Origin of the sequence: Nocardia sp. NPDC051981 (assembly GCF_040680715.1) — a bacterium.
Lineage (GTDB): Bacteria > Actinomycetota > Actinomycetes > Mycobacteriales > Mycobacteriaceae > Nocardia.
The window spans coordinates 1-56,503 of record NZ_JBFAXK010000038.1 but is presented as its reverse complement, the minus strand read 5'-3'; the positions used below and the strand labels follow the sequence as shown (position 1 = coordinate 56,503).

Below are 56,503 nucleotides of genomic sequence, written 5' to 3'. Positions count from 1 at the left end.
AACCCAGTTCGTATCCGTAACGTACGCACTCGACCCAGATCCCGAACGAATTCGACGAGGACGGCGAGACAATGACGAGCGGTGGGTACGACCCCAACCAGTATCCGCAGGGTGGCCAGCCGTACGGGCAGCCGCACCAGCCCCAGCAGCCGTACGGTCAGCAGCCCTACGGACAGCAGTCCGATCCCTACGGCCAGCAGCCGCAACAGCCGTACGGCCAGCAGTCCGATCCCTACGGCCAGCAGCCGCAACAGCCGTACGGCCAGCAGCCCGACCCCTACGGCCAGCAGCCGCAACAGCCGTACGGCCAGCAGCCCTACGGCCAGCAGCCCGACCCGTACGGGCAGCAGCCGCAGTCGTTCGGTCAGTCCGACGCCTACGGCCAGCAGCAGCCCTACGGCCAGCAGCCGTATCAGCCCTACCCGGGCGGCGGCCAGCCCGGTTTCGGCGCCGGCGGTTTCGGTGGCGCGCAGCCCGGTGACCTGTGGATCCGCTTCGCCGCGCGCATCATCGACTACCTGATCGCCGGTATCCCCACCGGCATCGTCGTCGGGATCCTCCAGAACGCCATGGGTGGCGGAATCGGCGCGGGCATCCTGGGCGCGGCACTCTCCGCTGTGATCATCACCGCCTACTTCGTGCTGATGGAGACCCAGAACGGTGGCCAGACCCTCGGGAAGAAGCTGCTCGGACTGCGGGTCATCGGCCCGGGTGGCGCACCGCTCGACATCCAGACCTCGCTGAAGCGCAACATCTTCGTGCTGGCCGATGTCGTCTACTGCCTCGGCAACCTGGTCAGCATCGGCCTGATGATCTACATCGCCATCACCATCGAGCAGGACCCGAACAAGCAGGGCTGGCACGACAAGTTCGCGGGCGGCACCCAGGTGCTGAAGGGCTGAGCCCGGCTCGGCTGAGCGCGAAATGGGGACGCATCCCGATGGATGCGTCCCCTTTTCATTGCCGCGCACAGCCCTTTTTCATTGCTGCGCAAAGCCTTTCGTCAGGACGACCCGGTCGATCCCGCGATGATCAGAATCAGGAACAGCGCGAGGCCGAGCACGATGCTGATGGCGCCCACCCAGACGCCACCCAGCGCCAGTCCGCGGCCCTGCTGCTGCGTGTTCTTGAGCTGGTTCAGTGCCACGATGCCGAGCACCAGGCCGACGATCGAGACGACCGGCAGGAACGCGCAGAAGAACATGGCCGGCACGCCGATGATCGACACCACCAGCGAGGCGATGGCCAGCGAATTGGTCTGCTGCACCGGCGGACCGTAGCCGTAGGGCTGATAGCCCGGATACCCGTAGGCCGGGGGTTGCTGCCCGGCGGCCGGATAGGACGGCGTCGGATTCGCCTGCGGCGGAGGATAGTTCGGGTATACCGGCTGCGGCGGCGGGGTCAGCGGCGGATTCTGGTACTGCGCCGCGGAGGCGTAGCCGGCCGGGGGCGGGGCCGGCTGCTGTGGCGTCGCGGGCGGGGTCTCGGGCGTCACGCCCTCACCTCCGTACTGCTTCCACCACTCGTCGGAATCGCCGGGATTCGTCATTCGCTCAGCCTAGGGCAACCCATCGGTCGGTACCCATCGGTCGAGGCAGGGATACTTTTCGGCGTGAGTGAAATCGAAAAGAGCGACATCGGCAAGAAGGTCGACACCGATCGATCTGGGCACCCCACGCCCGAACACGCGGCATTCGCGGACGCGGCGGGGGGATATTTCACGCCGGTGGCGGTGGCCTTCACCGCTGTCCTGCTGATCTCGAACGTCTGTGTCGCCAAAGGCGTCCAATTCTTCACCGGACACCATGTGTCCTTCGGCCCCATCACTGTGTTGCCGCTCACCATGGACGGCGCATTCTTCCTCTTCCCGCTCGCCTACGTCATCGGCGACGTCCTCAGCGAGGTCTACGGGTTCCGCGCGACCCGCCGCATCGTCTACTACGGGTTCGGCGCGCTGCTGCTGATGATCGTCTGCTTCCAGATCGTCATCAAGCTGCCCACCGGAGACCTGGATCAGAACGGTTCGGCGTTCGGGGACGTGCTCGGCCACACCCCGCAGCTGGCGTTCGCCGGCATCGCGGGCTACTTCGTGGGTCAGTTCCTCAACTCCGTCACCCTGGTGCTCATCAAGGAGCGCACCAAGGAGAAGCACCTGTGGGCGCGGCTGCTGGGCTCCACCGTGGCGGGCGAATTCGGCGACACCTTCGTGTTCTGCTCCATCGCCGCCACCGCCATCGGCATCCACACCTGGGGCGACTACATCAACTACACCCTGGTGGGCTTCATCTGGAAGACATTCGTCGAGATGATGGTGCTGCCGATCAGCTACCGCTGCATCGCCTTCCTGAAGAAGCGCGAGCCCTCGTACCGGCCGCGCGAACGGTCCGCCATCTACGAGTGAGCGTGGGCCCCAGGGCCACTGTCCATAACACGCGGCGCGGTCGTATCGAATTCCCTTACAGCCCAGGAGCTTTGATCCGACCGCGCCAGCGACCGAGGAACTCGGTCTGGTAATCGTCGAAGTAGCCGCCGTCGATGCTCTCCCGCACCCGATCCACCAGCCGCACCGTGAAGCGCTCGTTGTGGATGGTGCACAGCGTCGACGCGAGCATCTCCTTCGCCTTGAACAGGTGATGGATGTAAGCGCGGGTGTAATTGGCGCAGGTGTAGCAGTCGCAGGTCTCGTCGACGGGCGTGAAGTCCCGCTTGAACCGGGCCGTATTGATATTGAAGCGGCCCTCGTCGGTGTACAGCGCCGCATTGCGGGCCACGCGGGAGGGATTCACGCAGTCGAAGGTGTCCGCGCCGTTCTCCACCGCGGTGAAGATGTCCTCCGGCTCGCTGATGCCGAGCAGGTGCCGCGGCTTGCCCTCGGGCAGCTCGTCACAGCACCAGCCGACAATGGTGCCCAGATTGTGCTTCTCCAGCGCGCCGCCGATGCCGTAGCCGTCGAATCCTGTTCCGGCCGCGCCACGCAGGTCCTCCAGATCGCGACATGCCTTGCGGCGCAGGTCCTCGTACTGCGCGCCCTGGATGACGCCGAACAGCGCCTGGTACGGCCGGTGCGAGCGGGCCGCGGTGAGCCGCTCGTGCTCGTCGAGGCAGCGCTGGGCCCACAGCCGCGTGCGCTCCAGCGATTCCTCCTGGTAGCCACGGGTGTTCATGAGCGTGGTGAGCTCGTCGAAGGCCATCATGACGTCCGCGCCCAGCCGATGCTGGATGCCCATGGACACCTCGGGCGTGAAGCGGTGCTTGGAGCCGTCCAGGTGCGAGCGGAAGGTGACGCCGTCGTCGTCGACGTGCGCCAGCCGCTCCTTGCCCTTGGCGATCACATCGTCGTTCTGCACGCCGACCGACTCCATGGCCAGCACCTTCTTGAAGCCGACACCCAGCGACATGACCTGGAAGCCGCCGGAGTCGGTGAAGGTCGGGCCGCGCCAGTTCATGAACTCGGCCACACCGCCGGCCTCGTCCACGATGTCGGGGCCGGGCTGGAGGTAGAGGTGATAGGCGTTGGCGAGCAGGGCCTGCGAGCCGAGCTCCTTCATGGTCTCGGGCAGCACCGCCTTGACCGTGGCCTTGGTACCGACCGGGATGAAGGCGGGCGTGGCGATGTCACCGTGCGGAGTGCTGATCACACCGGTTCGGCCGCGCCGCCCTTCCAGGCGCGCACCGACCTTGAACGAGAACTCCGAAGCAGCAGACACCGAGCCATCTTCTCACTTCGTGAAAAGTGGCCCGGCCCGCACCGGAGGGTGCGCGCCGGGCCGGTTCGGGTCGATCAGGGCAGGGCCCACCTGGTGCGGGCCGCGGCCGATGCGGCTTGCCCGAGGACTCAGTTCGCGGCCGCTCCGACAGCGTCCGGTTCCGGATCGTCCACATTGTTGCCCTCGCCATCGGTGAGGGCGGCGGCGAACTGCGCGTTGTAGAGCCGGTAGTACGCGCCCCGGGACCGCAGCAGCGTCTCGTGCGTCCCCTGCTCGACGATCCTGCCCTTCTCCATCACCACGATGGTGTCGGCATCGCGGATCGTCGAAAGCCGGTGCGCGATCACGAAACTCGTGCGATCCCGGCGCAGCGCCGCCATGGCGTGCTGCACCAGCAGCTCGGTGCGGGTGTCGACCGAGCTGGTGGCCTCGTCCAGGATCAGGATGGACGGCCGGGCCAGGAAGGCGCGGGCAATGGTGATGAGCTGCTTCTCACCGGCGCTGACGCCGGAGCCCTCCTCGTCGATGACGGTGTCGTACCCGTGCGGCAGCGCGTGCACGAACCGGTCCACATAGGCGGCCCGGGCGGCCTCGAGGATCTCCTCCTCGGTGGCACCGGGATTGCCGTAGGCGATGTTCTCCCGGATGGTGCCGCCGAACAGCCAGGTGTCCTGCAGCACCATGCCCATGCGCGACCGCAGGTGGTCGCGGGTGATGCGGGTGATGTCGACGCCGTCGATGGTGATGGCGCCGGAATCCACCTCGTAGAACCGCATGAGCAGATTGACCAGGGTGGTCTTGCCCGCGCCGGTCGGGCCGACGATGGCCACCACGTGCCCCGGTTCGGCCACCAGCGAGAGATCCTCGATGATCGGCGTCTCCGGCTCGTAGCGGAAGGACACGTCCTCGAACGCCACCCGACCGCGATCCACCGGCCGCGAATCCTCCGGATCCGGATCCGCCGACTGCTCCTCGGCGTCGAGGATCTCGAAGATCCGCTCGGCCGAGGCCACACCCGACTGCAGCAGGTTCATCATCGAGCCGATCTGGGTGAGCGGCTGGGTGAACCCGCGCGAGTACTGGATGAACGCCTGCACCTCACCCAGCGACAGATTGCCCGACGCCACCCGCAGACCACCGACCACGGCGATCAGCACGTAGTTCAGATTCCCGAGGAACATGATGGCGGGCATGATCAGGCCGGAGATGAACTGCGACTTGAACGAGGATTGGTAGAGCTTGTCGTTGGTCTCGTCGAACCTCTCGCCGACCTCGCGCACCCGGCCGAAGGCGCTGACCACCTCGTGCCCGGTGAACGCCTCCTCGACCTGAGCATTGACATCGCCGGTGAGCTTCCACTGGTCCACGAAGTGCGGCTTGGAGCGCTTGGCGATCTGCGCGGTCACGATGACCGCCAGCGGCACCGTCAGTAGCGCGATCAGGGCCAGCAGCCAGGAGATCCAGAACATCATGATCAGGATGCCGATCACCGACAGCACATTGATGATCAGCTGGGACATGGTCTGCTGCAGCGTCTGCGCCACATTGTCGACGTCATTGGTGACGCGGGAGAGCACATCGCCGCGCGGCATCGAGTCGAAGTAGCGCAGCGGCAGCCGGTGGATCTTCTCCTCGATCTGCGCGCGCAACCGCTTCACGGTCCGGTTGATCACGATGATCAGCAGTTGGGCTTCGAGCCAGCCGAACACCGAGGCGCCGATATAGAGCGCCAGCACCCAGGCCAGCACATGGCCCACCGCGGTGAAATCGATTCCCGTACCGGGAATCACGTTCATGCTGGCCAGCATGTCCGCGAAGGTGTTGTTACCGTTCGCGCGCAGCCCCTCGACCAGCTGGTCCTTGCTCTGCCCGGGCGGCAGCTGCTTGCCGACCACACCGTCGAAGATGAGGTTGGTGGCCTTGCCGAGGATCTGCGGGCCCAGGGTGTTGAGCACCACCGAACCCACGGCCAGCGCGAAGACCACGACCAGATAGAACCGGTCGGGCGCGAGCATGCGCAGCAGGCGCTTCAGCGACGGGCCGAAGGACTTCGCCTTGGCGTCCGGCGCACCGGGATTGACGGCTCCGGGCCTCATCGCACCTCCTCCGCGCTGAACTGCGACTCCACGATCTCGCGGTACTCGGGACAGTCGCGCAGCAATTGCTCGTGGGTGCCGATGCCGGCCATCGCGCCGTCCTCCAGCACCACGATCTGATCGGCGTCGCGGATCGTCGAGATCCGTTGCGCCACAATGATGACCGACGCGTCCGAGGTCTCCGGCCGCAGCGCCTCGCGCACCCGCATGTCGGTGGCGACGTCGAGGGCGGAGAAGCAGTCGTCGAACAGGTAGATGCGCGGCTTGCGCACCAGCGCGCGGGCAATGGCCAGCCGCTGGCGCTGACCACCGGAGACGGTCGTACCGCCCTGTGCCACAGGCGTTTCCAGGCCCTGCGGCATCTCGCGCACGAAATCGGCGGCCTGCGCGATCTCGAGCGCGTGCCAGAGCTCCGCATCGGTGGCGTCCGGCTTGCCGTAGCGCAGATTGGAGGCCACGGTGCCGGAGAACAGGTACGCCTTCTGCGGCACCAGGCCGATCTCGGAGCGCAGCGTCTCCAGGGGCAGGTGCCGGACGTCGGTGCCACCCACGTAGACCGCGCCGTCGGTGACATCGATCAGCCGCGGAATCAGGTTGATCAGCGTGGTCTTTCCCGCACCGGTCGCACCCACGATGGCGGTGGTGGTGCCCGGCCGGGTCTCGAAGCGGATGGCCCGCAGCACCGGCTTCTCGGCGCCCGGGAACTTGAACTCCGCGAAGGCCAGGTCCACCGTGCCCGGATCACCCTTGAACGGCTGCGGCAGCCGCGGTTCCGACACCGAGGACTCGGTGTCCAGCACCCCGCCGATGCGCTCGGCCGAGACGGCGGCGCGCGGAGCCATCATGGCCAGGAAGGACGCCATCATGACCGCCATCAGGATCTGCATGATGTAGGCCAGCATCGCGGTGAGCGAGCCGATCTGCATCTCCCCGTTGTCGATCGCGTGGCCGCCGAACCAGATGACGCCGACCGTGGTGACGTTCGAGATGAGCATGACGGCCGGGAACATGAGGGCCATGTACTTGCCGACATAGAGCGACTGCTCGGTCAGCTCGGTATTGGCGACCCCGAAGCGCCAGGTCTCCTGCCGCTCCCGCACGAAGGCCCGCACCACGCGGATGCCCGTGATCTGTTCGCGCAGTACCCGGTTCACCGCGTCGATGCGCTCCTGCATGCGCCGGAAGCCCGGCACCATGCGGCTGATGATGAAGGCCATCGACAGGCCCAGCGCCGGCACCGCGATCAGCAGCAGCCACGACAGCTGCAAGCTCTCGCGCAGCGCCATGAAGATGCCGCCGATGCACATGATCGGCGCCATGACCAGGATGGTGGCGCTCATCAGCACAAGCAGCTGCACCTGGCCGACGTCATTGGTATTGCGGGTGATCAGCGACGGCGCGCCGAACACGCCGACCTCCCGCGCGGAGAAGGTGCCGACCCGGTGCAGCAGCGCCGCGCGCATATCGCGGCCCGCGCCCATGGCCGCTTGCGCGCCCAGGTACACCGAGACGGCCTGAGCGGCGATCTGGATGCCCGTCACCAGCAGCATCCACCCACCGGTGGACCAGATGTAGCCGATATCGCCCTTGGTGACGCCGTTGTCGATGATGTCGGCGTTCAGCGTGGGCAGGTACAGCATGGCGATGACCGAGATCAGCTGGAGCACGACGACACCCGCCAACTGCTTGCGGTAGGGCCAGAGGAAGGTGCGTAGAAGTCGGATCAACATGATGGTGGCAGGCTACCGTCATCCTCCGGAGCTCGCCGCGACGTTTTGCGGCCTGTGCCTAACTGCCCCTCCGCTTCGCTCCGGGGCGGGGTTCGCGGCCCCTGGTCCCGATTCTTCCCTCCTCCGCTCCTCCGCTTCGCTCCCCCGCTCCAAGCGCGGGGAGGCCGGAGCGCAGTCCAGAATCGGGACGGCCGCGAACACGCGGGTGATCCATCTAAGCGTGGCTGTCGGGACCGCCCGGTCAGCGCTGCCAGGACCGGCTAGATGTCGGGCTGATCCAGATCTCGCCACCCGCCCGCCGCGGGCGCGCTCGGCGATCCCCCATTGGGCGCCGATCCGGACGCGACCGGTCCGCCCGCGGGGCGTTGACGGCGGGTCCAGGCATCCGGATCGTGCAGCAGCTCGTCCAGGAAGGACGGCAGCAGATCGTGGGCGATATCGGCGACGGTGACCCGCTCCAGTACCGAGCGGATGTTCACCCGCAGCCCGATCCATACCCGCTGCAGCGGTTCGGCCGCACCCGGGTAGCTGACATCCTCCGGCCGCAGCCCGCGCACCGAGGCCAGCGGACCCTCCACCGCGCGAATCACATCCGCGATGCTGATCTCGGCGGCTGGCCGGGCCAGGCGATAACCGCCGTCGGGACCACGGCGGCTGACCACCAGTTCGCCCTTGCGCAGATCCGCCACCACCGATTCCAGCACCTTGGGCGGAATGTCCTGGGCGGTCACAATGGCGTCGGCCTTCACCGAATCCGGTTGCGCCTTCGCGATTTCCACAAGGGTGCGCACCGCGTAATCGACCTTCGCGGTGATGTGCACGAGAACTCCTGAGACAGATCGGTGGTGAGCGAGAACCCTATCGCGTCGGATTCAGCACGCCGAGTGCGGCATTCAACAATGTCGTCTCGACGTGATCGGCATCGGCGCCGGGCACGATCTCCTGGGACATCATCGCGGTGCTGAGCACCTGCATGGCCGCGGCGGCGCGCAGCAGGGTGTCCTCGTCGGCATCGGGCCCGGCCATCCAGCGGCACATGCGGTGATGCAGTTCGATCATGTCGGGATAGCGGTTGCCGAGGGCATTCACGATCGCGACGGTGTCCCGCATGCAGAGCACGCCGACCTGACGGTTGGCCAGCGTCGACTGCAGGCGCCGGCGGATCACCTCACGCACGTTCTCGGGAGTGTGCGGAATGTCATCGAGACCCTCGACCTGATCACGCACTTCCTCGAACATCGGCTCGATGATCGCTACCAGAAGATCGACCTTCGAGGCGTAGTGATAGTAGAGCGAGGCTTTTGTGATTCCCACCGCATCGGCGACCTCGCGCAGGCTGCTGTGATCGAACCCCTTGGTCGAAAACAGCTGTAGAGCGGCGTCCCGGATCGCGTCCTTGGTGCTTCTACCTGCGACAATTGTTCCGGAACCGACCTGGCCACCCATATTCTCATCCTCTCACCCGCGCTCGGTGTGCGATCAACGCCACCTAGAGTCGAGGTTGTTCCTCCGCTTATCCGCTCGGTAGTCTACCTACCGCACGGTAGGCAGATTTTAGTTTCGTGGAGGCGGGGAGCCCGCAGAGCTCCCGGCGGCAGTGCTGTCTACGCGCTCGCACACCAGCACCCTGTTTTCGCCCGCACAAACCATCGCCCAGGAGAACCCCTCGTGTCCGTATACCTCTATCGGTGGGGAAAGTTCGCCTTCCGCCGGAAATGGATAGTCATCACGGCGTGGATCGCCGCGCTGCTCGTCATCGGCGGGCTCGGCGGGGCCCTCGCCAAGCCGTTCCAGGACTCCTTCACCATGCCGAACCTGCCTTCGGAGCGGGCCACGGAAATCCTCGACGAGCATTTCCCCGGCATGTCCAAGGACTTCGATCCCAATGCCGTCACCGGCACCTATGTGATCGCGGCGCCGGAGGGTCAGAAGCTGACCGATCCCGCGAACGCCGCCGCGCTGCAGCAATTCCTGACCAAGCTCGGCGATCTCCCCATCGTCGACAAGTCGGTGCCGCTGGTGAATCCCGTCGACGCCACCAAGAAGGTCGGTACGCCGGCCGGGATCGACTGCCTCACCGGGGACCGCTCCAACCCGAACTTCTCCGCGATCTGCTCCAGCGCGCCGCTGAACGTGCTGAACAAGACGAACCCGGATTCGGTCGCGACGGTCAAGGCCAAGTACACGATTCCGAAGTTCTCCGACATCAAGCAGGCCGACCGTGACGCTGCCTACAAGGTGGGTGACGACGCCCGCGCGGCCGGGCTGCAGGTGGAGCTCACCGGTTCGATCGCGCAGGATCCGGGCGGCTCGAACGGCTCCTCGGAACTGATCGGCATCGCGGTGGCGCTGGTGGTCATGGTGATCGCGTTCGGCGCGATCGTGGCGGCCTTCGTGCCGATCCTCACCGCGCTGATCGGTGTGGGCACCGCCATCTCCATCATCATGTTCGGCACGCACTTCCTGACCGTGCCCACCTTCACCCCGATCCTGGCCTCCATGATCGGCCTGGCGCTGTCCATCGACTACGCCATGTTCATCGTCTCGCGCTACAAGCACGAACTGGCCGTGTCGAATTCGCCGGAAGAGGCCGCGGGCACCGCGGTCGGCACCGCGGGTTCGGCCGTCATCTTCGCGGGTCTGACCGTCATCATCGCGCTGGCGGGCCTGAGCTTCGTGGGTGTCAGCTTCCTCACCTACATGGGCATCTTCGGCGCGGTCTCCGCTGCCATGGCGGTGCTCGTGGCCGTCACGCTGATGCCGGCGCTGATGGGCGCGTTCGGCCGCTTCCTGTTCAAACCGAAGCTGCCGCTGGTCGCCAAGCACGACCCCGAGGACGAGAGCTCGGTCACCAACGGCATGCGCTTCGCCCGCCTCATCGGCAGGGCACCCGCGCTGACGCTCGGCATTTCGGTGGTGCTGCTCGGCCTGCTGGCCGCGCCGGCGGCGAACCTGCAGCTGGGCCTGCCCGGCGGCGACTCGATGCCCGAGCACACCACCGTCCGCAAGGCGTACGACCTGCAGACCGCGGGCTTCGGCGAGGGCGCGAACGGCACCCTGATGGTGGCCGTGGATCTGAGCAAGACACCGGAGAACCAGCGCACCGAGGCGCTCGACGCGCTGCGTTCCAAGCTGGCCGCCTCTCCGGCCATGGACTACCTGACCGTTGCCGCGCCCAGCCAGGACGGGCAGGCCGCCATGTTCATGGGCGTGCCGAAGTTCGGGCCGAACAACCAGGAAACCAAGGACCTGGTCAAGAACGCCCGCAATGCCGAGTCCGAGTTCCATGACAAGTACGGCATGGAGTACGGCGTCACCGGTACCACGGCCATCTACGCGGACGTCTCGCAGGCGTTGCTGGACAAGATCATTCCGTACCTGGCGATCGTGGCCGGCGCGGCATTCATCCTGCTGCTCCTGGTGTTCCGCTCCATCGTGGTGCCGCTGACCGCCGCGTTGGGCTTCCTGCTCTCCATGGCGGCCACCTTCGGCGCGACCGTGCTGATCTTCCAGGAGGGCCACTTCGGCCTGGTGGAGGCGCACCCGCTGGTGAGCTTCCTGCCGATCATGCTGATCGGCCTGGTCTTCGGTCTCGCCATGGACTACCAGGTCTTCCTGGTCACGCGCATGCGTGAGGAGTACGTGCACGGCAAGTCCGCCAAGGACGCCATGATCAGCGGCTACCACCACGGCGCTCGCGTCGTGACCTCCGCCGCCATCATCATGATCTCGGTGTTCAGCGCCTTCATGCTCGACGATAACGTGGTGGCCAAGTCCATGGGCTTCGCCATGGCGGCGGGTGTCTTCTTCGACGCCTTCATCGTCCGCATGGTCCTCATCCCGTCCCTGCTCGCCCTGCTGGGCAAGTGGGCCTGGTGGCTCCCGAAGTGGCTGGACCGCATCCTCCCCGACATCGACGTGGAAGGCGCCAAGCTCGCCGAGCTGAAGCAGTCCGCCACCCCCGTCGAGGACAAGCAGCCCGTCACGGTCGGCTGACCTCCGCACGAAATCCGCTCGGCCCCCACCCGATTCCCCGGGTGGGGGCCGAGTTCTTTGGTGCCACCGCTCGTTTCGCCGCATGACGCGGGTGACGGCATTGCGGACCACGATGCCAGCGGAGGTGGCGGGCACCATGAGGGCCGACGCGGCGCGCATGCCGCGCTGCCTGGGCTCGACCAGTTTCCGGTGACGCTGTTCGTAGGCGGCGAAGGCGGTGTGCGGGCGACCGGGAGTGCGGGTCAATTCCGCAGCGAGGGTGTGGGCGCCCGCGATGGCGAGGGTGGAGCCGTCGCCGAAGAGGGAGAGGCAGGATCCGGCGTCGCCGAGCAGGGCGACGCGACCATCGGACCAGCGCGGCAACCGGACTCGGCTCACCGAGTCGAAATAGAGATCGTCGGCGGCCTTCAGCTGGTCGAGCAGGTCGCCGAAGATGCCGATCGGCCCGGAGAAGGAGTCGGCGATGAGCCGCTTGTGCCCGTCGAGATCGCGGTGGCCGAGGCCCGGGATCGCGTCATGACGGAACATGAAGGCCGCCACCGCCTTTCCCTTCGAAGGGTGCACGGTGATGGCCTGTCCCGGGCGGTTGAACATGACCACCTCGCGCTCGTCGCCGAAGGCCCGTTCCACCGGCAGGGTCGCCACGTACATGCCCAGGTGGCGAAGGAATTCGGCCTCCGCGCCGAAGACGAGCCGACGAACATTCGAGTGCAGGCCATCGGCCCCGATCAGGTAGTCATAGCGCCCACCTGCGCCGTTCTCGAAGACGACATCCACGCCGTCCGAATCCTGCGTGATGCCGGAAATCGAATCGGCCCAGCGGATTTCGGCATGGTCGCGAGCCGCGTCGAGGAGAATGGCGGCCAGATCGGCGCGCGCGAGCTCGATCTCGCGGTCGCCCGCGCCACCCTGAAAAGCGCTGAGCCGCAACCTCGATCGCTCCCGCCCTGCCGCATCGACGAAGCTCATTCGATCCACCCGCGACGCGGCCGCCCGCAGCCGCGGCATCACCCCCATGCCCTCGGCCACGCCGACAGCCGGTCCCTTCACGTCGATCGGGTTCCCGCTGGACCGCTGTGCCCCCGCCCGTTCCACCACGGTCACATCGAAGCCGTTGCGCCCCAGCCAGTACGCCAGGGTCGATCCCGCGATGCCCGCCCCGGAGATCAGCACTGTCCCGCTCATCGTCATCACCCTCGATTCAACTGGACGATTTTCGTCCACTTCCAAGACGGTACGCTAACCGGAAGATTTTCGTCCAGTTCTATCGGAGGTGAGGACAACGGCCGAGCTCAGAGCCGATGCCCGAAGCAATCGCGACCAGATCCTGGCCGCGGCCCAACAGGTCTTCCGCGAACAGGGCGTCAGCGTCTCCATGAAGGACATCGCCGACGCCGCCGGCGTGGGCGTGGGCACCCTCTACCGCCGCTTCCCCGACCGCGGCGCCCTCATCACCGCCGCCGCCCACTCCTACCTCTCGGCCCTCGCCGACCTGGCCGCCACCGCCGACCGCGAATCCCCCACCGCCTGGCAAGCCCTCGCCCGCGTCCTCCGCGAATGCGCCGAACTCCGCCTGGGCGCTCTGGCCGCCGCCGTCGAACCCGCCCTCCACGCCGACATCAAATCCGACCCCGCCCTCACCGAAGTCCGCACCACCGTCACGGACCGCATCACAGACCTGACCGCGAGGGCCCACACCGAAGGCGCCCTCCGCCCCGACGTCACCCCCGAAGACATCGCCCGCCTGATGACCCTGCAGATCTACGCCGCCCCCACCGAGCCCTACCCCGCCGCGATCAACCGCGTCCTCGACCTCCTCCTCGACGGCCTCCGCCCCTGAAAAAGAAGGCCCCGCACCGGTTTCCGATGCGGGCTGCGCGAGAACGCCCTCGCTTGATCAAAAAAAATAGCCCCTGACCTGCTTTCGCAGACCAGGGGCTGTGGCGGTGGCGGAGGGATTTGAACCCTCGGAGGGGGGTTACCCCTCACACGCTTTCGAGGCGTGCTCCTTAGGCCGCTCGGACACGCCACCGCTGGTGACTTTACCTGAGCACCCGCCGGATCCTGAAATCGCCTGGAGAGAGGGCTAGGGGCGGTGGGAATCGAAGAAATCGGCGAGGAGAGCGGCGCATTCGGGTTCGAGGACGCCGGCGCGGACCTGGGGGCGGTGATTGAGACGTCGGTCACGGACCACGTCCCAGAGGGAGCCGACGGCACCGGTCTTGGGTTCCCAAGCGCCGAAGACCAGGCGGCCGATACGGGAGAGGACCAGGGCGCCGGCGCACATGGTGCACGGTTCGAGGGTGACGACCAGGGTCGCGCCCTCGAGGCGCCAGCCGTCGCCCAGCACCCGGGCGGCGGCGCGCAGGGCCAGGACCTCGGCGTGGGCGGTCGGATCGCCCAGGGCCTCACGGGCATTGGCGGCGCGCGCCAGTTCCCGGCCCTGGGCATCGAAGACCACCGCGCCGACCGGGACATCGCGCGGGTCGGCGGCAGCTGCCGCGGCGATGGCGGCCCGCATCATCGCCTCGTCCGAGGCGAGCGAGCCGATCAACGCGGGAGCTTGTCCAGGACCGCGGAGAATTCGTTGGCGAAACCGAGGCGCTGGGCGACCATGCCCAGCTGCTCGTCCGGATACAGGTCGGTCTCCGCGAGGATGACCGCCAGCACCGGCTCGGGCAGGCCGAGATCGGCGAGGACGCCGAGGTCGCCCTCCTCCCAGGGCTCGACGTCGTCGATCTCGTCCGGGTCGATGTCGGGAATCTCGATATTGAGTTCCTCGAGCACGTCGGCCGCGATGTCGTAGTCGATGGCTGCCGTGGCGTCGGACAGCAGGATGCGGCTGCCGGTGGGGCCCGGGCGCAGGATGATGAAGAATTCGTCGTCGACATCGAGCAGGCCGAACACCGCGCCGGAACTTCGCAATGCCCGCAGCTCGTGCTCGGCCGCGGACAGACTGGACAGTGAGGCGTCGCTCAGGGGCGTCACTTTCCAGTTGGCTTCCTCGCGGACAACCGCCACTGCGAACCCTTCCACGTCGTCGAACTCATCCGACGCCGCCCTGTTCGTGCTCGAGCGCTGTGCTGCCATGGCCGCAACGGTAGTCCGCTTCGGGGGAAATGTTGAAGTCGTATGCGAATCTGATCGCATGACGGGCACTCCGAAACCAGCTGTCTGCGTCCTGGGTACCGGTTTGATCGGCGGTTCGGTGCTGCGCGCCGCGGCCGTCGCCGGGTACGAGGCGTTCGGCTACAACCGGTCCGAGGTCGGTGCGAAGGCCGCCCGCTTGGACGGATACGACGTGATCAGCGATGTGGAGGCGGTGCTCACGCGGGCGGCCGACCGCGATGCGCTGGTGGTGATCGGCGTGCCCATGCCCGCCATCGACGCCGTGCTCTCGGATGTGAAGACCTTCGCTCCCGACTGCGTGCTGACCGATGTGGTGAGCGTGAAGGCGCCGGTCGCGGCGGCCGTGCAGCGTCACGAACTGGGCGCCCGCTACGTCGGCGGCCACCCCATGGCCGGGACCAGTGAATCCGGTTGGGCCGCATCCTCTCCCGATCTGTTCAAGAACGCGGCGTGGGCGGTGAGCGTCGATCCGGGCGTACACGCCGACCCCTTCCGGCGTGTCGCGCGGCTCGCGCTGGACTGCGGCGCGGTGGTGGTCCCGGTGCTGGCGGTGGAACACGATCGCGCGGTCGCGCGCATCTCGCACCTGCCCCACGTCCTCGCCGAGGCCCTCGCCATCGAGGGCTCCAACGGTGGCCCGCTGGCCCTCGGACTCGCGGCCGGCTCCTTCCGCGACGGCACCCGCGTCGCCGCCACCGCCCCCGACCTGGTCCGCGCCATCTGCGAACCGAACGCCGCCGCGCTGCTGGACGTGCTCGACGACACCCTCGAGGTCCTCACCCAGGCCCGGGACAGCCTGCGCACGAACGGCACCATCGCCGAACTCACCGAAGCCGGGCACGACGCCCGCAGCGACTACGAGGACAACGAGCGCTGGGTCGTCACCGATGTCCGCCCCGGCGACCACAACTGGCTCACCAAGCTCATCGACGCGGGCCGCTCCGGGGGTGTCCTGACCACCCTGGACTAGGCGCGCCCGGCCCCGGCTAGATCCGTTCGGCCAGGCCGGGGTAGTCGAGCAGGAAGCCGTCCTCGTCGACGGTGACGGTCGCGCTGGAGACGGGCGAGAGCACATGGATGCCGTCGGGACCGCTGCTGTAGACGAGGCTGGCCTCCTGCACGAGGAGATCGGGCAGACGCACGTAGACGACGGGAACCTGCACGTCCTCACTGGCATGGGCCAGCCCGTAGCGGCGGATGGGCAGGGTGTTGAAGAAGGGGCTCAGCACCACGTCCACATCCAGCGCGCCGCCGAAGGTGGAGCGCACGTGGGTGTTTCCGGCGTCGATGAGCCAGTAGTTCTCCTCGTCGCGGGCGATGGAGGCGTGGCGTTCACCCGAAGCGAGGGTGCTGCGCAGCGACAGCCGCTTGGTGACCCCGGATTCGTCGGTGACCAGATCGTACGACGCGCTGAAGGCCGGGTGGTCCTCGCAGTCGCCGGCGATGATGCGGCCCGCGGCGCGAATCCGGTTGCCGCTCAGCACCACCCGCACCGACTCCATGCGCGACGCGTTGTGCGCCCGCCAGGTGAGAATGGCCGGCCACCGCGGCGCAGCCGGGTTGGCGTCCTCACTCCCGTTATCCGTCACGCCTATAACCGTAGTTCCCCGTGCCCGCGCACCCGCGATCCCCGGCCGGTATCACTGCCCCGTCAGCACATCGTGATCAACATGCAATGGTGCCGACCGGTTCTCGGTGTTTGCACACGACATCGACCACCGTCCACCCGCCCGAGTCATAGCGAGGGGCTCTCGACCGGCGGTGGGCAGGGGTGTTGGTCACGGTGGGGGTGCGGGGACTCGAGTAACGTGCTCTGGGGCACGGGGACTCCGGGGTGAAAGGGACTGTTGTGACGGGCGCGCGGATGGTCGGCCTGTTCGCCGGCATCGGCGGGCTGGAGCTCGGGCTCGCGGCGCACGGATGGCGCAGTGAACTGCTGTGCGAGATCGACTCCGGGGCGCAGGCGGTGCTGGCCGCGCATTTCCCGGACGTGCCACTGCATTCCGATGTGACCAGGCTGCGCGCGCTGCCGTCGGGGACGGAGCTGGTGGCGGCGGGTTTCCCCTGCCAGGATCTGTCGCAGGCCGGGCGGACGGCCGGAATCACCGGGGCCCGTTCGGGTTTGGTTGACGAGGTGTTCCGGCTGGTCAAGCGCAAGAAGGGCCCACGCTGGCTGCTCATCGAGAATGTGCCGTTCATGCTGCAGCTCGGCGGCGGCGCGGCGATGCGGCACATCACCGCCGCGCTCAGCGAGCTCGGCTACACCTGGGCCTACCGGGTGGTGGACGCCCGCGCGTTCGGACTGCCGCAGCGGCGGGAGCGGGTATTGATGCTGGCCTCCCGCACCGAGGATCCGCGGCCGATCCTGTTCGGCACGGACGCCGGACCCCGCGAGGTGGGCGACCCGGCGCACGATCCGTGCGGCTTCTACTGGACCGAGGGCACCCGGGGCCTGGGCTGGGCGGTGAATGCCGTGCCCACCTTGAAAGGCGGTTCGGCCCTGGGCATTGCGAGCCCGCCCGCGGTGCGGCTGCCCTCGGGTGAACTGGTCACGCCCGGCATCACCGACGCCGAGCGGCTGCAGGGCTTCGACCGGGATTGGACCACGGCCGCTCTCGCCGTGCCCGGGGTGCGGCCGGGACATCGCTGGAAACTGGTCGGCAATGCGGTGAGCGTGCGCATGGCGTCCTGGATCGCCGAGCGCGTCACCCACCCGTCCGACGACCCGATCCCGGACGGCGCACCGCTGACCCGGCGCAGCTGGCCGACGGCGGCCTGGGGGCATCGCGGCGAGGTGTACCGGGTTCCGGTGTCCACCTGGCCCGTTCACGCGCCGTACGAGGATCTGCGCTGGTTCCTCGACGACTCCCGCCTGCTGTCCGCGCGGGCGACCGCGGGCTTCCTGCGTCGCACGCGGATGGGTTCGCTGCGCTTCCCCGAGGGCTTCCTCGACGATGTGGAGAACCATCTCGAGCGCATGGGGGGCGCACCGCGCGAGGCCGCATGACAGCTCCGGGGCACCTTGCCGACGGTGCCGGGCGCGGCGAGGATGGCCCGATGGCGGATGCGCGACGACCCGGCACCGATGCGGGCACCAGCGCGCGCATGGCCAGGCAGCGGCGCGTGGGGACGAAACCGGAGCTGGCCCTGCGACGGGAATTGCATCGGCGCGGAAAACGCTTCTTCGTGGACCGGGCTCCGCTGCCCGGGCTGCGGCGGCGGGCCGATCTCGTGTTCCCGCGGCGGAAGGTGGCGGTCTATGTGGACGGATGCTTCTGGCACAGCTGCCCGCAGCACGCGACACACCCGAAGAACAATGCCCAGTGGTGGGCCGACAAACTGGCGGGCAATGTGGCGCGCGATCGCGACACCGATGCCCGGCTGGCCGCGGCGGGCTGGACCGTGGTGCGGATCTGGGAACACGAGGCCGCGGATTCGGCAGCCGACCTGGTGATGCGGGCTTTGGCGCGCGGCGTCTGACGTCCGCGCCGGCGCATGGGCGACAATGGTCCTACGACCGGACCAGCCGACCAGTCCGGACAGATCGGAAGCTGCGGGCAGGGCAGTACGAGTAAGCGAGGCCAGCGAAAGCGAGCGCGGTGATGCCAACCGAGCAGAAACTAGCCGAGGCGGCCCCCGTGGAGAACAGTCTCCAGCCGCGATGGCGACGGGTGCTGCGATGGTTCATCGCGATCTTGATCGCGGTCGCCGGGCTCGGCTATTCCTCCTGGGTCCTGGAATTCATCCTCCCGATCCACAGCAATCCCACCAACACCTTCCTGAGCCAGCTGGCCGAGAAGGGTGCGCCGTTCAGCTGGGTGTTCACCACCGGCGACACCGGGTCCGGCGCGCTGCTGGTGGTGGCGGGACTGGGCGGCCTGCTGCTGTTCTCGCGGCGGCGCTACTCCACCATCGGCTGGGCGGCGCTGGCCTGCTTCGGCGCGTCCACCATCGCGGACGCGCAATGGCCCATCGTGCCGGACGATCCGAACGGGCCCAGACGGTATGTGGACACCGGCCTGTTCCCGCAGTTGCACCAGATCCATGCGCTGACCAGCACGCTGGCGGTGTTCTCCATCTACATCGCGATGATCGCGTTCACCGTGGCCGCCTTCAAATACCGGCGCTGGCCGATTCTGCGGCACACCGGACTGTGGATTCTGATCGTCGGTTCGGCGGTGACGGCGTGGATGCTGATCGCCGACAATCTGCCCGGCAACTACGGCCTGGGCATCGCACAGCGCATCCAGGTCGGGGCCATGTCGCTGTGGCTGGTGGCGCTGGCGGTGCAAATCGTTGTGGCCGAACGGGATTCCGGAATCCCGACCCGGCGGCGGCACACCACGCGCTCATCCGGTCACTGACCGCTCCGACTGGGTAGGGTCGGACTCGTGACCAGCGATGCGCAACTCGCCGACACCGCAGCCCTGCTCGACACCGTCGCCGCCGCGACCGAGCGCCTGCTCCCCGCGATCGCCGCCCTCGGCGACGCCGACCTGGTGGAACCCTCACTACTGCCCGGCTGGACCCGCGGCCATGTGCTCGCCCACCTCTCCCGCAATGCCGACAGCCTGGTCAATCTGTTGCTGTGGGCCCGCACCGGCATCGAAACCCCGCAGTACGCAAGCCAATTCCTCCGCGAGGCCGACATCGAGGCGGGCGCCCCCCGCCCGCTGCGCGACCAGCTCGAGGACTTCACCGCCTCCGCCGAACGATGGCTGGACCTGGCCCGGGTCATGCCCGCCGACCGCTGGCCCACTCTCGTCCGCAACCGCCAGGGCGGCGAGATCCCCGCTACCCGCATCCCGTGGATGCGCCTGCTGGAAGTGGAGATCCACCACGTGGACCTCGATATCGGCTACACCCCCGCCGACTGGCCGGCCGACTTCGCCGCCCGCCTCCTGGCCCAGTCCATTACCGAGGTCGAGCCCGCCGGCGGCACCGGCTTCACGGTCACCGCCACCGATTCCGGCTACACCGGCACCGTCGGCGTCCCGACCGCGACCATCACCGGGCCCACCGCCGCCCTCGCCGCCTGGCTGATCGGCCGCTCCCCCGGCACCGACCTCACCGGCGACCTCCCCAACCTCGCCGCCTGGAAGTAACCGGGCGAGTCGGGTTGTCGTGGGCGGGTTCGGCGCCCTCCGGTCGCCCGGTGGTGCCGGGGGTCCGCGAAACCGGTTCCGACAGAAGAGCTCTCGACGCTCGCGGCGTCGGCATCGGTCATGTTGATGTCGGTCATCGGGCCAGAATCTCGTCCGCGGTGCGGCGGCCGGATCGGACCGCGCCTTCCATGTAGCCGTTCCATTCGACGGCGTACTCCGCGCCGGCCCAGTGCACGCGGCCGATCGGTTCACGAAGCACGTCGCCGTAGCTGGTCCACACGCCCGGCGCGAAATGCGCGCCGTAACAGCCGCGCGTGAATTCTTCCGCGCTCCAGTCCTTCTCGACGTAGGAGGTCGGGTTGGCCGCCGCGGGCCCGAAGTATCGGACGAAGCTGCCGAGCACTTCGCTGCGTCGTTCGTCCGCGGACAGCCGTTGCCACCGGCGCGCCTCGCCGCCCTCGACGAAGCCCAGCAGGATGCCGACCTCGCCGCCGGGAGGCGAGACGTCGAAGGTCACCTTGACGGGGCCGGCCTCGGAGATCGCCTGGCCGTTGAGGCCGTTCTCGCGCCAGAACGGCGTCGGGTACGACGCGAACGTCTTGATCACGGTCCCGGCGGGGAGCTTCTGGGTCAGCTGGTCGCGCCAGGCGGGCAGCACGGGGTCGTAGCGCAGGCGCCCGGCGAGGGTCGGCGGCACCGCGATGATCACGTGCCGCGCGGAGAACGCCTCGCCGGAGCGGGTCGTGACCGTGACGCCGTCGTCGTCCTGGGCGACCGTCGTGACAGGCGACCCGAGGCGTACGTCGAGCCCCTCGGCGAGTCGCTCCGAGACGAGGACCGAGCCGCCGACGACCCGGTCCTGCTGCGCACCCTTGTCGACGGAAATGAGGGTTTCGAGATCGCCGTTGCTCGCCGAGTAGAAGAGCATGTGCAGAAGCGAGACGTCGACCGAATCGGCGGAGAGCAGCGCCTCGGCCACGACGCGGAAGTAGGTACGACCGCTGTGGGTGCGCAAGTTGCGGCGCACCCACGACTCGTAGGTCTGGCCGTCCAGTTCACGCGCTCGGGGATGCGCCCAGGGCTGCGCGGGGTCGACGGTCTTCGCGAGCCGCTCGAACCTCAGGAGGCCCTGGGCCAGGTCGGCGAGCGCGAACGGGTTGAGCTTGGGCGTCGCGCCCTTCTGGCTGCCGAGGCGCGACTGCTTCCCGCCGAGCTGCACGAGGACCTTGCCCGCGTCGTTCCACGTGCGGAACGTCTCGAGGCCGAGGTCCTCGACGAGGGCGTACATCTCCTCGTGCCCCTCGCCGAGCCAGGTCCCGCCGAGTTCGACCGGATGACCGTCCAGAACGCCGCCCTCGGTGCGGCCGCCCACGCGGTCCCGCGCCTCCAGCACGATCACCGTCCGACCGGCCTCGACAAGCTTGCGCGCGGCACTCGAGCCGGCGAGGCCGGCCCCCACCACGACGACGTCGACATCATGCATTCCCGGTGTCCTTCGAAAAGTCGGTCGTATGACTGATTTGCCTCAGGCTACGACGCGACCCCGGACAGCGCAATGCCCCGGAAGTGGAAAACCAATACGGCCGACTTGATCGGCGTACGGCTCGAGGCGTTCGGCCGCCGGTTCAGGCCCCCACGCGGGTGCCGCGGCGGACATTCGCCAGCGCGACGAGCATGTCGATGGCGGCGTCGAGATCCTCACGCGAACGGGCGATGTTGGGATCGCACACATGCTGGAGCACGAGCCCGTCGAGGGCGGCGACGATGAGCCGGCCGAGTCGGCCGAAGGGCACCGCACAGGTTTCGCCGGCATTGTGGGCGGCCTGCTGACACCATTCGGCGACGACGCTCGCGTAGCGCTCGTACTGCCAGCGGGCCAAGCTCTCCTGCCCCGGCGTCCGGAGGGCGTATGTGGTCAACTCGTACTGCATGACCTGCAGGTCCCTCTGTTCGACGACCAGCCGGGACCAGAAGCTGGTGATGCCGCGCCGGATCGCGTGCTCGAGCCCGTACTCGAGTTCGGCCGTATCCTTGAGCACCGCCGCGATCTCGTCGACCACGTCCTCGATCACCGCGCGCAGCAACAGCTCCTTGGACGGGAACACATACTGCATCGTGCCCAGCGGGACCCCGGCCTCGGCGGCAACCGCGCGCACCGAGGTCCGCGCCACACCGTCGCGCGACAGCACCCTGCGCGCGGCGGTCACCATCTGCTGCCGACGAACCGACGCCTCGACGTACACCATGACACCCCTCTCGGTCTATTGACTGAAATTCTGCCATCACAGGGCTTGTCACGATCTCATCGAAGCCTCTACAGTGATCAACTGACAGTCAGTCGCATGACTGATGCTCTTGATCAGTGGGTCGCCACCGTGGACACATCCACAGACTTCAGCGGGGCGCTCGCCGTCGCCGCAACACAATTCGGGCTCGCCACCCCTGTCGGCCCCCTCGCGGCGGCGCGATCAGTGGCCTCACCCTCGGCGCCCCGGTCGGAATCGCCAGCGCCGCACAGATGTACACCCCCCAGCGCGGGCGATATCCGAGCACCCACACACCACGGGCGGAAGCGGCCAAGGATTAAGACCCTCGCCGCCTCCATCCCACCAGATCCATCCGCGTCCAACAGGCCGTACGCACGAAATCCACAGGCCTGACACGCCTTTCACGTCTGGAGCGCTGCGCCTCCAACTGTGCCGACCACGCAGTGCAAACGCCGGCCTCATGAGCAATGGATGCCTCCCGTCGGCTGCGTGCGTGCGACAAAGGTTGCGAATGATCTTGTTTCACATACTGGCATCCTGAAGACCCTCGACCTCCAGCCGTCGGGGTCACGCGCCAAAAGCCAACGGCCCCACACCTTCTGGTGTGGGGCCGTTGAGCTGAAGCGCGCCCGGAGAGACTCGAACTCCCAACCTTCTGATCGAGAGGTTCGATCAACGTGCAGGTGACGCCCCGAATTTCGGTGTGATCACGCATTTCTCAGTTCAAGTGGGTACGAACGGCTGACCTGCGCACCCTGCGGGTTTGGGCACGGAACTCGGGGCAGAACGGCCCCGAATTCTTGGGATTTTTTTGGTGATAGGTCGAGTCTGTACGCCCCGAATTGCGACACCGTACAGACCCTTCAGCCAGTCGCAGCGGGCGCGCGCACCCGACCTGTGCCCCCACGGTCGCATCGGCCTTACATCGAGCCGATCTGTGGCTATAATTCATTGTCAACTTGTGGCCACGTAGGAGTCGATCATGGACGTCGGGATCCGAGAACTGCGCGACAGCCTCAGCCGTCACCTGGCAGAGGTCCGCTCCGGCCGCACCGTCACCATCACCGATCACGGACGACCGATCGCCCGCATCGTTCCCGTCGAGCAGCCCACCAGACTCGAACAGCTGCGGGCCGAAGGGCGCATACAACCGGCACGCAAGAAGAAGCAGCCGGCACCCACACCCGTCCACGGGAAAGGAATCGTCAGCGAACTGATCGATGAGCAGCGCCGATGATCGGATACCTCGACACCTCGGCATTCGTACCGCTGCTCGTCGACGAACCGAGCAGTCCGGCCTGTCGCCGATTCTGGGATGACGCCGACGCCGTGGTGTCGAGCAGGATGCTCTACGTCGAAACCGCCGCCGCACTCGCCCAAGCCCACCGCATGGCACGCCTCGACGAAACCGAGTACACGGCGTGCCGACGACTCCTCGACCAACTCTGGCCACAGATCGACATTGTCGAGGTGGACGAACCCCTGATCCTGCGCGCAGCGCAGTTGGCGGAGTCTCTGGCGCTGCGCGGCTACGACGCGGTCCACTGCGCATCGGCCGAACAGTTGGAGGACACCGACCTCGTCGCCGCCTCGGGTGACAAACGCCTCCTCGAAGCGTGGAGAGGTTTGGGAGTGGCGACCTTCGACACCAACGCGGCAGAGTCCACGACCTGAGCTTGATTTTCGGGGGGCGCCGACCTTGTGCGGGTTTGCCCTCGCTCAGCCGGGTGGGCAGTGAGATCGGTCGGTATTGCGACCTTCATCTTTCCGCCCTGAACCTACACAATTTCAGGGTGCCCAATGTCGGTACGCCTCGATCCATTCGGCTCCGCTCGGAGGGGGTGAGGGCAAGGGGAGGTCGAGAATGCCGATTGCCTGGCGGGACCGCCCGTGGGTGCAGATGGCGACAGTCCCACTGCCAGCTAGCAAGTCGATCGAGCTGACGGTGACCGTCAACCCGAAGACCTCCACCTCGAAAGGGGTATCCAGGTGGTCGACGATCATGGTGTAGAAGAAGCCGAACAGCTGTTCTTCGTCGCCGTAGGCGTCCACTGTGGCTTCTTCGACCATGGCCCGTAGCTGCGCTTTTGTGAGCCTGCCCATCTCGTGGCCTATCGGTTGTGACGGAGAAGTTCGGCCAGATGCTCACCGACGACGGAGATGCTGGGCGTCGGCGCGCAATCGAAGAATTCCTTCTTGCGACGGCGCAGCAGAGCTTCTCCGTCGCGGTCCCAACAGAATCCGGGCTTTCCCAACAACTTGCGGAACACCGGATCGGCCCCTTCCCGATGACGCTCGACCAGACGCCGGATCGGCAGTGTGGAAACGGAATCGTCACGCAGATAGCCGCGCAGCACCGCGAGGTAGGTCCGGTCGCCAGCGAGCGCGGGATCGGCGAACAGGGCCTCCAGCCGACCGAAGTCGCCATAGAAGTTGAGCCCTTCGACCTCGTCGTAGATCACGCCGACCGTCTCTACGTCCCACAGCTGTTCGGGCAGTTCGACGAGCATGTCAGGAGTCGGTCCGGCCGCGGCGGCGCGCTTGGCCGCCTTGTCGTCGAGACCCGCGAGTGCCTTCTGCCGGCGTCGCCGGTAATGCTCGCTCAGTCTCTCCCGGAACTCCTCCACCGTTAGCACCACCAGGTCGCCGCCGAACAGGTCGATGAAATCCGCGCGGTCCTGCGTCTGCATCTCCCAGGCTCGCCGCAGCAGTTCGGGGTTGCGGCGCAACAACTCCGGATGCGCGGTCAGTACGGTCAGGGCGTTCTGCGCTACTTGGCGCACCGCGGATTTGGGAAGCGCCGCGAAGTTTCCGCTGACGAGCCACGCATCAGCATCCTGCGACAGGGGCACAATCCTGGCGATGGCGAACATGCCCTTTCGCAGACGAGCGAACGGCGCAGCCCCGAGATTCGAATAGACGCGGTAGACCAGGTCGTCGATCAGGTTGTGCAGCACAATCTCGACCCCATCGACGAGCCTCACCTCGAAGCATCCCTCGACGACGTCGCGCCATCCCAGCAGCAGCTCCCGATCACTGCCGGACAGCGGCGGACGATGTTGAGCGACAAACCGTTCGACGACGGTACGACCGTCGGGCAGTCGATGCTGCAGCGCGAAATGATCAACGGTCAGAATCGCCAGGTCTTCGTCCAGATAGCCCTGATCGTCGGCGGCGTCGATCAGCGCGGCGGTCAACTGCCTGTCGAAACGCGAACTTTGCGCGAACGCCACCAGTTCCGCCTTGAGCTCACCGGCGCGATAGATCAACTCCTCGAGTGGACCGGCCGCAGCTCGCTGCGAATTCTTGATCGCCTTCAGAATCCTGTCCTTGCTCCTCAGGTGACGGTGCCGACGTCTCCAGAGCCTACCGGTGACCGGCACCCAACAATCCGGAAACCTCACGGCAGCATGCGATTCCGCTGAAAAGTCCCCTCAACAGGATGCGGTGTCTCACGGCGTCCCCCATACACCGTCGACGAGCAGGGCAGTGCACGGCAGACTGGTTGCTCGTGGAACGCTATCCCGGCGAGCTCGAAAGCCTCCGTGCGGAGACCGCTCGTCTGCGCCGTTTGCTCGATCTGACCGAACAGCAGGCTCGTGCCGCCGCTCCGGATCAGACGGCGGTGGGGACACCGGTCGACATGCGTTCCAGCCCGGAGGCCAAGGTCCGGTTCTACCTCGACCTTTTCCGCTGCCGCGACGACGTTTACGCGGTCCGCTGGGAGAACCGCCGTGACGGCCGCTCCGGGTGGATGCCCGCCATCCGGGGCCGATGGAGCAAGGGTATGTCGCGGTCGGAGGCACCGTACCTGCCGCTCACCAACGACGTCATCGCCCGCCACTTGCGCGGCGATCACCATGTCGGCCTGTACCCGCTCACCGACGACGACACCTGCTGGTGGGTAGCGGCGGACTTCGACAAGAGCGCAGCCTTGCTCGACGCCTTGGCATTCTTGAAGGCCGCTCGCGCCAAAGATATTCCAGCAGCGCTGGAGGTGTCCCAGTCGGGGCGCGGCGCGCATGTGTGGATCTTCTTCGCCGCGGCCACGCCCGCCGCTACCGCGCGGCGGATCGCCACCGGACTGCTCGCCGAGGCAATCCAATTGCGCGGCAGCATGAGTCTGTCCAGCTACGACCGACTGTTCCCGTCACAGGACACCCATACCGGCCGCGGCATGGGCAATCTGATCGCCGCACCCCTCAACGGTGCCCGACGCCGACACGGAACCACGCTGTTCCTCGATCCGGCCACCCTCGAACCATTCGACGACCAGTGGGCATACCTGTCCAGCATCCCCCGGCTCTCACCGAAACAGGTCGACTCACTGGCCGCCGCGCTCGGCGAACCGAAAGTCGGCCACAATGTCCGGCGGCTACAGCTACCGACCTCGTCGAAAATCGTGCCCCGCCCGGCACCGATCATCCGTGCAACGCTCGAGGCCCGGCTCCAGCTGAGCACCGCCGATCTCGGCCCGGCCATGATCTCGGCGGTCAAGCACGCCGCCTCCATCCCGAACCCGGAGTTCTACACCCGCCAGCGCACACGCCGAAGCACATGGGACACACCACGATTCCTGCGCAGCTACGACGAAACCCTCGACGGCGACTTGATCCTGCCCCGAGGACTACTTCCCCTGCTCACCACGCTCGTCGAATCAGCCGACAGCACACTGAGTATCGAGGACAACCGAATCGACGGCAGCGAGCAGACCTTCACCTGTTCGAGCGAGCTGCGGCCTGAGCAGCACACCGCATTGCGCGCCATCGATGCCGAGGACACCTGCGTGCTGGTCGCACCACCGGGCACCGGCAAGACCGTGATCGCCTGCGCGGCAATCGCTTCCCGCGCCAGGTCGACATTGGTTCTCGTCGACCGCAAAGCCCTCGCCGATCAATGGCGGACCCGGATCCTCGATCACCTCGGCATCAAATGCGGACAGATCGGCGGCGGCCGATCCAAGACCACAGGGGTAATCGACGTCGCCCTGCTCCCCACCCTCGCCCGCCGCACCAATGTCGACGAGCTCACCGGCGGGTACGGCCTCGTCGTGGTCGACGAATGCCACCACATCGCCGCCTCCGCCTTCACCGACGTCCTCAACCAGATCCCCGCCCGACACTGGCTCGGCCTCACCGCCACCCCATACCGGCGCGACCAACTCGACGACCTCATCTACCACCAACTCGGCTCACACACCCACACCATCGACGCACCCGCAGCAGGCCACCTGCCGACTGGCGGCGACGCGCCCGCACCGCACCGAGTTCTCCACGTACACCCAACCCAATTCGCCTACGACGGCGACGCCGATCCCAGCCAGCCTGGTGGCATCGCCGAGATCTACCGCGCACTCGTCGCCGACGAAGATCGCCTGAAACAGATCGTCACCGATGTCGTCGATGCCCATCAGGCGGGTGCCAACATTCTGGTCCTCACCACCTGGGTCGACCACGTCGACGCACTCGCCAAACACCTCACCGCCGCCGGCTGCGACGACATCATCACCCTGCGCGGCGGGACGAAAGCCCGTGAACGCCAAACCATCATCGAATCGATCGCAACGCGCGCAGCCGGCGGTGCCCCTCTACTGCTCGTCGGTACCGGCTCCTACATCGGCGAAGGCTTCGACTGCCCCGCCCTCGACACGCTGTTTCTCGCAGCACCCGTCTCGTTCAAAGGCCGCCTCGTCCAATACGCCGGACGCATCACCCGCTCCCACCCCGGCAAGACCACCGCGACCGTCCACGACTACCACGACATCCTCACCCCCGTGATCGCCTCCTCTCTACGCAAACGCGCACCCGGATACACAGAGCTCGGATTCCCGGACCCTCGCAAACTCGGAAACTGAACCTTGGAACAACGGGGATCGCGTTCGTGGGGGATGACCCGACCGACGCAGTTCCGCGACCGGGTCAACCGCCATAATCGCCACATGCGCATGCCATGCGCATGTGGAATGCGAGCATGGCTGTTGCAATCCAGATCAAGGACGTGCCCAAGGAAGTTCGGGACGCGATCGCTGCGCGAGCGGCGGCCCGGGGCCAGTCGACACAGGTATATCTGCGTGCACTGCTGGAACGAGAATTCCGCGCCGAGCGCAACAAGCACCTCCTCGAGACCCTGGTCGGCCGCCTGAGCTTGAGTATGAGCGCCGACGAGGCGGTCGAGGAGATCGGGGGCGGACGCGAGGACGACGAGTGATCGTCGTCGACGCGAACGTGATGGTTATGGCACTATCCAGCCCCTCGACGCAAGGCGACGCCGCACGCGCGGTCATGCTCGGCGACGACGACTGGATCGCGCCCGCCCATATGCCGCTGGAGGTGCTGCGCACCGTGCGCAAGGCCTTCCTCGGTGATCGCCTGAGCACCAAGGACGCGGATGCCGCCTTCGGCGCACTCACCGCCATACAGATCGAATACGTCAGAACCGATCTCGCTCTACTGCAGGCGGTTTGGGCTATGCGCACAACGTCTCGGTCTACGACGCCGCCTGCCTCGCCGTCGCGGCCATACACGACGCCCCGCTCGTCACCTTCGACGCCCGTCTCGCCAAGGCAGCCGAACAAGCAGCACCCAACGTCCGTGTCATCCTGCTCTGACCGAACGACCCTGGAACTGAATCGATCTGACTGGAGACGGATTTCGGCGTCGCCAGCGGACTGACGTTTGGTAGCCAATTCTTGGTGTTTTCTTGGTGAAGGTCCAGTATGCCCATTACGCCAAGAAGCCCCCGGCCAGCTTTTCCCTGGTCAGGGGCTTCTTTCTGCGCGCCCGGAGAGACTCGAACTCCCAACCTTCTGATCCGTAGTCAGATGCTCTATCCGTTGAGCTACGGGCGCATGGCTATTCAAATGTGCACCCGGCGTACCGGGCGGTGGCGGAGGCGAGAGGATTTGAACCTCCGGTCCCCGTGAAGGGACAACTCATTAGCAGTGAGTCCCATTCGGCCGCTCTGGCACGCCTCCTGGTGCCCCTCTTCGAGGGCGCCGGTTCCTTTCGAACCGCCGGGACAGAAGATTACACAGCGGGTGACCAATAGGCCAAATCGGCTGGTCAGCGTAGGTGCGAGTCGAACCATTCGTAGATTCTGGTTTGCGCGTCGAGGACCGAGACGTCGTCGAGGGCGGCGGGGTCGAAGCCGGGGTGGTCGGGACGGTGGTGGAGACCGGGGTAGGTGACCACGAGGGTGGCGACGTCGGCGTGGGCGGCGGCCTCGCGCAGGCGGTCGACCTGGTCGGGCGGGGTCAGCGGGTCATCCTCGCCGAAGAGGCCGAGCCAGGGGGCCTGGAAGGCGGGGGCGGCGGCGAGCAGTGCGACGGCCTGCGGGGTGAGCGGGGTTTCGATGCCGGGGGCCGCGACGCTCACGGCGGCGCCGATGGGGCGATTGGTGGCGACCAGGGCGGCGGCGGTGCCGGCCGAGTCGAAGCCGAGCACGCCGATGCAGTCGCGGAAGACGCCGTGCCCGGTGAGCCACTCGAAGCAGGCGTCGAAGGCGGCGAACAGTTCGTCGCCGAAGATCGGGTGGGTGCTGCCGTTGGCGGGGCGGTGGAAGAGGTCGGGGGCCAGGACGGTCCACCCGTCGTCGGCGAGCGAACGCATGAGTTCCAGCAATGGCTCGGTGAATTCACGTGATTCGTGCAACACCACGATGCCGCCGCGCGCATGCCCCTCGGGTTCTAGCACAGTGAGCGGAACCATGGTCGTGTCGTGCACAGGGGCGAGATCTCGATAAATGCCCGCCATAGGGCCACTGTAGTTGCGCTAGGTAAAAACGAGATAAATCTTTCCCAGGGTCCGATATCCCGGAGATATTCCGGCCGAGTCCCATTCGGTCCCACGCAAGTCCTGATCGGCAAACCAGTCGGCACCCCGGAGCGGCCGCGGGCGAGCGGGACATAGGGTGGAGGGGTGAGCGCGCACATTCGCCCGGACCTCGATGCCATCCCGGCGTACGTCGCCGGCAAGACACACCCCGGCGCGGTGAAGCTGGCCAGCAACGAGACCACCTTCCCGCCGCTGCCGTCGGTGACCAAGGCCATTGCCGAGGCGGTCGAGCTGTCGAACCGGTACCCGGACAACCACGCCGTCGAATTGCGTGGCGCGCTCGCGGATTTCCTGGGTGTGGAGCTCGAGAACGTGGCGGCCGGCTGCGGCAGCGTGGCGCTGTGCCAGGAGTTGGTGCAGATCACCTGCCGCCATCCCGAGGACGAGGTGCTGTTCGCGTGGCGCTCGTTCGAGGCGTACCCGATCGTCGCCCAGGTGGCGGGCGCCAAGGCGGTGCAGGTGCCGCTGGACGGCGAATTCACCCATGATCTGGACGCTTTGGCGGCGGCCATCACCCCGAACACCCGGGTGGTCTTCGTCTGCAACCCGAACAACCCGACCGGCACCGCCCGCGGCAGGGCGGAGATCGTGGAGTTCCTCGACCGGGTGCCCGCCGACGTGCTGGTGGTGCTGGACGAGGCGTACTTCGAGTACCTGCGGATGCCCGCCGAGGACTTCCCCGACGGCGTCGAGCTGGGCCGCACCCGGCCGAATGTGCTGGTGCTGCGCACGTTTTCGAAGGCGTACGGTCTGGCGGGCCTGCGGGTCGGGTACGCGGTCGGCGCGCCCGAGGTGATCACCGCGCTCATGAAGGTGCACATCCCGTTCAGCGTGAGCCGGGTGGCGCAGGCGGCGGCCATCGCCTCGCTGGAGGCGCGGCACGAACTGCTGGAGCGCACCGATGCCGTTGTCGCCGAACGCGATCGCATGCGGGAGGCGCTGCTCGCGGCGGGCTACCGGGTGCCGGTGAGCCACTCCAACTTCGTCTGGCTGCCACTGGGCGACCGCAGTGCCGAGTACGGCGCGGCGAGCACCGAGGCGGGGGTCATCCTCCGGCCCTACGGCACCGACGGCGTCCGCATCACCGCGGGCGACCCGCACGAGAACGACGCCTTCCTGCGCTTCGCCACGGACCCGGAGATCGTCGCTCGTTTCGTCGGCTGAACGGCCCGCTAGCCGATGCCCAGCCCCGCGGCCATGGTCGGCCAGGAGCGAGGCAGTTCGTCGGCCCAGTAGGGCCAGGAGTGCGTTCCGGTGGGCCGACGGTCGACCGTGGCCGGGATCGCCAATTGCGCCAGCCGGTCGGCCAATTGGCGGGTGCACATGTCGGCGCCCGCCTCGATGGGCCCGCCGAACAGCACGGCGTTGCGCAGGTCCGGATTGCCCGGGGTGTCGTGCTCCCCGGGCAGCCCGCTACCGGACGACAGATAGATCGCCTTGCCGCGCAAGGCTTCCGCTCGGGCCAGCACGTCGTGGTCGGCCCACTGGGAATCGCCGGACGGGCCGAACATATTGTCCGGATCCCCGCCGAACGTCCCGACCACGGCGCGAGCCTGCGCCTGCCCGAAGTCGGAACTCATTGCGTAGCAACCGCTGTGCGCCGCCACCGCGCGATATAGGCCCGGATTGCGGGTGGCCAGCATCATGGCCGCCTCCGCGCCCATGGAGACGCCCTCCAGGCCGTTCATGCCGTCCCCGCCGAAGCGGGTGTCGATGAGCGGCGGCAGCTCGCGGGTCAGGAAGGTCTCCCAGCGATTGGTGCCGAGCTTGGGATCGCTGCGCTGCCAGTCGGTGTAGTAGCTGGCCGGGCCGCCGAGGGTGAAGACCACATTCACGTTCTTGTCGGCGAAGAAGGGCAGCGCGCCGCCGCGGGCGGTCCAGTTGTTGACATCGGATGCGGCGCTGCGTCCGTCGAGCATGTAGACGGTCGGACGGGGGCTGTCACGGTGCGCGGGCAGCAGCACCTGCACCTCGACGGTGCGGCCCATGGCCGGGGAGGCGACGAAAACGGCGAGCAGGTTCCCGGCCACTGTCTCGACCCGTTCGATGCGAGCCTGCGCGGGGTGGACCGGATCGAGGCCCGGCGCGGACTCCTCATTGGAGCCGGTCTCCACGGGTGGATCGGTCACGGCGAGTGGGGCTTCGACGGTCGCCGCGCCGGCCAGCAGGGCAGCGCTCGCGAAGGCACCGAACAAGCGACTCGCGATGCGACGGCTGGCCACCCCGCCACATTTACCAGAAACCGTCGGTCAGCGTTCAGCAGACAACGTCGATCCACATCTGCCGGGAACCGTCACTCCGCGGCGAGATCGCGTTCCCCATGAGGGAACCAGATTCGGCAGTCCGCCACCAGCTTTCGCGTGGTGTCGTCGATGTGATCGGCGTCGAAGGCGTGCCGCATGCCGAGGGTGCGGGTGCGGGTGGTGATACCCGGGCCTGCACCCTCATCCGTCGACGACGATGACCACGCAGGCGTTCTCGGGCTCGAAAGGCCTTATCCACCTGCGGGTTCTCAGCGGAAGCGGAGGGATTTGAACCCCCGGTCGCTTTCACGACGCTCGCTTTCAAGGCGAGTGCATTCGGCCGCTCTGCCACGCTTCCAGGCGATCGATCCTAACCGATGGCGTGTGCGGTCTGCCTCCCACTTCCGATTCGGGTGGACCGGTCAGTCGAGATCGGCTGTCGCGCGGGCGCCGGCGCGATGGTCGGCCGCCAGGTTCACCAGGTCCAGGGCGGCGGCCACGGCGGCCAGCTGCTGCGGGGTGAGCAGATCCACGAAGAAGCGGCGCACCGCGGCGACATGGCCGGGAGCGGCGGCCCGCAGGCGCCGCAGGCCCTCCTCGGTGAGCTGGGCCAGCACGCCGCGGCCGTCGTCCTCGCAGGCGATGCGGCGAACCATCTGCTGCGCCTCCATACGGCGGATCTGGTGGGTGAGCCGGCTGCGGGAGGAGAGCACGCCGTCGGCGAGATCACTCATGCGCAGCGCACGGCCGGGCGCCTCGGACAGCTTCACCAGGATGCGGTAGTCGGCGAAGGACAGGTCGCAGTCGCGTTGCAGCTGCCGGTTGAGTTCGGACATGAGCCGCTGGCTGCCGTCCATGTAGGCCCGCCAGGCGCGCTGCTGCTCCGGGGTGAGCCACCGCGGTTCGGCCGCGGCCCGGCCTCCGGACTCGGCCACCGGCTCGTTGTTGTGACGGCGTTTGATCGCTCCTCCTCAGCTCGCGGCCCGGACGAACGCGTTCCCACAGCAGGACTCCTTCCGCCGGGAAGGCCTAAACGCGATAGGTGGAGATCATGGTCCGGCTCAGGTCGTGCAGGCAGGTGCAGCCCGAAAGTCCCATGGCCGCATCGAAATCCGCGAGCAGGCAGCGTAGCGCGTGGCGCACGCCGTCGGCGCCGGCCAGGCCCAGGCCGTACGCCCAGGGGCGGCCGTAGAGGACGGCCTTGGCGCCCAGCGAGAGCGCGATCATGACGTCGGAGCCGGTGCGGATGCCGGAGTCGAACAGCACATCCGCACGATCGCCGACGGTGGCCACGATGGTCGGCAGCGCGTCCAGCGCACCGACCGCCCCGTCCACCTGACGGCCACCGTGATTGCTCACCACCACCGCGTCCGCGCCCGCGTCGACCACCTGGCGGGCGTCGTCGGGGTGCAGCACGCCCTTCACCGCGATGGGCAGTTCGGTCCAGTCCCGCAGCCGGGCGATGTCGGCCGGGCGCAGACCGTGGTTGCCGAACAGTCCGATCCAGGTGAGCACGGCAGCCCGCATCGCCTCCTCGCTCTCCTCCGGCGGGGCGCTGAGCTTGGCGCGGAAGACCGGATCGGACAGATAGTTGGCAATGCCCTTGCCCTGCAGGAACGGCAGGTGACCGAGCTGCAGGTCGCGCGGCCGCCAACCCAGGCTGGGGGTGTCGGCGGTGACGACGATGGCCTTGGCGCCGGACTTCTCGGCGCGCTCGACGAAGGAGCGGGCGAGCTCCATGTCATTGGGCCAGTACAGCTGATACCACCAGTCGCCGGCCCGCGCCCCGACCTCCTCGATGGTGGAGGAGGCGGCGGTGGACAGGCACATGCCGATGCCCAGTTCCCGGGTGACCTCGGCGACCAGGGTCTCGCCGCGCTCGTGCAGCAACCCCAGCACGCCGATCGGCGCGGTGAGAATCGGTGCGGCCAAACGGGTTCCGAGCACGTCCACCGACAGGTCGCGCGCCCCGGGCCCGGTGGCGCCGCGCAGTACGCGCGGCAGCAGCCGGTATCGCTCGAAGGCGGAGAGGTTGGCGTGCGCGGTGCGTTCGGTGGACGCACTGCCCGCCACATAAGCGAAGGCCGCCGGATCCAGCACCTCCCGAGCCTTCTCCTCCAGACCCGCCGCCGTCATGGGTAGCGCCGGGACGATGCCCGCGAGGCCGGAGAGATAGATCTCGTTCTGGAAATCGACGAAACTGCTCATGCCCCGGAACGCTAGTACCTTCCACCCCTGCGCGGAGGGGGTCGAAGTTACTTTCCCCGGGCGTAACCTTGCCGGCCCGGACGTGCCGCGTTATCAGGGTTTAGGCGCGGCCCGGTTCAGCGCTTGCGGATACGGACCAGGGCACGCGGCGCATCGGTCGCGATGAATCCGGACATCGCCATAGCCGCCAGGATGACCATGCCGCCGAGGACGGCCAGGGTGGTGATCATGGAATCTCCTTTCGAATCCCTCCACTCCACGGTGACGGCCGATGCTGAGAAGATGCTGGGCCCACGCCGAGGACGGCCTGACAGTAATCGGTGAGCTCCGGCCGTACGCTCGTTTTCATGTATGCGGTGACGCTCGACGGTTTCGGTGGGCCCGAGGTGATGAAATGGGCGCAGGTGGACGACCTGCCCGCGCCCGGACCGGGCGAGGTTGCGATCGATGTGGTGGCCGCGGGGGTGAATCGCGCCGACCTGCTGCAGCGGCAGGGTTTCTATCCGCCGCCGCCGGGAGCCAGCGAGATTCTGGGCCTCGAAGTGTCCGGGATGGTCGCGGAAGTCGGTCCGGGCGTGCGGGATTGGCGGGCCGGCGATCCGGTGTGCGCGCTGCTGTCCGGCGGCGGCTACGCCGAGCGGGTGGTGGCGCCCGCGACCCAGCTGCTGCCCGTGCCGGAGGGGCTGGATGTGGCCGCGGCGGCGGCGCTGCCGGAGGTGGCGGCCACGGTGTGGTCCAACCTGGTGATGACAGCGGGCCTGCACAGCGGGCAGTTGCTGCTGATTCACGGGGGCGGCAGCGGAATCGGCACCCACGCCATCCAGGTGGCGCGGGCGCTGGGCGCGCGGGTCGCGGTCACGGCGGGTTCGCAGTACAAGCTGGACCGGTGCGCGGAATTGGGCGCGACGCTGCTGATCAATTACCGCGAGCACGATTTCGTGACCACACTGCACAGCGAATATCCGGGCGCGGACATCATTCTCGACAATATGGGCGCGGCGTATCTGGAGCGGAATGTCCAGGCGCTCGCCGAGGACGGGCACCTGGTGGTGATCGGCATGCAGGGCGGGGTCACCGCGGAATTGAATCTGGGCACGCTGCTGGGCAAGCGGGGATCGATTCACGCCACCAATCTGCGGCGGCGCCCCGAGACCGGGCGCGGATCGAAGTCCGAGATCATCACCGAGCTGCGCCGCCACCTGTGGCCGCTCATCTCCGACGGGACCGTCGTGCCGGTGGTGTCGGCGGAGGTGCCGGCCACCGACGCCGCCCAGGCCCACCGCCTGCTGGACTCCGCCGAGACGGTCGGCAAGGTGATCCTGCAGATTCGCGAGCTCTAGGTGTCCAGCGCCGCCAGCGCGCGGCCCAGCTGGTCGATCTCGAATTTCGTTGTGTAGGGCGCGAGTCCGATGGTCACGGCGCCGCCTTCGTCATTGACGCCCAGTGCGTCGAGCAGGCGGCTGCCGCCGTGGGAGCCGCTCAGGGTGCCGATGCGGGCGTCGGCCAGCTTGGCCGAGACCTTCTCCGCCTGCGTGCCCGAGATGGTGAAGCTCACCGTCGGGATGCGGGTGGAGGCCCGGCCGATGACGGTCAGGTTGGGGATGGTGTCGAGCACGGACATCAGGTGCTCGAAGAGATGGTCGTGATAGTCCTGCAGGGACGTGATCGACATTTCCAGACGCTGGCGCCGGGTGCCCTCGGCGTGCTCGTCGAGCGAGGCCAGGTAGTCGATGGAGGTGGTGAGGCCGGCCAGCAGGGCGTACTGGTGGCCGCCCACCTCGAGCCGTTCCGCGCCCTTGGCGTAGGGGTTCAGCGACATGGACGGGATGCGGTCCAGGAACGCCGGATCGCGGAAGACCAGCGCGCCGATCTGCGGACCGCCCCAGGCGGGCGCGCTCAGCGCGATCACATCGGCATTGAGTTCGTCGATGTCGAGGAGCGCGTAGGGCGCGGCGCCGAAGCAGTCGGCGACCAGCAGCCCGCCGACCTCGTGCACGCGGTCCGCGGCCACCCGCACCGCGGGCGCGGAGCCGACGATGGGGGAGGCGGCAGTCAGCGCCACCAGCCGGGCGGTGGGGCCGATGAGCTCCTCGAACTGCCAGGCCGGCATCTCGCAGGTCTCGATCTCCACTTCCGCCCAGCGCACGTGCGCGCCATAGCGATTCGCTATCCGCAGCCACGGCGCCACATTCGCCTCGTCATCCAGACGCGACAGCACGATCCCGGTGCCCAGACCCAGCCGGGAGCTCAGCGACTCGGCCAGCCAGGCCAGCAGCACCGCGCGATCGGGTCCGAGCACCACGCCCGCCGGATCGCCGCCGACGAGATCGGCGACGGCCTCGCGCGCGGCCTCCAGGATCGCTGCGCTGCGCTTGGCGGCGCCGTGCCGATTGCTGTGCGAGAAGGCGGAGGTCCGGAAACCTGTTGAGACGGCCCGGGATACCGAATCCGGGACCAGCATGCCCGCTTGCGGGTCGAGGTGGATCCAGCCGTCGCCCAGGGACGGTATGAGGCCCCGCACCCTTGCGACGTCGTAAGTCATGGTGGCCACTCTAAAGGGAGAGGGCACAACAGGGTAACGGTAGGGAGGGAAGCAACCTACGAGGACCAGGACGACCAGCGCCTACCGTACAAACTGGACGGGACTGTGTTCGATTTGCTCCTCCGCTTCGCTCCGGGGCGGGTTCGCGGCCCGGAGGTCTCGACTTGTCCCTTCGTGTCGCATCTTCGGCGTGTTACGAACTTGGGGTGGCACTGGGCAGGTTCGGTTCGCATTGGGCAGGATGGGGGCATGACGCAATCGGATGGGGTCCCGGAATCCATCGTCGTGATCGGGCCCGAGGGAAAGCCGCTGTTCATCCCGGCGGCGGCGCAGATCGGCGGGGACCCGGTGGAGATCACCGGACAGGTTGTCGGTGAGGATCTTTCGGGCGAGTCGGGCGACGGGCACTCCAAAGAGGAGTCGCTCGCCGACATGGTGGAGCAGCCCGCGAAGGTCATGCGCATCGGCACCATGATCAAGCAGCTGCTCGAGGAGGTCCGGCACGCACCGCTGGACGACGCCTCCCGCACCCGGCTGCGCGAGATCCACCGCACCTCCATCCGCGAGCTGGAAACCGGCCTGGCCCCCGAACTCCGCGAGGAGCTGGAGCGGCTGGCGCTGCCCTTCACCGACGACACCGTCCCCTCCGACGCGGAACTGCGCATTGCCCAGGCCCAGCTGGTGGGCTGGCTGGAGGGCCTGTTCCACGGCATCCAGACCGCGCTGTTCGCTCAGCAGATGGCCGCGCGCGCCCAGCTCGAGCAGATGCGCCAGGCGCTGCCCCCGGGCATGAGCCACGGCGACGCCCGCGGGCAGCAGCATCCGGGCGGCGGTCAGTACCTCTGACGGCGTGGCCGTGGGCACCCCTGCCGCCGAGATGTCCGCGTCGGCGGCAGGTTCCGCGCGCAATGCCATGGCAATTAGATAAGGTCGGGTGCTGTGCCTGCTGCTGCTCCCCCCGACTCGGCGATGACCGACGTGCGCCCGGACCACGAACCGGTGCCGCTCGTGTCGGACTCCCAGTCCTTCGGTCGCGCATTCAAGGATTTCCGCGACGGATTCTCCCAGCGTGAACTGTGGCTGGCGCTGGGCTGGCAGGACATCAAGCAGCGGTACCGGCGCTCGGTGCTGGGTCCGTTCTGGATCACCATCGCCACCGGTTTGCAGGCGGCCGCGATGGGTGTCCTCTACGCCACCCTCTTCGGGCAGTCGCTGAGTTCCTATCTGCCCTATGTGACCGTCGGCTTGATCGTCTGGAATGTGATCAATGCCAGCATTCTCGAGGGCTCGGATGTCTTCATCGCCAATGAGGGCCTGATCAAACAGCTGCCGTCGGCACTGAGCGTGCACGTGTACCGCCTGGTGTGGCGGCAGTTCCTGTTCTTCGCCCACAACCTGATCATCTACGTGGTGATGGTGGCCGCCTTCAGCATCTGGCGGCACCTGCACTGGTCGGCCCTGCTCGCGATTCCGGGTCTGCTGCTGCTGTTCCTCAATGCCATCTGGGTGACGATCGTGTTCGGCATCTTCAGCACCCGCTACCGCGATCTGGCGCCGATCCTGGGCAGCACCACGCTCATGTTGTTCGTCCTCACCCCGGTTATGTGGAAGACCTCGGCGCTGTCCGGCGCCGCGAGCGATCGCGCCAAGCTGGCCGAGCTCGTCCCCACCTTCCACTATCTGGAGATCGTGCGCGCGCCCCTGCTGGGCGACCCGATCCACCTGCGCAGCTGGGTGGTGGTGCTGTCGATCACCATCGTCGGCTGGATAGTCGCGATACTGGCTATGAAGAAGTTCCGTTCCCGAGTCCCCTACTGGGTGTGAAGGCTCAATGACCGACCATGTGAGTATCGAGACCCAGAACGCGTGGGTGGAATTCCCGATCTTCGACGCCAAATCCCGATCGCTGAAGAAGGCGGTGCTCGGTTCGGCCGGCGGCGCCATCGGGCGCAATCAATCCGATGTGGTGGTCGTCGAGGCGCTGCGGGATATCACGCTGTCGCTGAAGGAAGGCGATCGCGTAGGCCTGGTCGGCCACAATGGCGCGGGCAAATCCACCCTGCTGCGGCTGCTTTCGGGCATCTACGAACCGACCCGCGGCAGCGCGCGCATCCGCGGGCGGGTGGCTCCGGTCTTCGATCTCGGCGTGGGCATGGACCCGGAGATCTCCGGCTACGACAACATCGTCATTCGCGGCCTGTTCCTCGGGCAGACCCGCAAGCAGATGCTCGCCAAGATCGACGAGATCGCCGAGTTCACCGAATTGGGTGACTATCTGGCGATGCCGCTGCGCACCTACTCGACGGGTATGCGCGTGCGCCTGGCCATGGGCGTGGTCACCTCCATCGATCCGGAGATCCTGCTGCTCGACGAGGGCATCGGCGCGGTCGACGCGGAGTTCATGAAGAAGGCGCGCATCCGGCTGCAGGAATTGGTCTCGCGCTCGGGCATTCTCGTCTTCGCCAGCCACTCCAATGAATTCCTGGCCCAGCTGTGCGATTCCGCGATGTGGATCGATCACGGACAGATTCGCATGCAGGGCGGCATCGAGGATGTCGTACGCGCCTACGAGGGCCCGGAGGCGGGTGATCACGTGGCGCAGGTGCTGCGGGATCTGGAACGTGAACGTGAACCGGAACGGAATCCCGCATGAGTGAACAGCCCGCCCCCGTGTACGGCGACGATGCGCGCATCGTCGCCATCGTGGTCACCCATAAACGCCGGGAGCAGCTGGCCGAGTCGCTGAAGGTGCTGGGCAGCCAGACCCGGCAGATCGACCACCTGATCGTGGTGGACAACGGCAATGAGGCCGAGGTCGGCGAGCTGGTCGAGCAGCAGCCCATGGAAACCACCTACGTCGGTTCGGAGCACAATCTGGGCGGCGCGGGCGGGTTCGCGCTCGGCATGCTGCACGCGCTGACCATGGGCGCGGACTGGGTGTGGCTGGCCGATGACGACGGCCGCCCCGAGGGACCGGACGTGCTCGCCAAGCTGTTCGATTGCGCCAAGCGGCACGAGCTGGTCGAGGTGTCGCCGGTGGTGGCCGATATCGACGACCCGGATCGGCTGGCCTTCCCGCTGCGCCGGGGCGTGGTGTGGCGGCGGCTGCGGTCGGAGCTGGGTGACGAGGACTTCCTGCCCGGGATCGCCTCGCTGTTCAACGGGGCGCTGATCTCGGCCGAGGCCGTGGACAAGATCGGCGTACCGGATCTGCGGCTGTTCGTGCGCGGCGACGAGGTGGAGGTGCACCGGCGGCTGGTGCGCTCGGGGCTGCCGTTCGGCACCTGCCTGCAGACCGCGTACCTGCACCCGAACGGGTCGGCCGAGTTCAAGCCGATCCTGGGCGGGCGCATGCACACCCAGTACCCGGACGACCCGATCAAGCGGCACTTCACCTACCGCAACCGCGGCTACCTCATGGCGCAGCCGGGCATGCGAAAACTGTTGCCGCAGGAGGTCGCCCGATTCGGATGGTTCTTCCTGGTCCAGCAGAAGGATCCGGCCGGGCTGATGGAGTGGCTGCGCCTGCAGCGGATGGGCCGCCGCGAGCAGTTCGACAAGCCGAAATCCTGACCGGAAAATACGTTGCGCCGACGGGGACAGCCTGACAAGGTTGTCCCCGTTCTTGTTCGGCGCGGTCACCACGGTGACGGCATGAGGAGAGATGGGAGGTGGAGTTACGTGACGACGGCAGTGCGGATTGCCGTGCCCGGGCGAGTGTTCGCCCCGCGCGCATCCACCTCGAATTCCTCTCGCTGAGTCCGTGATTCGGGCTCGGCCCGTCAAAGGACTCCACACATGGCTTCGGTCGATCTCGACCTGCTCGTTCCCTACGGCTGGAACGCCGCCCTCGCCGCCGACTACCGGCCGCTGCTGGGTGATGATCTGATTCCGGCCCGCGTGATCTGTATGGATCGCAGTGAATGCGATATCGCCGCACCCCTTCCCACCGCCGACTACCAGAGCCGCCTGACGGCCGCCGTGGTGCGGGCCCGGCTCCCCCGCTCGGATTCCGAGGTCAGCGGGCTGTGCACCGGCGACTGGGTGGCCATCGACGCCGCACGCACGGTGCGCGCCCTGCTGCCGCGCCGCACCGCCATCGTCCGGGCCGCCGTGTCCGGGCAGCCCGATGCCCGCGCCAAATCGGCCGATCAGGTGCTGGCCGCGAATGTGGACACCGTGCTGGTGTGCACCGCCGGCGACGGGGATGTCGATCTCGGGCGCATCGAGCGGCTGCTCGCGCTGGCCTGGGAATCCGGCGCCCAGCCGACCGTGGTGCTCACCAAAGCCGATCTGGCGCACGATATTCCGATCGAGCACGTCCGAGCCGCCGCGCCGGGCGTCACCGTGGTGGCGGTCAGCGCCACCGCTGGTGTCGGCATGGATGTGCTGGCTTCGCTGCTCTCCGGCACGGTGGCATTGATCGGGCCCTCGGGCGCGGGCAAATCCACCCTCGCCAACGCGCTGCTCGGCGCGGAAGTCTTCGCCACCAACGCGGTTCGCGAGGGCGACAAGCGCGGCCGCCACACCACCGTGCACCGCGAACTGCGGCCACTGCCCGGCGGCGGCACCCTCATCGATACCCCGGGGTTGCGGTCGGTCGGGCTCTGGGACGCCGCCGAGGGGCTCGGACGGACCTTCAGCGATATCGAATCCCTGTCCGGGCAATGCCGTTTCACCGACTGCTCGCACGCGAGCGAACCGGGGTGCGCGGTGCTGGCGGCCATCGAATCCGGCGCGCTGCCCCGGCGTCGCCTGGACAGCTATCGCAAGCTGAGCCGCGAGAACGAATGGCTGGCCGCCCGCAGCGACGCGCGCATGCGCGCCGAGCGGGCGAAGGTGTGGAAGCAGATCAACAAGGACCAGCGCCGCCTGTACAAGGAGCGCGGCGGCAGGCAGCGCTGACCGGATCAGTAGGTTGGTGGCATGAGTGCCGACCCCATGCCGGAGCGCGGCCCGGTGGCCGTGCGGCGGTGGGTCGCGGGTCGGCTGCGGGCACTGCCGGGGAGCATCGGCTATTTGCTGGTCGGCGGCGCTACCGGCGTGGCGGCCACGGTCGCCACGGTCGGTTTGTTCGTGGTGGCGGTCACCAGCCTCGGCGGGGTGGGCATTCCGGCGATTCCCGAGTACCTGCGGCTGATCCGGCCGCTGACCGAGTTCGAACGGCGGCGGGCGGGCAAGTGGCTGGGCGCGCCGATCGTGGTGGCGTATCGGCCGATGACCGGCGGGCTGCGGCAACGCCTGGCAGGCGCCTTCCGGGATCCGGCGAACGGCCGGGATATCGCGTGGCTGTGCGTGCACGGGGTGCCCGGCATGGTGGTGGCGTTGTTTTCGATCGGACTGCCGTTGGGTGTGCTGAATCAGCTGGCGATTCCGGTGTATTGGCAGATCGTGCCGCCGGGCACCGTCGACAGCTTCGGCTTCGTGGTCGATTCCTGGCCGCTGGCCGGGCTCAGCGCGCTCATCGCGATCCCCTTGGCGGCCCTGGTGCTGCGGCTGCCCACGGTGGCCCGCTGGCAGGCGCTGCTGGCACGGACGCTGCTCGGTCCGGCGCCGGGCACCGAGCTCGCGGTGCGGGTGGCGGAGTTGACCGCCACCCGGGCCGCCGCGCTCGACGCGCACGGGGCGGAACTGCGGCGCATCGAACGGGATCTGCACGATGGCGCGCAGGCGCGGATCGCGGCGGTCATCATGCAGCTCGGGCTGGCCGACCAACTGCGCGAACGGGATCCGGCCGCATCGTCGGACCTGGTGCGTAAGGCGCAGGACACGGCGGAGGCCGCGTTGGCCGAACTCCGAGACGTGGTGCGGACCGTGTATCCGCCGGTGCTCGCGGATCGTGGTCTGGCGAGCGCGATCTCGGCGCTGGCCGCGCGCTCCCCGATTCCCGTCGAACTCGCTCTCGGCGGCCCTGTCGCGCTGCGCCGGGACACGGCCGAGGTAGCGGATTCGAGCAGATCGGGACCACGGTGGCCCGCGGCCGTCGAGGCAGCCGCGTATTTCGTCATCTCCGAGACGATCACCAACGCGACCAAACATTCGGGGGCCGAACATCTTCGGGTTTCCCTCGGAGGCGATGCCGGGCTGCTGACCGTCGAGGTCCTGGACGACGGGGCCGGCGGGGCGCGGGAGACCGAGGGCGGCGGGCTGGCCGGAATCCGGCGGCGGGCCGAGGCGCTGGACGGGCGGATGCTGCTCAGCAGTCCGGCGGGTGGGCCTACCGTAGTGCGAGTGGAGCTGCCGTGCGGGTCGTGATCGCCGAGGATGATGCCCTGCTGAGGGAAGGGCTGGCGCTGCTGTTGCAGACGGCGGGCATCGAGGTGGTCGCCGCGGTCGACAATGCGGACGATTTTCTCGCGGTGGTGACCGCCGATCGGCCCGATGCCGTGGTCGTGGATGTGCGGCTGCCGCCCACCTTCACCGATGACGGATTGCGAGCCGCGGTGCGCGCCCGCGAGATTCACCCCGGCCTGCCGGTGCTGGTGCTCTCGGCCTGGGTCGAGGACAGCTACGCCGCCGAACTGCTCGGCGATGGGGCCGGCGGGATCGGATACCTGCTCAAGGAGCGGGTCGGGAAGGTGGATCGGTTCCTGGATTCGCTGCGGCGGGTCGTCGAGGGCGGGACCGCCATGGATCCGGAGGTGATCTCGCAGCTGCTGGTGCGGCGCAAGACCGACGATCCCCTGGCCGCGCTGACCCCGCGCGAGCGCGAGGTGCTGGCACTGATGGCCGAGGGGCTCGACAATGCGACCATTGCCGAGCGCCTCGTGGTCACCGAAGGCGCTGTGCTCAAGCACATTCGGAGCATCTTCGCCAAGCTGGGGCTGTTCGCCGACGAGGTGGGCCACCGGCGGGTGCTGGCCGTGCTCACCTATCTGAACGCTGGATGATCACTCGTCGTGACAGGTGAGGTCGGCGGCGGGCAGGGTGCCGTCGGCCAGGTAGGTGTTCACGGCGTCGTACACGCAGGAATTCGGGTAACGGCCCAGGATCGAGTGGATGGCGACGTCCTGCAGCGTGACCATGCGAGAGCCGGTGAGCGCCCGGTGCATGGCGAGTGCACCGCCGTAGTTGGTGCGGGTGTCGCCGGTGGCCTGGATGATCAGGTTGGGCACCGAATTGCCGAGCACGGTGGGGGATTCGGCGGGCGGGGCCCAGAACGCGCACGGCGTGATGTTGTTCGCCATCGCGCCGAAGACCGGTTGGGTGGCGCGGGAGGCTTCGATATTGCGCCAGTACCAGTCGGGGTCGCGGGGCGCGCCGACATCTCCGCAGAGGATGGCCATCTGGGGTGAAATGTCGCGTGGCTGCGCGCGCAGGATCATGGCCAGCTTGCCCGCCAGATCCTCGTCGGGCCGTACCGGTTTCCCGGCGGCGGCGTCGGCCAGCTCTCGGATCTGTTGCGCGGCAAGACCGTAGCCGTGCGGTGAATCGAAGGCGATAAACAGCACCAATGGCAAGGAATGCGCGTCGAGGTCGTCGTCGCCGATCCGGATCGGCTGGGCGGCGGCGTGTTCGATGAGTCGTTCGACCAGACCGCGAACGGCCGCGCCGGTGGTGCCGAGGTGGTATTCGTCGTCGCGCTGGGCGGTCCAGGCCGCCCAGGCGTCGAGCGCGGCCTCGTTGGGTGAGCCCATGTCCTGCATCATGCCGACCGCGCCGTAGCGGTCCGGGTCCACGCTGCCGTCGAGCACCACGCGGTCGGAACGGTCCGGGAACATCTGCATGTACACAGCACCCAGGTAGGTGCCGTAGGAGGTGCCCAGATAGCTGATCCTGGTTTCGCCGAGCACCGCACGAATCACGTCCATGTCCCGAGCCGTATTGCGAGTCGTGAAGTGCGGCAGGCGATCTCCTTCCACCGTGGCGCAGCGCGCCGCCAGATCGGCTTGGTCGGCAACGGATTCGGCGAACCCCTTGGCATCGACGCCGGCGAACTGCAGGCCGAAACCGTGCGGCCAGTGGCAGTTCACCGCCGAGGAGCGGCCGACACCGCGCGGGTCCATCCCGATCAGGTCGTAGCGGGCGCGGACCTCGGGGGTCAGGGCCTTGCTCGTCTCCACGAAGTAATCCAGGCCCGCACCGCCGGGACCGCCCGGGTTGGACAGAATGACACCGCGCCGCTGGGCCGGATCCGTAGCGGGGATGCGCGAGATGGCGACGGTGATCGTGCGGCCTTGCGGCTCGGCATAATTCAACGGCACGGTGACATCGGCACACTGCGCGCCCATGTCGTCCAGGCCCGGCGCATCGCAGGACTTCCAGGTGAGCTGCTGGTGGTTGTAGCGGTCCAAGCGCTCGGCCGCGGTAGCGCGATCGGTGCGGGCGGTCGTCGTGAAGGCGACCGCGCCGACGAGTCCGGTGACCGCGATCGCCACCGGAATGCTTCGGGCCCAAGCCAATTTGCGAAACGACACGAATAGTCCCCTCATCGTGAACAGAGGGCGGCATCGAACACCTTCGACACCGCGTCGGTGGCGGCCTCATCGGCCGGGAGCTGATTGACGGTCACCACGACCGCGGTGCCGTCGGAGGCCACGCCGTTGCGAGTTTCGAACCCGGGGATGCTGCCGCCGTGACCCCATACCTGCTTGCCGCAGGAGACCGGGTGGTGGATCAGGCCGAGTCCGTAGCCGGATCCGGGTTCGCCACGGTCCCAGGGGACGGTCTGTTTCATCTCGTCCAATTGCGCGGCGGGCAGTAGTTTCCCGGCGAGTAGGGCGGTGAAGAATCGGTTCAGGTCGGCGGGGGTGGCGACCATCGCGCCCGCGGTGTCGGCCCAGGACGGGTCCAGATCGGTGAAATCGATACGCTTGCCGTCGGTTTCCTGATACCCCCGCGAATGCGGGCCCCGGATGCCGGTCTCCCGCGCGTCCGGGAAGTAGGTGTCGCGCAGACCCAGCGGTTCCAGGATGCGGCTGCCGATCTCGGCGGCCGCCGGGCGGCCGGTGACGTTTTCGATCAGCAGGCCCAGCACGATGTAGTTGGTGTTGGTATAGACCGAGCGCGCGCCGGGCTCGAAGCGCGGCGGCATGGACATGGCGATGCGCACCAGATCCGCGGGTTCGTAATGGCCCCAGCGGATTCCCTCGGTGTCGGCCGCCAGCTGCGGGGCCCCGGGCACGGGGGTCGGCTCGGGTCGGCCGCCCGCCAGGTAGTCGGGCAGGCCGCTGGTGTGCCGCAGCAGCTGGCGGATCGTGACGCGGTTGCCGTCGTTGCCATTGCCCCGCACCACGCCCGGCAGGTAGCGCTCGATCGGAGCGTCCAGTTCGACCTTGCCCTCGCCGGCCAGTTGCAGCACCACGGTGGCGACGAAGGTCTTGGTATTGCTGCCGATCCGGACCCGGGCATTGTCGGGGATGGGTGCGCCGGTCCCCAGGTCGCCGGCGCCCGCGGTGAGGACGTGATGGCCGTCGGGGCCGTCGATGACGACCTGGGCGCCCGGGAAGCCGCTGCGGATCACGGTGTCGAGGGCCTGCGTGACGGTGCGGTACAGCTCCTTGCGGGCCGGCTCGCCGCTCCCGGATTGGGTGCCGCACGCCTGGGCCGCGAGTACCGCCAGCACTCCCAAACCGGCCAGCACGACTCGGCCGCGCGGCCGCCGTAATGCGCTCATGGAAGACATTCCTCCTGTTCAGGCCGGGTTCTCCGGCCGGTTCGAGCCTAGGAACGCGGGGGCCGGCGGCCCATGCCCCGCGCACCCCGATCGAGGTCGCGCCCGGTACCGCGGCGGAGGTGGTGCCAACGCTACCTATATGCACCTTGTTGCATATAGCTCATTTCTCACCTACTGTTCGAGTTGGGAGAATTTCCGCCCCACTCGGCCTCCGAGACGCGGATGATCGAACCCGGGGCGACACAGCAGACGGGAGCGGACTATGACCGACGCATCGAAGCAGCTGGCGGGCCGGACCATGATCATGTCGGGCGGGAGTCGCGGCATCGGGCTGGAGATCGCCAAGCGGGCGGCGGCCGACGGCGCGAACATCACCATCATCGCGAAAACCGATGCGCCGCATCCGAAATTGCCCGGCACCATTCATACCGCGGCGGCCGAGCTGGAGCAGGCGGGCGGCACCGTGCTGAAGTACCTCGGCGATGTGCGCGACGACGAGGCGGTGGCGGACGCGGTCCAGCAGACCGTCGAGCGCTTCGGCGGCATCGACATGGTGGTGAACAATGCCTCGGCCATCGATCTGTCCCCCACCGAGTCCCTGCCGATGAAGAAGTACGACCTCATGCAGGACATCAACTGCCGCGGCAGTTTCCTGCTGTCCAAGCTCAGCATCCCGGCGCTGCGGGAATCCGCCGAGGCCGGTCGCAATCCGCACATCCTCACCCTGTCGCCGCCGCTGAACCTGGATCCGAAGTGGGCGGGCATGGCGCTGGGCTACACCATCGCCAAGTACGGAATGTCGCTCACCACACTGGGTTTGAGCGAGGAACTGCGCAAGTACGGGATCGGCGTGAACTCGCTGTGGCCGCGCACCACCATTGCCACCGCGGCGGTGCAGAACCTGCTCGGCGGCGCGGAGATGGTCGCCACCTCCCGCACGCCGGACATCTACGCCGACGCCGCCTACCTGGTGCTCACCTCGCCCGCCAAGGACACCACCGGCAACTTCTTCATCGACGACGAAGTCCTTGCCGCACACGGCATCACCGATCTCGACAAGTACCGGGTGGTGCCCGGCGACGGCCCGCTCACCACGGACCTGTTCCTCTGACCTCGATCGGCTACCTCGGCTGAGCGGGCTCAGCCGAGGCCGGCTGGCGCACGAGGGAATACGTGCGGTCGTCCGTGGTTGACCGGACGCATGAGCATTGCCCTCGTAACAGGTGCGAACCAAGGGCTGGGACGGGCCGTCGCGGCCCTGCTGGCCGAGCGGCTCGAGGCCGGATCCACCATCTATGTCACCGGACGCAACGCCGAGCGGGTCGCTGAGGCGGCGGCGGGGATTCCCGGTGCGGCGCCGCTGATGCTGGATGTCGGCGATGACGCCAGTGTGGCGGCCGCGGCCCGGCTGATCCGGGAACGGCACGACGGAATCGACGTCGTGGTGTCCAACGCGGCGGCGCGGCGCACCGCGGAACGCAGTGACGCCGAGACGATTCGCGAGTTCGTGAACACCAACAACCTCGGCGCCACCCGCATGATCCGCGAGTTCGGGCCACTGCTGCGGCCCGGCGGCCGATTCCTGGTCGTGGCGAGCGCTTTCGGTAGCCTGCGCTATCTGGATCCGAGCCTGCACCACCTGTTCGACACCGACGTCATGACCCTCGAGGACCTCGACCGGGTCATGCTCGAGTACGCCGAGCTGGTCGAGAACGGCAAGGACCGCACGGCGGGCTGGCCGGAGTCCGTCAACTACCCGTCCAAGATCGGCCAGGTCGCCGCGGTCCGGATCTTCGCCCGCGAGGCGGGGCGCGATGTCTTCATCGGCGCGGCCTGTCCGGGTTTGGTGGATACCCAGGCCTCGCGGCCGTGGTTCACCGATATGTCGCAGGCGCAGCCGCCCGAGGCGGCGGCGGTGGATGTGGTGTCGCTGCTGGTGGATCCGGTGAATCCGGCCTTCGCGGGGCAGCTTGTCCAGCATCGGGTGGTGATCGGCTGGACGGCGTCCGAGGGCGGCGGTCCGGAGCAGCCCGGCCGCCGCTGAGACGAAACATGGCCCGGGACACCAGGTCCCGGGCCATGGTCAGGCGAAGATCCTGGCCGCTAGTCGATTCCGTAGAGACGTTCCCAGTTCTCGCGGCTGGTGAGTTCCGGCATGGCGGCTCGCCAGCGGCGCTGCAGGTCGGGGAGGTCCTTGCGGAGCTGCCGGAGCACGCGGACGGTGCGGAGCAGCAGGCGGCGGGCGGTTTCCTTGTCGCGCACGCGGACCCGGACACCGGACTGGGAGGCGTCGGTGACGACCACGTGGTTGAACAGGCCGACGTGCCACCAGTGCGCGTCCTCGCGGGTGACCGCGACCGGGCCGGGGATGACGCGGCCGGTCCACTGGCTGAGGGCGCGCTTGTAGAGCACCAGCAGCGGGTGGCTCGGCTCGCCGCCGGCGCGGCGGACGTGCAGGTGCGCGTTCGGGACCGGGGAGGTGGCGGCCGGATACTTGACCGTCTCCGGGTAGTCCGAGCGCGAGCCGCGGGCCTTGGCCAGCGCCTCGATACCGCCGTCGCGCAGGATCTCCGGACCGCGCAGGTAGTCCTCGATACCCTGCAGGGTGGTGTGCGCCAGGCCGTACTGCATGCCGACCAGGTACTCACCGATCTCCCGGAGCAGCTGGCGGGTAATGGATTTCGCGTCCAGGTCGTGGTGCAGCGAGGAGACGATGAGCGAGTTGCGCGAGGAGAAGTAGCGCGCCCAGTCGTCGAAGTCCTTCCAGTAGAAGTCGGCGTGCCACACGGCGGCGTTGGGCAGGGTGACGGTGACGAAACCGTTCTCCCGCGCGCGCAGGCCGTATTCCACGTCGTCCCACTGGAAGAAGATCGGCACCGGTAGCCCGATCTTCTTGACCACCTCGGCCGGGATGAGGCAGGTCCACCAGGCCTGGTAGCCGGCGTCCACGCGGCGTTCCTGGTGCTTCTTGAGCATGCTGGTGTTGCGCAGCGCCTTGGCCACCTTCTGGCCGTGGCGCAGCTTGCCCAGATTCGTCTCCTCCGCACCGACATTCAGGTAGTCGGGGTTGAACAGGAACAGCATCTGCGCGCCCACCAGGGTGGGTTCCACGGTCAGGTTGGCGAAGGCGTTGAGCCGCAGCACCGTTTCCGGCTCGCACAGGATGTCGTCGTCCATGAGGATGACGTCGGCGTGTTCGTTGGCGCCCGACACCTCGTAGAGGCCGCGCGTGAAGCCGCCCGCGCCACCGAGATTCGGCTGCCGGATGTAGCGCAGCTTGTCGCCGAACTTCGGCCGGGTCTCGGTGAACAGCGTCTGGTCCTGCACCAGGTCGGTGCCCTGGTCGACCACGTAGACGGCGTCGATGAGCGACAGCACCGTGGGATCGGAGGCCAGGGCCGCAACGGTAGCGGCGCAGTCCGGGGCGCGGTTGAAGGTGCAGATGGCGATGGCCACCGGGCGCACCTGCTCGGGCGCGGCCGCGGTCCACTCCAGATCGGTGATCACGGCCTCGCCGCCGAGGGCCTCGATCTCCAGCCACAGCGCGCCGCCGTCGATGTACATGTCCAGCGGTGCGCGCAGCACCACCCGTCCGGTCTCCCTGACCACCGCGGTGTCGACCACCCGGCGGTGACCGGCGATATCGGAGGCGGCCAGCCGGATCCGTACCTTGCCGGTCGCCTCGAGGGTCATGCCCACCTCGACCTCGGTGACCTTGGTCCAGCGCTGCCAGTAGGCGGCGGCGAAGCGCCCGAAGTAGGTGTTGGTGTTGACCGACGCACCCTTTTCCAGGCGTAGCGTCTGCCGATCGCGGGTGACCTTGCCCTTGGCCACCGCGTACAGGTCGTCGCTGATCTTCGGCGCGGGTCCGCAGAAGATGCCGCGGGCCAGCACCAGCCGCTCCGGCGCGGTCTGTTCCGCGCGCAGGGTGGTGGGAGCTTCCTCAGCGTTCTCCCGGTCCTCGGTTTCGGTCACGGCCTGCCCAGCCGACGCATCCATGAATCCCTCGACATCCTTTGAATACTTGAGACACCGGCTCATCCGACGTGGTCGCACCGCCACTGTCATTGTCTTGCTCGGCGGGGCGAGAATATCAGTGCCTATTGGCCTCCGCTGCGCTCCGGCTGTTCGCGGCCCCGCAAGCTCGATTCTTCCCTCCTCCGCTTCGCTCCCCCGCTCCAAGCGCGGGGAGGCGGAGCGCAGTCCAGAAACGAGCCGGGCCGCGAACCTTCTGGTGATCAAGCGTTATTCGCTCCCAAAGCTGGTCTGGTGAAGACGAATTTCCCGTAGGCCCAGAATCGGAAGCCCATGGCCACCGCCTGGCCGATGAGTGTCCCGGAAACGTTGTCCGCCAACGGACTGTCCAGTCCGAGAACGTAGCGTGAAAATCCGAGACACCCCAGCTGCAGGCCGATGGCCAACACATTCAGCAGCGCGTAGACGAGGATGTGCCGCGCCCCGGTATCGCCCCGGTGGTCGGAGTAGGTCCACCACTTGTTGCCGAAATAGGTGACCACCGTGGCCACCCCGATGGAGATGATCTTGGCGACCAGCGGGGCATGGAACAGCGGGCCCTCGCCGCCGACGAAGACCAGCAGGTTGTAGGTGCCCGCATCGACCACGAAGCCGATCGCGCCGACCACCAGAAATGCCCCGCCCCGCTGCAGCAGGGCCCGGACCTTGCCGGTCAGAGAGGCATTCGGGGTGGGTTCATCCACCGCCGTGGACTCGTTCGCAGGCACCGGCCGACGGTACCGCAACCCGCCGCGCCCCTATACCTGTGAAGGTCGGGTACCCTCCCCGATGTTCATATTCGCCTCCGATCAGAGGATTGACCGGGTGGACTCCACCGAGCTTCGTATTGCCGCCATTGTGCCGTGCCACAACGAAGAGGCCGCCGTCGCGAAGGTCGTCACCGACCTCAAGGCCGCCGTCCCGGGCATAGTCGTCTACGTCTACGACAACCTGAGCACGGACGCCACCGCCGACAAGGCGCGCGCGGCCGGGGCGATCGTGCGGACCGAGAACCGCAAGGGCAAGGGCAATGTGGTGCGGCGGGCCTTCGCCGACATCGAGGCCGATGTGTATTTGATGGTCGACGGCGACGACACCTACGACGCCGCCGCAGCCCCCGAGATGATCCGCACCCTGCTCGCGGGCCCGTACGACCACGTGCTGGGCGTGCGCCGCGAGGTCGAGGCCGGCTCGGCGTACCGGGCCGGGCACGAGACCGGCAACAAGATCCTCAATGGCGTGGTCGGCAAGGTCTTCGGCGAGAACGTCGAGGACATGCTCAGCGGCTACCGGGTCTTCTCGCGCCGATTCGTGAAGTCGTTCCCGGCGGTGTCGCGGGAGTTCGAGATCGAGACCGAGCTGACCGTGCACTCGCAGCACCTGGGGGTCCCGCAGACGGCGGTTCCGGTCGGATTCCGTGATCGGCCCGCGGGCAGCGAGTCCAAGCTGCGCACCTACAGCGACGGCTTCAAGATCCTGCGCCTGATCATCGGCCTGGCCCGGCACGAGCGGCCGGTCGCCTTCTACGGCCTGTTCGGCACGCTGGCCTGGATCGTCTCGGTCATCCTCATCACGCCGATCGTGATCGAGTTCTATCAGATTCACCAGGTCCCGCGGTTCCCGACGCTGTTCCTGGGCTTCACGCTGCTGCTGCTCGGCAGCCTGTCCTGGACCGCCGGCCTGATCCTGGACGGCATCCGCCGCTCCCGGCACGAGGCCGCCCGCCTGATGTACCTGCGTTATTCGGCGGTCGGCGAGACCGGCCCCGATGCCCGGCCGGGCGGTTCGCTGCGATGACGATGCGGCTTGCCGGGCAGAATCCCGACGGCAAAGCAGAATCGGACACCGTGGCTACCGAAGTGAACGACAGCACGACCATCACGGCACCGGCCCCGGCCGCTCCCGCGCCGAGGACGGCAGGGCTGCGGCGCGCGGTGATCGGCATCGAGCGGCGGTTCGGTTCGGCCGCCGTGGTTTTCGTGCTGATCGCCGGCATCTTCGGTGCGGTGTGGTCGGTGCTGACGCCCCCGTTCTGGGGCCACGACGAGATCACCCAGTTCGGCCGGGCCTACCAGGTCGCGCACGGCGGCTTCCTGCCCGAGAAGATCCACGACGATCGCGGGCCGGCGTGGGGCGGCGACGTGCCGATCAGCATCGACGCGCTGATGAGCTACGCCTTCAACGACTATCAGGACAACCCGGACGAGCCGGAGCCCATGGTCGAGGATCCGCACGTCTACGACCAGCTGGGCGGGGCCGCGGTCTCCGATCGGACCAAGCAGGTGTGGTTCACCAATACCGCGGCCTACTCCCCCGTTCCGTACCTGCCGCCCGCCGCGGGCATCCGCATCGCCGAGACCTTCGACCTCAGTGTCGGCGGCATGGTGCTGGCCACCCGCTGGGCCGGGCTGATCGCCTACCTGGTGATCGTCGGTTTCGCGCTGCGCGTGCTGCGCGGGCACCGGGTGCAGTGGCTGGCCTTCACCGTCGCGGTGCTGCCCATCGCGCTGTTCCAGGCCGGGACCGTCACCGCGGACACCGTCACCAATGCGCTGGCCCTGCTGGTGTCGGCGCTGGTGGTGAAGGGCCTGTTCCTCGGCGAGCGACTGACCCGGCCGGAGACGGTGGCCGCGCTGGCCACCACCGTGCTGCTGCCGGTGTGCAAGCCGACCTACGTCCTGATCGCCATGCTCACCGTGCTGATCCCGGTGCGCCGCTTCGGCTTCGGCGGCACCGAGCGGATCGCCGTGTGGCAGCGGGTACTGCCGTGGGCGGCCGCGGGCGTCGGCGCGATCTCGTTCGCGGTGTGGATGAAGATCGCCGCCCCGACCGGTGACGGCATGAGCCTGATGCGGCCCGAGAAGCAGTGGGGCACTGTGCGTCCGGGCGACCAGCTGCACGGCATCCTCACCGACCCGTTGCACTTCCTGCGGATATTCGGCGACAGCATCGCCCGCCGCGACCAGCACTGGTTCACCCAGTTCTTCGGCGAGCTCGGCTTCTCCTACGTCGAGGTGCCCGCGCTCACCATCCTGGCGAGCCTGCTGGCCTTCACCATGAGCATCGGTGCGGCCGAACGCTTTCCGGTGCGCGGCGCGGACCGCACGCGCACCTGGCTGGTGCTGCTGACCATCGCGGCCAGCGTGGCCATGATCTATGTGACGCTGTACATGTCCTTCACGCCGGTCGGTTACTTCATCATCGACGGAGTGCAGGGCCGCTACTTCGTGCCACTGGCGGTGCTGGGCCTGGCGGTGGTGTTGCGCTGGATGCCGCTGCGGCTCACCGACGCCGCGGGGCGGGTCCCGGTGCGCGGCGTGGCGATCACGGTGGTGGCGGCCACCTCGGTGGCGCTCATCGCCGCGGTGATCAAGTATTCGACTATCGTCTGGGGATGACCCGCTGGGGAGTCCGATGGCGTCGATCGTCACGGGCGCGGCGAATTGCCGTGGTGTTGCCGATCATTGTCGCCATCCTGCTGACTCCCGTTGCGGCGGCCGCAGTGTTCCTGCGCCTGCAGGACGCCGGCACCCTGCGCGGCGATGCCCGCACCCGCGGCCACGACGCCGTCTGGCTGGGGCACGCCTGGGTCGACGGCCGGAAATCCGACGCCGATATCGCCCAGCTGGGAATTCTGCTGGCCGGGACCGGAATCAAGGATCTCTACGTGCACACCGGGCCCCTCGACAATGACGGCACGCTGTCTCCCCGGCTCTATCCGCAGGCCCGCTGGTTCCTCGGGGCCGTGCATCGGACACTGCCCGGAATTCGCGTACAGGCGTGGCTAGGAGATGTGCTCACTCCCGAATTCGACGGTCTGAATACCGATGATCCGGGGACTCGCGAGCATGTCGTCACGACATCGTCGCAGGTACTCGATCTCGGATTCGACGGTATTCACTTCGATTTCGAACCGGTGCGCTCGGGATCGAACGGCTATGTCACCATCCTGGATCGGGTCCGCGCCGTCACTTCGGCCCGGCACGCGCTGCGGCGCGATCGGATCGACCATGGCGGGAGTGCCCCGGACGCGACGTTCACAGCGAGGGCGATCCGGGTCACGGCGATTCGGAACTGCTGTCGGTCTCCGCTCCGGTTATCGATCCGCTACCCGGATTGCATTCGCTCGGCGTGGCCTTGTTCGATCACGGGAAATGGTGGTCGCAAGCCTATTTCGCGGAGGTGGCCCGGCGCGTGGATCAAATCGCCGTGATGTCCTATGACACCGCCATGCCGACCCGCGCACTGTACGGCGGGTATGTCGCGCAGCAGACCTGTCTGGCCCTGCAGGTCACACCGCCCGGCACGGATCTGCTCATGGGACTGCCCGCTTTCCGGGCCGAGAACGCGGCCCATCACGGCGCGGCCGAAACCGTCGCCGCCGCGCTGCGTGGCGTGCGCCTGGGGCTGGGCCGCTCCACGCGCGACCGCCGGACATTCGGGGTCGCGCTCTACGTGGATTTCGCGGCCACAGGATTGGGCAGACTACCGGCAGGACTGGGCCCAGTCCGTCCCTCTCAGCGGCTAGATGACCTTTTCACCCGCGGCGACGTAGGCGGATTCGGTCGCGGCCTTCTGTGGGCGCCACCAGGATTCGTTGTCGCGGTACCAGTCGATGGTGGCCGCCAGGCCCTGGCGGAAATCGTGGTACCGCGGCTCCCAGCCGAGTTCGGTGCGCAGCAGGGAGGCGTCGATGGCGTAGCGCAGATCGTGGCCGGGACGGTCGGTGACGTGATCGAAATCGTCCGGGGCACGGCCGAATGCCTCCAGGATCAGCTCCACCACGGACTTGTTGTCGCGTTCGCCGTCCGCGCCGATCAGATAGGTCTGGCCGATGCGCCCGCGCTCCAGGATTTCCCAGACCGCGCTGTTGTGGTCGTCCACGTGGATCCAGTCGCGCACCTGGTGACCCGCGCCGTAGAGGCGAGGGCGGACACCGTCGATGAGATTGGTGATCTGCCGCGGGATGAACTTCTCCACATGCTGGTAGGGCCCATAGTTGTTGGAGCAGTTGGAGATCGTGGCCCGCACCCCGAACGACCGCACCCAGGCGCGGACCAGCATGTCGCTGGAGGCCTTGCTGGCCGAGTACGGACTCGACGGGTTGTAGGGGGTGTTCTCGCCGAATGCCGAGGGGTCGTCGAGTTCCAGATCGCCGTACACCTCGTCGGTGGAGATGTGGTGGTAGCGCACCTGATGGCGGCGCACCGCCTGGAGCAGCGAATAGGTGCCGACGATATTGGTCTGGACAAACGGCCACGGGTCGGCGAGCGAATTGTCGTTGTGCGATTCGGCGGCGAAATGCACCACCGCGTCGACGCCGCCCACCAGGCGATCCACCAGCGCGGTGTCGGCGATGTCGCCGTGCACGAACTCGATTCGGTCCGCGACCGGGTCGAGTGAGGCGCGGTTGCCCGCATAGGTGAGTTTGTCCAGCACGGTGACTTGCACACCGGGACGCGCAGTCACGGTCTGGTGAACGAAGTTCGCGCCGATGAACCCGGCGCCGCCGGTTACGAGCAGTCGCACAGGGAAACACTACGTCGGCCGGGGCGAAGGCTCGCGATGGGTACGGGAAGTTGCCTTCTTTACACCAGCCGCGCGGTCGTTGTGCGCGGAATCGGACATCCGGTTGAAACAAACGCACGTAATTGAAAGGCGGCCGCTCGGTCCAAATGTCGCAATTCCACGGTGCTGCCGCGACATTCGTGCGACCAGCGTGACGACTTTCCATGCGGCATGTGTGACCTTCCTCACACGGACTGCTCCGGGTAACGATCAGGCGGATCGTATATCTGCGTCAAAACCTTTCGCTTGCAGCGCGTTTCCACTACCTTGCAGACCGCGCGATCGTCTTGGTGAACAAAATTTGAACGGACGGACACGATGGGTTCACCGCTCGTTAGCTGTTCTCCATTTCGATTCGTCGTGTCCCCCCGAGCTCTTCGATGAGGTTTCTACAAATGCTGATGAGGAAATTCGCCGCCACCGCGGCGCTGGCCGTCGCTGCCCTGGGCA

The 56,503-nt window shown here is 67.7% G+C and carries 52 protein-coding genes, 4 tRNA genes and 1 pseudogene (1 of these 57 cut by a window edge); 29 read left to right on the top strand and 28 right to left on the bottom strand.

Features of this window, described 5'->3' with window-relative positions; translation table 11 throughout:
• Together gluQRS and AB0L60_RS39000 are read left to right on the top strand one after the other, a co-directional pair.
• Positions 1-20: the 3' portion of a tRNA glutamyl-Q(34) synthetase GluQRS gene (gene gluQRS / locus AB0L60_RS39005; protein WP_364624922.1), read on the top strand. Its footprint begins 886 nt before the window's first position; only the last 20 of its 906 coding nucleotides appear in the window; its start codon lies beyond the left edge, outside the window; the stop codon is at positions 18-20.
• A 51-nt stretch (positions 21-71) separates the two neighbouring features.
• Positions 72-902, top strand: a complete 831-nt coding sequence (locus AB0L60_RS39000; protein WP_364624891.1) for an RDD family protein — start codon at positions 72-74, stop codon at positions 900-902.
• 101 nt (positions 903-1,003) lie between these two features.
• Here the strand turns inward: AB0L60_RS39000 and AB0L60_RS38995 are convergent, their stop codons facing one another.
• A complete protein-coding gene (locus AB0L60_RS38995) occupies positions 1,004-1,549 on the bottom strand; it encodes a DUF4190 domain-containing protein (RefSeq protein ID WP_364624889.1) in 546 nt (181 codons plus the stop codon).
• A gap of 177 nt (positions 1,550-1,726) precedes the next feature.
• Here AB0L60_RS38995 and AB0L60_RS38990 point away from each other — a divergent pair, with 177 nt between their 5' ends.
• A complete protein-coding gene (locus AB0L60_RS38990) occupies positions 1,727-2,401 on the top strand; it encodes a queuosine precursor transporter (protein ID WP_364624920.1) in 675 nt (224 codons plus the stop codon).
• A 55-nt stretch (positions 2,402-2,456) separates the two neighbouring features.
• Here the strand turns inward: AB0L60_RS38990 and tgt are convergent, their stop codons facing one another.
• The 5 genes from tgt to AB0L60_RS38965 all read right to left on the bottom strand — a co-directional run bounded on the left by tgt (position 2,457) and on the right by AB0L60_RS38965 (position 8,979).
• A complete protein-coding gene (gene tgt / locus AB0L60_RS38985) occupies positions 2,457-3,707 on the bottom strand; it encodes a tRNA guanosine(34) transglycosylase Tgt (RefSeq protein WP_364624887.1) in 1,251 nt (416 codons plus the stop codon).
• Between the two features lie 128 nt (positions 3,708-3,835).
• Positions 3,836-5,803 carry an ABC transporter ATP-binding protein gene (locus AB0L60_RS38980; protein ID WP_364624885.1) on the bottom strand — a complete coding sequence of 656 codons (1,968 nt, stop codon included), beginning with the start codon at positions 5,801-5,803 and terminating at the stop codon, positions 3,836-3,838.
• Entirely contained in the window at positions 5,800-7,533 is a 1,734-nt protein-coding gene (locus AB0L60_RS38975; RefSeq protein WP_364624883.1) for an ABC transporter ATP-binding protein, read from the bottom strand. The genes AB0L60_RS38980 and AB0L60_RS38975 overlap by 4 nt, the downstream gene beginning before the upstream one ends.
• Before the next feature lie 260 nt (positions 7,534-7,793).
• Positions 7,794-8,354: an Rrf2 family transcriptional regulator gene (locus tag AB0L60_RS38970; protein ID WP_364624881.1), complete on the bottom strand. Its 561-nt coding sequence runs from the start codon at positions 8,352-8,354 to the stop codon at positions 7,794-7,796.
• Positions 8,355-8,391: 37 nt separating this feature from the next.
• Positions 8,392-8,979, bottom strand: coding sequence for a TetR/AcrR family transcriptional regulator (locus AB0L60_RS38965; RefSeq protein WP_364624879.1), 588 nt, complete (start codon positions 8,977-8,979; stop codon positions 8,392-8,394).
• Positions 8,980-9,201: 222 nt separating this feature from the next.
• Here AB0L60_RS38965 and AB0L60_RS38960 point away from each other — a divergent pair, with 222 nt between their 5' ends.
• A complete protein-coding gene (locus AB0L60_RS38960; RefSeq protein WP_364624877.1) occupies positions 9,202-11,529 on the top strand; it encodes an MMPL family transporter in 2,328 nt (775 codons plus the stop codon).
• Positions 11,530-11,778: 249 nt separating this feature from the next.
• Here AB0L60_RS38960 and AB0L60_RS38955 read toward each other — a convergent pair.
• A pseudogene (locus AB0L60_RS38955) lies at positions 11,779-12,714 on the bottom strand (FAD-dependent monooxygenase); the annotation flags it as partial.
• An 88-nt stretch (positions 12,715-12,802) separates the two neighbouring features.
• On the opposite strand from AB0L60_RS38955, the gene AB0L60_RS38950 reads away from it, so the two are divergent.
• Complete coding sequence (locus AB0L60_RS38950) at positions 12,803-13,369, top strand: helix-turn-helix domain-containing protein (protein ID WP_364624875.1); 567 nt, start codon at positions 12,803-12,805, stop codon at positions 13,367-13,369.
• 101 nt (positions 13,370-13,470) lie between these two features.
• On the opposite strand, the gene AB0L60_RS38945 is transcribed toward AB0L60_RS38950, so the two are convergent.
• The 3 genes from AB0L60_RS38945 to AB0L60_RS38935 form a co-directional block, all read right to left on the bottom strand.
• Positions 13,471-13,561: transfer RNA gene (locus AB0L60_RS38945), tRNA-Ser, on the bottom strand.
• 54 nt (positions 13,562-13,615) lie between these two features.
• A complete protein-coding gene (locus AB0L60_RS38940; protein WP_364624918.1) occupies positions 13,616-14,053 on the bottom strand; it encodes a nucleoside deaminase in 438 nt (145 codons plus the stop codon).
• Positions 14,054-14,079: 26 nt separating this feature from the next.
• Positions 14,080-14,619, bottom strand: a complete 540-nt coding sequence (locus AB0L60_RS38935) for a tRNA adenosine deaminase-associated protein (protein WP_364624873.1) — start codon at positions 14,617-14,619, stop codon at positions 14,080-14,082.
• Positions 14,620-14,677: 58 nt separating this feature from the next.
• Here AB0L60_RS38935 and AB0L60_RS38930 point away from each other — a divergent pair, with 58 nt between their 5' ends.
• Entirely contained in the window at positions 14,678-15,628 is a 951-nt protein-coding gene (locus AB0L60_RS38930) for a prephenate dehydrogenase (protein WP_364624871.1), read from the top strand.
• A gap of 16 nt (positions 15,629-15,644) precedes the next feature.
• Here the strand turns inward: AB0L60_RS38930 and AB0L60_RS38925 are convergent, their stop codons facing one another.
• On the bottom strand, positions 15,645-16,247 hold the full coding sequence (locus tag AB0L60_RS38925; RefSeq protein ID WP_364624869.1) for a putative glycolipid-binding domain-containing protein: 603 nt from the start codon (positions 16,245-16,247) through the stop codon (positions 15,645-15,647).
• A gap of 275 nt (positions 16,248-16,522) precedes the next feature.
• Here AB0L60_RS38925 and dcm point away from each other — a divergent pair, with 275 nt between their 5' ends.
• The 4 genes from dcm (at position 16,523) to AB0L60_RS38905 (ending at position 19,763) form a co-directional block, all read left to right on the top strand.
• A complete protein-coding gene (gene dcm, locus AB0L60_RS38920; protein WP_364624916.1) occupies positions 16,523-17,665 on the top strand; it encodes a DNA (cytosine-5-)-methyltransferase in 1,143 nt (380 codons plus the stop codon).
• A 50-nt stretch (positions 17,666-17,715) separates the two neighbouring features.
• The gene (locus AB0L60_RS38915) at positions 17,716-18,138 is read left to right on the top strand and encodes a very short patch repair endonuclease (RefSeq protein WP_364624867.1); all 423 of its coding nucleotides are present in this window, start codon (positions 17,716-17,718) and stop codon (positions 18,136-18,138) included.
• A gap of 122 nt (positions 18,139-18,260) precedes the next feature.
• Positions 18,261-19,022, top strand: a complete 762-nt coding sequence (locus AB0L60_RS38910) for a DUF998 domain-containing protein (protein ID WP_364624865.1) — start codon at positions 18,261-18,263, stop codon at positions 19,020-19,022.
• Positions 19,023-19,049: 27 nt separating this feature from the next.
• Positions 19,050-19,763, top strand: a complete 714-nt coding sequence (locus tag AB0L60_RS38905; protein WP_364624863.1) for a maleylpyruvate isomerase family mycothiol-dependent enzyme — start codon at positions 19,050-19,052, stop codon at positions 19,761-19,763.
• Positions 19,764-19,896: 133 nt separating this feature from the next.
• On the opposite strand, the gene AB0L60_RS38900 is transcribed toward AB0L60_RS38905, so the two are convergent.
• A complete protein-coding gene (locus AB0L60_RS38900; protein ID WP_364624861.1) occupies positions 19,897-21,246 on the bottom strand; it encodes a flavin monoamine oxidase family protein in 1,350 nt (449 codons plus the stop codon).
• 142 nt (positions 21,247-21,388) lie between these two features.
• Positions 21,389-22,009 carry a TetR/AcrR family transcriptional regulator gene (locus AB0L60_RS38895; RefSeq protein WP_364624859.1) on the bottom strand — a complete coding sequence of 207 codons (621 nt, stop codon included), beginning with the start codon at positions 22,007-22,009 and terminating at the stop codon, positions 21,389-21,391.
• A gap of 1,003 nt (positions 22,010-23,012) precedes the next feature.
• On the opposite strand from AB0L60_RS38895, the gene AB0L60_RS38890 reads away from it, so the two are divergent.
• Positions 23,013-23,267, top strand: a complete 255-nt coding sequence (locus AB0L60_RS38890; RefSeq protein ID WP_120740082.1) for a type II toxin-antitoxin system prevent-host-death family antitoxin — start codon at positions 23,013-23,015, stop codon at positions 23,265-23,267.
• Positions 23,264-23,704 carry a type II toxin-antitoxin system VapC family toxin gene (locus AB0L60_RS38885; RefSeq protein ID WP_364624856.1) on the top strand — a complete coding sequence of 147 codons (441 nt, stop codon included), beginning with the start codon at positions 23,264-23,266 and terminating at the stop codon, positions 23,702-23,704. Before AB0L60_RS38890 ends, AB0L60_RS38885 begins: the two co-directional genes overlap by 4 nt.
• A 114-nt stretch (positions 23,705-23,818) precedes the next feature.
• Here the strand turns inward: AB0L60_RS38885 and AB0L60_RS38880 are convergent, their stop codons facing one another.
• Entirely contained in the window at positions 23,819-24,133 is a 315-nt protein-coding gene (locus AB0L60_RS38880) for a hypothetical protein (protein WP_364624854.1), read from the bottom strand.
• A gap of 8 nt (positions 24,134-24,141) precedes the next feature.
• Positions 24,142-25,299 carry a hypothetical protein gene (locus AB0L60_RS38875; RefSeq protein ID WP_364624852.1) on the bottom strand — a complete coding sequence of 386 codons (1,158 nt, stop codon included), beginning with the start codon at positions 25,297-25,299 and terminating at the stop codon, positions 24,142-24,144.
• A 242-nt stretch (positions 25,300-25,541) separates the two neighbouring features.
• Between AB0L60_RS38875 and AB0L60_RS38870 the strand changes: the two genes are divergently transcribed.
• From AB0L60_RS38870 to AB0L60_RS38860, 3 genes are all read left to right on the top strand, one after another.
• The gene (locus tag AB0L60_RS38870) at positions 25,542-27,884 is read left to right on the top strand and encodes a DEAD/DEAH box helicase family protein (RefSeq protein WP_364624850.1); all 2,343 of its coding nucleotides are present in this window, start codon (positions 25,542-25,544) and stop codon (positions 27,882-27,884) included.
• Between the two features lie 116 nt (positions 27,885-28,000).
• The gene (locus AB0L60_RS38865) at positions 28,001-28,237 is read left to right on the top strand and encodes a hypothetical protein (RefSeq protein WP_364624848.1); all 237 of its coding nucleotides are present in this window, start codon (positions 28,001-28,003) and stop codon (positions 28,235-28,237) included.
• Between the two features lie 253 nt (positions 28,238-28,490).
• On the top strand, positions 28,491-28,637 hold the full coding sequence (locus tag AB0L60_RS38860) for a PIN domain-containing protein (RefSeq protein ID WP_364624846.1): 147 nt from the start codon (positions 28,491-28,493) through the stop codon (positions 28,635-28,637).
• A 167-nt stretch (positions 28,638-28,804) separates the two neighbouring features.
• Here the strand turns inward: AB0L60_RS38860 and AB0L60_RS38855 are convergent.
• The 3 genes from AB0L60_RS38855 to AB0L60_RS38845 form a co-directional block, all read right to left on the bottom strand.
• Positions 28,805-28,877: transfer RNA gene (locus tag AB0L60_RS38855), tRNA-Arg, on the bottom strand.
• A 36-nt stretch (positions 28,878-28,913) separates the two neighbouring features.
• Positions 28,914-29,003, bottom strand: a tRNA-Ser gene (locus AB0L60_RS38850).
• Positions 29,004-29,091: 88 nt separating this feature from the next.
• Positions 29,092-29,781, bottom strand: coding sequence for a dienelactone hydrolase family protein (locus AB0L60_RS38845; protein ID WP_364624844.1), 690 nt, complete (start codon positions 29,779-29,781; stop codon positions 29,092-29,094).
• Positions 29,782-29,946: 165 nt separating this feature from the next.
• On the opposite strand from AB0L60_RS38845, the gene hisC reads away from it, so the two are divergent.
• The gene (gene hisC / locus AB0L60_RS38840) at positions 29,947-31,026 is read left to right on the top strand and encodes a histidinol-phosphate transaminase (RefSeq protein WP_364624842.1); all 1,080 of its coding nucleotides are present in this window, start codon (positions 29,947-29,949) and stop codon (positions 31,024-31,026) included.
• Between the two features lie 8 nt (positions 31,027-31,034).
• On the opposite strand, the gene AB0L60_RS38835 is transcribed toward hisC, so the two are convergent.
• The 4 genes from AB0L60_RS38835 to AB0L60_RS38820 form a co-directional block, all read right to left on the bottom strand.
• The gene (locus tag AB0L60_RS38835) at positions 31,035-32,084 is read right to left on the bottom strand and encodes an alpha/beta hydrolase family protein (RefSeq protein ID WP_364624840.1); all 1,050 of its coding nucleotides are present in this window, start codon (positions 32,082-32,084) and stop codon (positions 31,035-31,037) included.
• A gap of 294 nt (positions 32,085-32,378) precedes the next feature.
• A tRNA-Ser gene (locus AB0L60_RS38830) sits at positions 32,379-32,463 on the bottom strand.
• A gap of 64 nt (positions 32,464-32,527) precedes the next feature.
• A complete protein-coding gene (locus AB0L60_RS38825) occupies positions 32,528-32,962 on the bottom strand; it encodes a MarR family transcriptional regulator (protein WP_364624914.1) in 435 nt (144 codons plus the stop codon).
• Between the two features lie 172 nt (positions 32,963-33,134).
• Complete coding sequence (locus tag AB0L60_RS38820; protein ID WP_364624838.1) at positions 33,135-34,313, bottom strand: lactate 2-monooxygenase; 1,179 nt, start codon at positions 34,311-34,313, stop codon at positions 33,135-33,137.
• Between the two features lie 347 nt (positions 34,314-34,660).
• Between AB0L60_RS38820 and AB0L60_RS38815 the strand changes: the two genes are divergently transcribed.
• Positions 34,661-35,653, top strand: a complete 993-nt coding sequence (locus tag AB0L60_RS38815) for an NAD(P)H-quinone oxidoreductase (protein ID WP_364624836.1) — start codon at positions 34,661-34,663, stop codon at positions 35,651-35,653.
• On the opposite strand, the gene AB0L60_RS38810 is transcribed toward AB0L60_RS38815, so the two are convergent.
• Positions 35,650-36,855, bottom strand: a complete 1,206-nt coding sequence (locus AB0L60_RS38810) for a cysteine desulfurase-like protein (RefSeq protein WP_364624834.1) — start codon at positions 36,853-36,855, stop codon at positions 35,650-35,652. The genes AB0L60_RS38815 and AB0L60_RS38810 overlap by 4 nt on opposite strands.
• Positions 36,856-37,104: 249 nt before the next feature.
• On the opposite strand from AB0L60_RS38810, the gene AB0L60_RS38805 reads away from it, so the two are divergent.
• From AB0L60_RS38805 to AB0L60_RS38775, 7 genes are all read left to right on the top strand, one after another.
• Complete coding sequence (locus tag AB0L60_RS38805) at positions 37,105-37,701, top strand: bacterial proteasome activator family protein (RefSeq protein ID WP_364624832.1); 597 nt, start codon at positions 37,105-37,107, stop codon at positions 37,699-37,701.
• 123 nt (positions 37,702-37,824) lie between these two features.
• Positions 37,825-38,679 carry an ABC transporter permease gene (locus AB0L60_RS38800; protein WP_354838645.1) on the top strand — a complete coding sequence of 285 codons (855 nt, stop codon included), beginning with the start codon at positions 37,825-37,827 and terminating at the stop codon, positions 38,677-38,679.
• A gap of 7 nt (positions 38,680-38,686) precedes the next feature.
• Positions 38,687-39,508 (top strand): ABC transporter ATP-binding protein, encoded by an 822-nt coding sequence (locus AB0L60_RS38795; RefSeq protein ID WP_364624829.1) that lies wholly within the window; start codon positions 38,687-38,689, stop codon positions 39,506-39,508.
• A complete protein-coding gene (locus tag AB0L60_RS38790; RefSeq protein WP_364624827.1) occupies positions 39,505-40,428 on the top strand; it encodes a glycosyltransferase family 2 protein in 924 nt (307 codons plus the stop codon). Before AB0L60_RS38795 ends, AB0L60_RS38790 begins: the two co-directional genes overlap by 4 nt.
• 225 nt (positions 40,429-40,653) lie before the next feature.
• Positions 40,654-41,760, top strand: a complete 1,107-nt coding sequence (rsgA, locus tag AB0L60_RS38785; RefSeq protein WP_364624825.1) for a ribosome small subunit-dependent GTPase A — start codon at positions 40,654-40,656, stop codon at positions 41,758-41,760.
• Positions 41,761-41,781: 21 nt separating this feature from the next.
• The gene (locus tag AB0L60_RS38780; RefSeq protein ID WP_364624823.1) at positions 41,782-43,110 is read left to right on the top strand and encodes a sensor domain-containing protein; all 1,329 of its coding nucleotides are present in this window, start codon (positions 41,782-41,784) and stop codon (positions 43,108-43,110) included.
• On the top strand, positions 43,098-43,745 hold the full coding sequence (locus tag AB0L60_RS38775; protein WP_364624821.1) for a response regulator transcription factor: 648 nt from the start codon (positions 43,098-43,100) through the stop codon (positions 43,743-43,745). Before AB0L60_RS38780 ends, AB0L60_RS38775 begins: the two co-directional genes overlap by 13 nt.
• On the opposite strand, the gene AB0L60_RS38770 is transcribed toward AB0L60_RS38775, so the two are convergent.
• Positions 43,746-45,272, bottom strand: a complete 1,527-nt coding sequence (locus tag AB0L60_RS38770) for an alpha/beta hydrolase (RefSeq protein WP_364624819.1) — start codon at positions 45,270-45,272, stop codon at positions 43,746-43,748.
• 11 nt (positions 45,273-45,283) lie between these two features.
• Entirely contained in the window at positions 45,284-46,471 is a 1,188-nt protein-coding gene (locus AB0L60_RS38765) for a serine hydrolase domain-containing protein (RefSeq protein ID WP_364624817.1), read from the bottom strand.
• A gap of 262 nt (positions 46,472-46,733) precedes the next feature.
• Between AB0L60_RS38765 and AB0L60_RS38760 the strand changes: the two genes are divergently transcribed.
• Positions 46,734-47,582 (top strand): NAD(P)-dependent oxidoreductase, encoded by an 849-nt coding sequence (locus tag AB0L60_RS38760; RefSeq protein WP_364624815.1) that lies wholly within the window; start codon positions 46,734-46,736, stop codon positions 47,580-47,582.
• A gap of 90 nt (positions 47,583-47,672) precedes the next feature.
• Complete coding sequence (locus tag AB0L60_RS38755; protein WP_364624813.1) at positions 47,673-48,515, top strand: SDR family NAD(P)-dependent oxidoreductase; 843 nt, start codon at positions 47,673-47,675, stop codon at positions 48,513-48,515.
• 59 nt (positions 48,516-48,574) lie between these two features.
• On the opposite strand, the gene AB0L60_RS38750 is transcribed toward AB0L60_RS38755, so the two are convergent.
• The gene (locus AB0L60_RS38750) at positions 48,575-50,470 is read right to left on the bottom strand and encodes a glycosyltransferase (RefSeq protein WP_364624811.1); all 1,896 of its coding nucleotides are present in this window, start codon (positions 50,468-50,470) and stop codon (positions 48,575-48,577) included.
• Between the two features lie 239 nt (positions 50,471-50,709).
• Positions 50,710-51,213 (bottom strand): GtrA family protein, encoded by a 504-nt coding sequence (locus tag AB0L60_RS38745; RefSeq protein WP_364624809.1) that lies wholly within the window; start codon positions 51,211-51,213, stop codon positions 50,710-50,712.
• A gap of 97 nt (positions 51,214-51,310) precedes the next feature.
• On the opposite strand from AB0L60_RS38745, the gene AB0L60_RS38740 reads away from it, so the two are divergent.
• From AB0L60_RS38740 to AB0L60_RS38730, 3 genes are read left to right on the top strand one after another with little or no spacing between them, the layout of a single operon-like run.
• Positions 51,311-52,282, top strand: coding sequence for a glycosyltransferase (locus AB0L60_RS38740; protein WP_364624807.1), 972 nt, complete (start codon positions 51,311-51,313; stop codon positions 52,280-52,282).
• A 50-nt stretch (positions 52,283-52,332) separates the two neighbouring features.
• Positions 52,333-53,883, top strand: a complete 1,551-nt coding sequence (locus AB0L60_RS38735; RefSeq protein ID WP_364624805.1) for a DUF2142 domain-containing protein — start codon at positions 52,333-52,335, stop codon at positions 53,881-53,883.
• Positions 53,880-54,698 (top strand): hypothetical protein, encoded by an 819-nt coding sequence (locus tag AB0L60_RS38730; protein ID WP_364624803.1) that lies wholly within the window; start codon positions 53,880-53,882, stop codon positions 54,696-54,698. Before AB0L60_RS38735 ends, AB0L60_RS38730 begins: the two co-directional genes overlap by 4 nt.
• Positions 54,699-55,009: 311 nt before the next feature.
• Here the strand turns inward: AB0L60_RS38730 and rfbB are convergent, their stop codons facing one another.
• Positions 55,010-56,014: a dTDP-glucose 4,6-dehydratase gene (gene rfbB, locus AB0L60_RS38725; protein ID WP_364624801.1), complete on the bottom strand. Its 1,005-nt coding sequence runs from the start codon at positions 56,012-56,014 to the stop codon at positions 55,010-55,012.
• Between the last annotated feature and the right edge of the window lie 489 nt (positions 56,015-56,503).

Coding starts and splice junctions, on each gene's coding strand:
- AB0L60_RS39000 (WP_364624891.1), top strand. CDS start 72: ATGACGAGCGGTGGGTACGACCCCAACCAGTATCCGCAGGGTGGCCAG.
- AB0L60_RS38995 (WP_364624889.1), bottom strand. CDS start 1,549: ATGACGAATCCCGGCGATTCCGACGAGTGGTGGAAGCAGTACGGAGGT.
- AB0L60_RS38980 (WP_364624885.1), bottom strand. CDS start 5,803: ATGAGGCCCGGAGCCGTCAATCCCGGTGCGCCGGACGCCAAGGCGAAG.
- AB0L60_RS38975 (WP_364624883.1), bottom strand. CDS start 7,533: ATGTTGATCCGACTTCTACGCACCTTCCTCTGGCCCTACCGCAAGCAG.
- AB0L60_RS38965 (WP_364624879.1), bottom strand. CDS start 8,979: ATGGGTGGCCAGGTCGGTTCCGGAACAATTGTCGCAGGTAGAAGCACC.
- AB0L60_RS38940 (WP_364624918.1), bottom strand. CDS start 14,053: ATGATGCGGGCCGCCATCGCCGCGGCAGCTGCCGCCGACCCGCGCGAT.
- AB0L60_RS38935 (WP_364624873.1), bottom strand. CDS start 14,619: ATGGCAGCACAGCGCTCGAGCACGAACAGGGCGGCGTCGGATGAGTTC.
- AB0L60_RS38930 (WP_364624871.1), top strand. CDS start 14,678: ATGACGGGCACTCCGAAACCAGCTGTCTGCGTCCTGGGTACCGGTTTG.
- dcm (WP_364624916.1), top strand. CDS start 16,523: ATGGTCGGCCTGTTCGCCGGCATCGGCGGGCTGGAGCTCGGGCTCGCG.
- AB0L60_RS38915 (WP_364624867.1), top strand. CDS start 17,716: ATGGCGGATGCGCGACGACCCGGCACCGATGCGGGCACCAGCGCGCGC.
- AB0L60_RS38910 (WP_364624865.1), top strand. CDS start 18,261: ATGCCAACCGAGCAGAAACTAGCCGAGGCGGCCCCCGTGGAGAACAGT.
- AB0L60_RS38900 (WP_364624861.1), bottom strand. CDS start 21,246: ATGCATGATGTCGACGTCGTCGTGGTGGGGGCCGGCCTCGCCGGCTCG.
- AB0L60_RS38895 (WP_364624859.1), bottom strand. CDS start 22,009: ATGGTGTACGTCGAGGCGTCGGTTCGTCGGCAGCAGATGGTGACCGCC.
- AB0L60_RS38890 (WP_120740082.1), top strand. CDS start 23,013: ATGGACGTCGGGATCCGAGAACTGCGCGACAGCCTCAGCCGTCACCTG.
- AB0L60_RS38885 (WP_364624856.1), top strand. CDS start 23,264: ATGATCGGATACCTCGACACCTCGGCATTCGTACCGCTGCTCGTCGAC.
- AB0L60_RS38880 (WP_364624854.1), bottom strand. CDS start 24,133: ATGGGCAGGCTCACAAAAGCGCAGCTACGGGCCATGGTCGAAGAAGCC.
- AB0L60_RS38865 (WP_364624848.1), top strand. CDS start 28,001: ATGGCTGTTGCAATCCAGATCAAGGACGTGCCCAAGGAAGTTCGGGAC.
- AB0L60_RS38845 (WP_364624844.1), bottom strand. CDS start 29,781: ATGGCGGGCATTTATCGAGATCTCGCCCCTGTGCACGACACGACCATG.
- AB0L60_RS38825 (WP_364624914.1), bottom strand. CDS start 32,962: ATGGACGGCAGCCAGCGGCTCATGTCCGAACTCAACCGGCAGCTGCAA.
- AB0L60_RS38820 (WP_364624838.1), bottom strand. CDS start 34,313: ATGAGCAGTTTCGTCGATTTCCAGAACGAGATCTATCTCTCCGGCCTC.
- AB0L60_RS38815 (WP_364624836.1), top strand. CDS start 34,661: ATGTATGCGGTGACGCTCGACGGTTTCGGTGGGCCCGAGGTGATGAAA.
- AB0L60_RS38810 (WP_364624834.1), bottom strand. CDS start 36,855: ATGACTTACGACGTCGCAAGGGTGCGGGGCCTCATACCGTCCCTGGGC.
- AB0L60_RS38805 (WP_364624832.1), top strand. CDS start 37,105: ATGACGCAATCGGATGGGGTCCCGGAATCCATCGTCGTGATCGGGCCC.
- AB0L60_RS38800 (WP_354838645.1), top strand. CDS start 37,825: ATGACCGACGTGCGCCCGGACCACGAACCGGTGCCGCTCGTGTCGGAC.
- AB0L60_RS38795 (WP_364624829.1), top strand. CDS start 38,687: ATGACCGACCATGTGAGTATCGAGACCCAGAACGCGTGGGTGGAATTC.
- AB0L60_RS38790 (WP_364624827.1), top strand. CDS start 39,505: ATGAGTGAACAGCCCGCCCCCGTGTACGGCGACGATGCGCGCATCGTC.
- rsgA (WP_364624825.1), top strand. CDS start 40,654: ATGGCTTCGGTCGATCTCGACCTGCTCGTTCCCTACGGCTGGAACGCC.
- AB0L60_RS38780 (WP_364624823.1), top strand. CDS start 41,782: ATGAGTGCCGACCCCATGCCGGAGCGCGGCCCGGTGGCCGTGCGGCGG.
- AB0L60_RS38765 (WP_364624817.1), bottom strand. CDS start 46,471: ATGAGCGCATTACGGCGGCCGCGCGGCCGAGTCGTGCTGGCCGGTTTG.
- AB0L60_RS38760 (WP_364624815.1), top strand. CDS start 46,734: ATGACCGACGCATCGAAGCAGCTGGCGGGCCGGACCATGATCATGTCG.
- AB0L60_RS38755 (WP_364624813.1), top strand. CDS start 47,673: ATGAGCATTGCCCTCGTAACAGGTGCGAACCAAGGGCTGGGACGGGCC.
- AB0L60_RS38750 (WP_364624811.1), bottom strand. CDS start 50,470: ATGGATGCGTCGGCTGGGCAGGCCGTGACCGAAACCGAGGACCGGGAG.
- AB0L60_RS38730 (WP_364624803.1), top strand. CDS start 53,880: ATGACCCGCTGGGGAGTCCGATGGCGTCGATCGTCACGGGCGCGGCGA.